53 protein-coding genes and 4 pseudogenes (1 of these 57 only partly in view) are annotated in these 56,856 nt (G+C 70.0%); 30 read left to right on the top strand and 27 right to left on the bottom strand.

Annotation, left to right across the window (positions count from 1 at the left end; all coding sequences use genetic code 11):
• The 5 genes from KUM49_RS09615 to KUM49_RS09595 form a co-directional block, all read right to left on the bottom strand.
• Positions 1 to 698, bottom strand: partial view of an NmrA family NAD(P)-binding protein gene (locus KUM49_RS09615; protein WP_217236318.1) — the 5' portion only. It extends 208 nt beyond the left edge of the window; only the first 698 of its 906 coding nucleotides appear in the window; it begins with the start codon at positions 696 to 698; the stop codon falls past the left edge of the window.
• 371 nt (positions 699 to 1,069) lie between these two features.
• On the bottom strand, positions 1,070 to 1,882 hold the full coding sequence (locus KUM49_RS09610; RefSeq protein WP_217236317.1) for an SDR family oxidoreductase: 813 nt from the start codon (positions 1,880 to 1,882) through the stop codon (positions 1,070 to 1,072).
• Between the two features lie 504 nt (positions 1,883 to 2,386).
• Positions 2,387 to 3,457, bottom strand: a complete 1,071-nt coding sequence (locus KUM49_RS09605; protein WP_217236316.1) for an aldehyde dehydrogenase family protein — start codon at positions 3,455 to 3,457, stop codon at positions 2,387 to 2,389.
• Complete coding sequence (locus KUM49_RS09600) at positions 3,409 to 3,816, bottom strand: hypothetical protein (protein WP_217236315.1); 408 nt, start codon at positions 3,814 to 3,816, stop codon at positions 3,409 to 3,411. Before KUM49_RS09600 ends, KUM49_RS09605 begins: the two co-directional genes overlap by 49 nt.
• A gap of 11 nt (positions 3,817 to 3,827) precedes the next feature.
• Positions 3,828 to 4,664 carry an SDR family oxidoreductase gene (locus KUM49_RS09595; RefSeq protein WP_217236314.1) on the bottom strand — a complete coding sequence of 279 codons (837 nt, stop codon included), beginning with the start codon at positions 4,662 to 4,664 and terminating at the stop codon, positions 3,828 to 3,830.
• 73 nt (positions 4,665 to 4,737) lie between these two features.
• Here KUM49_RS09595 and KUM49_RS09590 point away from each other — a divergent pair, with 73 nt between their 5' ends.
• Both KUM49_RS09590 and KUM49_RS09585 read left to right on the top strand, forming a co-directional pair.
• The gene (locus KUM49_RS09590) at positions 4,738 to 5,328 is read left to right on the top strand and encodes a TetR family transcriptional regulator (protein WP_217236313.1); all 591 of its coding nucleotides are present in this window, start codon (positions 4,738 to 4,740) and stop codon (positions 5,326 to 5,328) included.
• 193 nt (positions 5,329 to 5,521) lie between these two features.
• Complete coding sequence (locus KUM49_RS09585; protein WP_308406583.1) at positions 5,522 to 5,938, top strand: helix-turn-helix transcriptional regulator; 417 nt, start codon at positions 5,522 to 5,524, stop codon at positions 5,936 to 5,938.
• A gap of 54 nt (positions 5,939 to 5,992) precedes the next feature.
• On the opposite strand, the gene KUM49_RS50170 is transcribed toward KUM49_RS09585, so the two are convergent.
• The 10 genes from KUM49_RS50170 to KUM49_RS09535 form a co-directional block, all read right to left on the bottom strand.
• Entirely contained in the window at positions 5,993 to 8,494 is a 2,502-nt protein-coding gene (locus tag KUM49_RS50170; RefSeq protein WP_308406582.1) for a tetratricopeptide repeat protein, read from the bottom strand.
• Positions 8,491 to 8,943 carry a hypothetical protein gene (locus tag KUM49_RS09575; RefSeq protein ID WP_217236311.1) on the bottom strand — a complete coding sequence of 151 codons (453 nt, stop codon included), beginning with the start codon at positions 8,941 to 8,943 and terminating at the stop codon, positions 8,491 to 8,493. The genes KUM49_RS50170 and KUM49_RS09575 overlap by 4 nt, the downstream gene beginning before the upstream one ends.
• A gap of 168 nt (positions 8,944 to 9,111) precedes the next feature.
• Positions 9,112 to 9,585, bottom strand: a complete 474-nt coding sequence (locus tag KUM49_RS49765; protein ID WP_308406581.1) for a CoA-transferase — start codon at positions 9,583 to 9,585, stop codon at positions 9,112 to 9,114.
• A gap of 24 nt (positions 9,586 to 9,609) precedes the next feature.
• The gene (locus KUM49_RS09565; RefSeq protein ID WP_217236310.1) at positions 9,610 to 10,362 is read right to left on the bottom strand and encodes an SDR family NAD(P)-dependent oxidoreductase; all 753 of its coding nucleotides are present in this window, start codon (positions 10,360 to 10,362) and stop codon (positions 9,610 to 9,612) included.
• Positions 10,359 to 11,324 carry a fumarylacetoacetate hydrolase family protein gene (locus KUM49_RS09560; RefSeq protein ID WP_217236309.1) on the bottom strand — a complete coding sequence of 322 codons (966 nt, stop codon included), beginning with the start codon at positions 11,322 to 11,324 and terminating at the stop codon, positions 10,359 to 10,361. Before KUM49_RS09560 ends, KUM49_RS09565 begins: the two co-directional genes overlap by 4 nt.
• 89 nt (positions 11,325 to 11,413) lie before the next feature.
• Positions 11,414 to 12,364, bottom strand: a complete 951-nt coding sequence (locus KUM49_RS09555; RefSeq protein ID WP_217236308.1) for a VOC family protein — start codon at positions 12,362 to 12,364, stop codon at positions 11,414 to 11,416.
• An 11-nt stretch (positions 12,365 to 12,375) separates the two neighbouring features.
• Positions 12,376 to 13,392, bottom strand: coding sequence for an amidohydrolase family protein (locus KUM49_RS09550; protein WP_217236307.1), 1,017 nt, complete (start codon positions 13,390 to 13,392; stop codon positions 12,376 to 12,378).
• Positions 13,389 to 14,537 (bottom strand): FAD-dependent oxidoreductase, encoded by a 1,149-nt coding sequence (locus KUM49_RS09545; protein WP_217236306.1) that lies wholly within the window; start codon positions 14,535 to 14,537, stop codon positions 13,389 to 13,391. The genes KUM49_RS09550 and KUM49_RS09545 overlap by 4 nt, the downstream gene beginning before the upstream one ends.
• 104 nt (positions 14,538 to 14,641) lie before the next feature.
• Positions 14,642 to 15,619, bottom strand: a complete 978-nt coding sequence (locus KUM49_RS09540) for a cyclase family protein (RefSeq protein WP_217236305.1) — start codon at positions 15,617 to 15,619, stop codon at positions 14,642 to 14,644.
• The gene (locus tag KUM49_RS09535; RefSeq protein WP_217236401.1) at positions 15,616 to 16,620 is read right to left on the bottom strand and encodes a fumarylacetoacetate hydrolase family protein; all 1,005 of its coding nucleotides are present in this window, start codon (positions 16,618 to 16,620) and stop codon (positions 15,616 to 15,618) included. The genes KUM49_RS09540 and KUM49_RS09535 overlap by 4 nt, the downstream gene beginning before the upstream one ends.
• A gap of 128 nt (positions 16,621 to 16,748) precedes the next feature.
• On the opposite strand from KUM49_RS09535, the gene KUM49_RS09530 reads away from it, so the two are divergent.
• From KUM49_RS09530 to KUM49_RS09515, 4 genes and pseudogenes are all read left to right on the top strand, one after another.
• Positions 16,749 to 17,693, top strand: coding sequence for a LysR family transcriptional regulator (locus KUM49_RS09530; RefSeq protein ID WP_217236304.1), 945 nt, complete (start codon positions 16,749 to 16,751; stop codon positions 17,691 to 17,693).
• 117 nt (positions 17,694 to 17,810) lie between these two features.
• Complete coding sequence (locus KUM49_RS09525) at positions 17,811 to 19,094, top strand: MFS transporter (RefSeq protein ID WP_217236303.1); 1,284 nt, start codon at positions 17,811 to 17,813, stop codon at positions 19,092 to 19,094.
• 202 nt (positions 19,095 to 19,296) lie between these two features.
• Positions 19,297 to 19,524: a hypothetical protein gene (locus KUM49_RS09520; protein ID WP_254400988.1), complete on the top strand. Its 228-nt coding sequence runs from the start codon at positions 19,297 to 19,299 to the stop codon at positions 19,522 to 19,524.
• Positions 19,517 to 20,098: pseudogene (locus KUM49_RS09515) on the top strand (transposase); the annotation flags it as partial. The gene KUM49_RS09520 and the pseudogene KUM49_RS09515, both read left to right, overlap by 8 nt.
• Here KUM49_RS09515 and KUM49_RS50635 read toward each other — a convergent pair.
• Positions 20,097 to 20,357: pseudogene (locus KUM49_RS50635) on the bottom strand (transposase); the annotation flags it as partial. The pseudogenes KUM49_RS09515 and KUM49_RS50635 sit on opposite strands and share 2 nt — an antisense overlap.
• A 237-nt stretch (positions 20,358 to 20,594) precedes the next feature.
• On the opposite strand from KUM49_RS50635, the gene KUM49_RS09505 reads away from it, so the two are divergent.
• From KUM49_RS09505 to KUM49_RS09475, 7 genes are all read left to right on the top strand, one after another.
• Positions 20,595 to 21,329: a trypsin-like serine protease gene (locus tag KUM49_RS09505; protein WP_217236302.1), complete on the top strand. Its 735-nt coding sequence runs from the start codon at positions 20,595 to 20,597 to the stop codon at positions 21,327 to 21,329.
• A 373-nt stretch (positions 21,330 to 21,702) separates the two neighbouring features.
• The gene (gene cseB, locus KUM49_RS09500; protein ID WP_217236301.1) at positions 21,703 to 22,455 is read left to right on the top strand and encodes a two-component system response regulator CseB; all 753 of its coding nucleotides are present in this window, start codon (positions 21,703 to 21,705) and stop codon (positions 22,453 to 22,455) included.
• A 1-nt stretch (position 22,456) separates the two neighbouring features.
• Positions 22,457 to 23,707 (top strand): HAMP domain-containing sensor histidine kinase, encoded by a 1,251-nt coding sequence (locus KUM49_RS09495; protein ID WP_217236300.1) that lies wholly within the window; start codon positions 22,457 to 22,459, stop codon positions 23,705 to 23,707.
• Between the two features lie 139 nt (positions 23,708 to 23,846).
• Positions 23,847 to 24,872 (top strand): D-alanyl-D-alanine carboxypeptidase family protein, encoded by a 1,026-nt coding sequence (locus KUM49_RS09490; protein WP_217236299.1) that lies wholly within the window; start codon positions 23,847 to 23,849, stop codon positions 24,870 to 24,872.
• A 55-nt stretch (positions 24,873 to 24,927) separates the two neighbouring features.
• Positions 24,928 to 25,872: an endonuclease/exonuclease/phosphatase family protein gene (locus KUM49_RS09485; protein WP_308406591.1), complete on the top strand. Its 945-nt coding sequence runs from the start codon at positions 24,928 to 24,930 to the stop codon at positions 25,870 to 25,872.
• Complete coding sequence (locus tag KUM49_RS09480; protein ID WP_217236298.1) at positions 25,869 to 26,204, top strand: hypothetical protein; 336 nt, start codon at positions 25,869 to 25,871, stop codon at positions 26,202 to 26,204. The genes KUM49_RS09485 and KUM49_RS09480 overlap by 4 nt, the downstream gene beginning before the upstream one ends.
• Before the next feature lie 696 nt (positions 26,205 to 26,900).
• The gene (locus tag KUM49_RS09475; protein WP_217236297.1) at positions 26,901 to 28,415 is read left to right on the top strand and encodes an FGGY-family carbohydrate kinase; all 1,515 of its coding nucleotides are present in this window, start codon (positions 26,901 to 26,903) and stop codon (positions 28,413 to 28,415) included.
• A gap of 263 nt (positions 28,416 to 28,678) precedes the next feature.
• On the opposite strand, the pseudogene KUM49_RS48150 reads toward KUM49_RS09475, so the two are convergent.
• Both KUM49_RS48150 and KUM49_RS09465 read right to left on the bottom strand, forming a co-directional pair.
• Positions 28,679 to 28,906: pseudogene (locus KUM49_RS48150) on the bottom strand (transposase); the annotation flags it as partial.
• A 187-nt stretch (positions 28,907 to 29,093) separates the two neighbouring features.
• On the bottom strand, positions 29,094 to 30,080 hold the full coding sequence (locus tag KUM49_RS09465; protein ID WP_217236296.1) for a carbohydrate kinase: 987 nt from the start codon (positions 30,078 to 30,080) through the stop codon (positions 29,094 to 29,096).
• A 273-nt stretch (positions 30,081 to 30,353) separates the two neighbouring features.
• Between KUM49_RS09465 and KUM49_RS09460 the strand changes: the two genes are divergently transcribed.
• The 7 genes from KUM49_RS09460 (at position 30,354) to KUM49_RS09430 (ending at position 37,401) form a co-directional block, all read left to right on the top strand.
• On the top strand, positions 30,354 to 31,706 hold the full coding sequence (locus KUM49_RS09460) for a sugar ABC transporter substrate-binding protein (protein ID WP_217236295.1): 1,353 nt from the start codon (positions 30,354 to 30,356) through the stop codon (positions 31,704 to 31,706).
• 79 nt (positions 31,707 to 31,785) lie between these two features.
• Positions 31,786 to 32,748, top strand: coding sequence for a carbohydrate ABC transporter permease (locus KUM49_RS09455; RefSeq protein ID WP_217236294.1), 963 nt, complete (start codon positions 31,786 to 31,788; stop codon positions 32,746 to 32,748).
• Entirely contained in the window at positions 32,745 to 33,629 is an 885-nt protein-coding gene (locus tag KUM49_RS09450; protein WP_217236293.1) for a carbohydrate ABC transporter permease, read from the top strand. Before KUM49_RS09455 ends, KUM49_RS09450 begins: the two co-directional genes overlap by 4 nt.
• Entirely contained in the window at positions 33,626 to 34,633 is a 1,008-nt protein-coding gene (locus tag KUM49_RS09445) for a zinc-dependent alcohol dehydrogenase family protein (protein ID WP_217236292.1), read from the top strand. The genes KUM49_RS09450 and KUM49_RS09445 overlap by 4 nt, the downstream gene beginning before the upstream one ends.
• Positions 34,634 to 34,658: 25 nt before the next feature.
• A complete protein-coding gene (locus KUM49_RS09440; RefSeq protein ID WP_217236291.1) occupies positions 34,659 to 35,693 on the top strand; it encodes a zinc-binding dehydrogenase in 1,035 nt (344 codons plus the stop codon).
• Between the two features lie 164 nt (positions 35,694 to 35,857).
• Positions 35,858 to 36,667: a DeoR/GlpR family DNA-binding transcription regulator gene (locus KUM49_RS09435; protein ID WP_217236290.1), complete on the top strand. Its 810-nt coding sequence runs from the start codon at positions 35,858 to 35,860 to the stop codon at positions 36,665 to 36,667.
• Entirely contained in the window at positions 36,664 to 37,401 is a 738-nt protein-coding gene (locus tag KUM49_RS09430; protein WP_217236289.1) for an HAD family hydrolase, read from the top strand. The genes KUM49_RS09435 and KUM49_RS09430 overlap by 4 nt, the downstream gene beginning before the upstream one ends.
• Before the next feature lie 525 nt (positions 37,402 to 37,926).
• Here the strand turns inward: KUM49_RS09430 and KUM49_RS09425 are convergent.
• A complete protein-coding gene (locus tag KUM49_RS09425) occupies positions 37,927 to 38,823 on the bottom strand; it encodes an ABC transporter substrate-binding protein (RefSeq protein ID WP_217236288.1) in 897 nt (298 codons plus the stop codon).
• 92 nt (positions 38,824 to 38,915) lie between these two features.
• Positions 38,916 to 39,836 carry a VOC family protein gene (locus tag KUM49_RS09420; protein ID WP_217236287.1) on the bottom strand — a complete coding sequence of 307 codons (921 nt, stop codon included), beginning with the start codon at positions 39,834 to 39,836 and terminating at the stop codon, positions 38,916 to 38,918.
• 362 nt (positions 39,837 to 40,198) lie between these two features.
• On the opposite strand from KUM49_RS09420, the gene KUM49_RS09415 reads away from it, so the two are divergent.
• Both KUM49_RS09415 and KUM49_RS09410 read left to right on the top strand, forming a co-directional pair.
• Positions 40,199 to 41,095, top strand: coding sequence for a fumarylacetoacetate hydrolase family protein (locus KUM49_RS09415; protein WP_217236286.1), 897 nt, complete (start codon positions 40,199 to 40,201; stop codon positions 41,093 to 41,095).
• Entirely contained in the window at positions 41,092 to 42,207 is a 1,116-nt protein-coding gene (locus KUM49_RS09410; protein WP_217236285.1) for a zinc-binding dehydrogenase, read from the top strand. Before KUM49_RS09415 ends, KUM49_RS09410 begins: the two co-directional genes overlap by 4 nt.
• A 127-nt stretch (positions 42,208 to 42,334) precedes the next feature.
• Here the strand turns inward: KUM49_RS09410 and KUM49_RS09405 are convergent, their stop codons facing one another.
• Both KUM49_RS09405 and KUM49_RS09400 read right to left on the bottom strand, forming a co-directional pair.
• Entirely contained in the window at positions 42,335 to 43,138 is an 804-nt protein-coding gene (locus tag KUM49_RS09405; RefSeq protein WP_217236284.1) for a GntR family transcriptional regulator, read from the bottom strand.
• A gap of 420 nt (positions 43,139 to 43,558) precedes the next feature.
• Positions 43,559 to 44,170, bottom strand: a complete 612-nt coding sequence (locus KUM49_RS09400) for a nuclear transport factor 2 family protein (RefSeq protein WP_217236283.1) — start codon at positions 44,168 to 44,170, stop codon at positions 43,559 to 43,561.
• 225 nt (positions 44,171 to 44,395) lie between these two features.
• Here KUM49_RS09400 and KUM49_RS09395 point away from each other — a divergent pair, with 225 nt between their 5' ends.
• The 3 genes from KUM49_RS09395 to KUM49_RS09385 all read left to right on the top strand — a co-directional run bounded on the left by KUM49_RS09395 (position 44,396) and on the right by KUM49_RS09385 (position 47,680).
• On the top strand, positions 44,396 to 45,319 hold the full coding sequence (locus KUM49_RS09395) for a LysR family transcriptional regulator (protein ID WP_217236282.1): 924 nt from the start codon (positions 44,396 to 44,398) through the stop codon (positions 45,317 to 45,319).
• Positions 45,320 to 45,587: 268 nt separating this feature from the next.
• The gene (locus KUM49_RS09390) at positions 45,588 to 46,679 is read left to right on the top strand and encodes an aromatic ring-hydroxylating dioxygenase subunit alpha (protein WP_217236281.1); all 1,092 of its coding nucleotides are present in this window, start codon (positions 45,588 to 45,590) and stop codon (positions 46,677 to 46,679) included.
• A complete protein-coding gene (locus KUM49_RS09385) occupies positions 46,676 to 47,680 on the top strand; it encodes a PDR/VanB family oxidoreductase (RefSeq protein WP_217236280.1) in 1,005 nt (334 codons plus the stop codon). The genes KUM49_RS09390 and KUM49_RS09385 overlap by 4 nt, the downstream gene beginning before the upstream one ends.
• Before the next feature lie 340 nt (positions 47,681 to 48,020).
• On the opposite strand, the gene KUM49_RS09380 is transcribed toward KUM49_RS09385, so the two are convergent.
• From KUM49_RS09380 to KUM49_RS09365, 4 genes are all read right to left on the bottom strand, one after another.
• A complete protein-coding gene (locus tag KUM49_RS09380) occupies positions 48,021 to 48,332 on the bottom strand; it encodes a hypothetical protein (protein WP_217236279.1) in 312 nt (103 codons plus the stop codon).
• 319 nt (positions 48,333 to 48,651) lie between these two features.
• Positions 48,652 to 49,872 (bottom strand): FAD-dependent monooxygenase, encoded by a 1,221-nt coding sequence (locus KUM49_RS09375; RefSeq protein ID WP_217236278.1) that lies wholly within the window; start codon positions 49,870 to 49,872, stop codon positions 48,652 to 48,654.
• Positions 49,869 to 50,816, bottom strand: a complete 948-nt coding sequence (locus KUM49_RS09370; protein WP_217236277.1) for a dioxygenase — start codon at positions 50,814 to 50,816, stop codon at positions 49,869 to 49,871. Before KUM49_RS09370 ends, KUM49_RS09375 begins: the two co-directional genes overlap by 4 nt.
• Before the next feature lie 2 nt (positions 50,817 to 50,818).
• Positions 50,819 to 51,949 carry a maleylacetate reductase gene (locus KUM49_RS09365; RefSeq protein ID WP_217236399.1) on the bottom strand — a complete coding sequence of 377 codons (1,131 nt, stop codon included), beginning with the start codon at positions 51,947 to 51,949 and terminating at the stop codon, positions 50,819 to 50,821.
• A 294-nt stretch (positions 51,950 to 52,243) separates the two neighbouring features.
• Here KUM49_RS09365 and KUM49_RS09360 point away from each other — a divergent pair, with 294 nt between their 5' ends.
• The 5 genes from KUM49_RS09360 (at position 52,244) to KUM49_RS09345 (ending at position 56,455) form a co-directional block, all read left to right on the top strand.
• Positions 52,244 to 53,101, top strand: coding sequence for an IclR family transcriptional regulator (locus KUM49_RS09360; RefSeq protein WP_217236276.1), 858 nt, complete (start codon positions 52,244 to 52,246; stop codon positions 53,099 to 53,101).
• A gap of 714 nt (positions 53,102 to 53,815) precedes the next feature.
• Complete coding sequence (locus tag KUM49_RS09355) at positions 53,816 to 55,150, top strand: aromatic acid/H+ symport family MFS transporter (protein WP_217236275.1); 1,335 nt, start codon at positions 53,816 to 53,818, stop codon at positions 55,148 to 55,150.
• A gap of 79 nt (positions 55,151 to 55,229) precedes the next feature.
• Complete coding sequence (locus KUM49_RS48145) at positions 55,230 to 55,589, top strand: MFS transporter (protein ID WP_308406580.1); 360 nt, start codon at positions 55,230 to 55,232, stop codon at positions 55,587 to 55,589.
• Positions 55,590 to 55,707: 118 nt separating this feature from the next.
• Entirely contained in the window at positions 55,708 to 56,067 is a 360-nt protein-coding gene (locus KUM49_RS48140; RefSeq protein WP_254400987.1) for a hypothetical protein, read from the top strand.
• Positions 56,045 to 56,455 (top strand): alpha-galactosidase, encoded by a 411-nt coding sequence (locus KUM49_RS09345; protein WP_374200141.1) that lies wholly within the window; start codon positions 56,045 to 56,047, stop codon positions 56,453 to 56,455. The genes KUM49_RS48140 and KUM49_RS09345 overlap by 23 nt, the downstream gene beginning before the upstream one ends.
• Here the strand turns inward: KUM49_RS09345 and KUM49_RS48135 are convergent.
• A pseudogene (locus KUM49_RS48135) lies at positions 56,412 to 56,552 on the bottom strand (transcriptional regulator); the annotation flags it as partial. The gene KUM49_RS09345 and the pseudogene KUM49_RS48135 sit on opposite strands and share 44 nt — an antisense overlap.
• Positions 56,553 to 56,856 lie beyond the last annotated feature (304 nt).

Genomic DNA, 56,856 nt, shown 5'->3' with positions numbered 1-56,856 from the left:
AGATAGGTCACCGTGCGGCCGAGCGCCTTGGAGAACTCCTGGGCTACTTCGGTCATGTCGAGCGCCCGCGGTCCGGTCAGCTCGTACACCTTCCCGGCGTGCTCCCTGGGATCGCGCAGGATGGTCGCGACCACCTGGGCGACGTCGTCGGCAGCGATTGGCGAGGTGCGTCCGGTCCCGAACGGCAGCGCCAGCGTGCCGTTCTCGCGGATCGAGCGCGCCGCGAGGGCGGTGAACAGCGGATTGTCGAGGAACGTTGTCGGGCGCACGTGCACCACGGGCAGGCCCGACCAGTCCAGCACCTGCTCCGCCAGCCAGTGCAGCCGCTGCTGGTGGGATTCCGCGGTGCTGGTGGCGGTCATTTGCGACACCGTCATTTGCGACATGTCCACCAGCAGTTCGAGTTCGCCGTGGGCCTTCGCGACCGTGGCCATGACGGTCGCCGCCAACAGGTGGTCCGGGGACACACTGAGCCCGAAGTACGTCCGGCGGACGCCGTCGAGCGCGGCCGCCACTGTCTCGGGCCGGGTCAGGTCCCCGGTGACGACCTCGGCGCCCCATGCCCGCACTTCGGCCGCGCGCTCGTCCTCGCGGCGGATCAGGACGCGGACCGGCACGTTCTGCGCGCGCAGCCGCTCGGTGACGAGACGGCCCACGCCGCCGGCGCCGGTGACGAGAACAAGGTCGTGATCAGCCATCGGTGGCTTCCTTCCGGAGGTGTTCGCCTCGGCCAGGTCCTGGCCGTTGCACGGGCGGCAGTGTTGGTGCTCGACGTCGCCGATCGGTCCTCGCCAAACGGCCGGCCATGATTCCCATGCGGGATCGGCTCGGCGACGGGCACGGCGAGCCATGGGTAAGGGGATGGGCACCGTGCTCGCGCGGGCTGGTGCTCGTATGAAGATCGGTCGGCGTCGCCTGCGGTCAGATCGAGGTCGCGCCGCCGAAGCAGAAGCCGGGGCCCTCCACGGTCACCAGCACGGCCGGGAAGGGCGATGGACGATGTTCGGCGCCATCCGGAGGCCGTCGAGGGGGCGCTTGTCGATGTGGTGTGGCGGTGGCCCGGAGGGGGTCAGTGGTGGCCGGGTCGGCTCGAGCGTATCTGCCACTGGGTCATCGCGCCGAAGGCCAGAACGTTGGCTCGGCGGGTGGTGAAGCGGGAGGTCAGGGTCATCACCCAGTTGAAGGTGCCGGAGACGACGCTGGGCGGCGGGTTGCGCCGGTCCAGCGTGCGCAGCGCGGTGGTGACCACCTGACTCGGCGTCTGCAGCCGGACACCGCGGGCCATGTCGTCGGAGCCGGCCGCGTCGAAGAACTCGGTGCGGGTGGGACCCGGGGAGAGGGCGAGCACGCGCAGGCCGGTCCCTCGCGATTCCTGCCACAGCGCCTCGGTGAAGCTCAGCACGAAGGCCTTGGTCGCCCCGTAGACGGCGGCGTTCGGCCACGGCTGGTACCCGAGGGAGCTGGCGACGTTGACCAGGACACCGGTCAGCTGGCCGATGAACGCCCTGGTGACGTCGACCAGGCTGGCCACGTTCAGGCCTATCTCCTGCTGGACGCGCTCCGCATCCTCCTGGCGGAAGGGGCTGTGGGTGCCGAAGCCGGCGTTGTTGACGAGGCTGGTGACGGTGATCCCGCGCCGGGCCACCTCCTTGGCCAGCGCTTCGCCCGCGGCCGGCACGGTGAGGTCGAACGGCACCGTCGTGACGGTGACCTGGTGCTTCGCGGACAGCTCGTCGGCCAGGGCCTCAAGCCGGTCCGCGCGTCGGGCGACCAGCACGAGGTCCGAGCCGCGCTCGGCGAACTGGCGGGCGAACTCCGCGCCGAGGCCGGCGCTCGCCCCGGTGATCAATGTGGTCTGGGTGCGGTAGTCGATCTTGTTCATGGCAGTCGGGGGCGCGGTGCCCTCGCGGGTACCTCTTCCCCTTCTCCTTTCAATCCTTGCGACGGTCTGTGACCGTCATCGGGTGCTCATCTGTTGCCGAGGCTGGCTCGGAGCCCGCCTGGGCGATGGTCGTGACGTTTGAGGTGTCCGCGGTGACGACCTCGGCGCCCCATGCCCGTACCTCGGCCGCGCGGTCGTCCTCGCGGTGGATCCACGCGGACCGGCACGTTCTGGGCGCACAGCCGCTCGGTGACGAGGCGGCCTATGCCGCCGGCGCCGGTGACGAGAACGAGGTCGTGATCAGTCATCGGGGGCCTCCTTGCGGAGGTGTGCGCCTTGGCCAGGTCCTGGCCGCTGCACGGGCGGTTGTGCGTCCTGGTGTTCGACGTCGCCGCTCGGGGTGAACACCCTTTGCGCCGATCCTCTGATCGGTCTCGCCGAACGGGCGGCCGCACTTGTGTGTGGGGGGGTGCTGAGGGGCGGCGGGCGCCGGTGCTGCCTCCTTCACCGGAGCAGGAAGTTGAGGAGGGTTTCGGTGCGCTTGTTGAAGGGGGCGCGCAGCATGCGGGTGGCGTTCCAGCGGCCTTGTACGTAGATGCCCTTGGGGTGGCTGAGGGTGCGGAAGCCTTCGATGCCGTGGTATTTGCCCATGCCGCTGGCGCCGACGCCGCCGAAGGGGAGGTCGTCCTGCGCGACGTGCATGATGGTGCCGGTGACGGTGACGTTGCCGGAGGTCGTGCGGTTAAGGACCTTGCGCCGGTCGGGGCCGCTGTCGCCGAAGTAGTAGAGCGCCAGCGGCCGCGGCCGTGCGTTGACGTAGTCGATGGCGTCGTCGATGTCGCGGTAGCCGAAGATCGGCAGGATGGGCCCGAAAATCTCCTCGTGGGCGATGCGCATGTCGTCGGTGACGCCGAGCACGACGGTCGGTGCGAGAGTGTGCGGACGGCCGTCCGCGTCGCCCGGCCGGTGTCCGACCTCGATGATCCGCGCCCCGTGAGCGCGGGCGTCCTCTATCAGGCCGGTCAGGATCCTGTACTGCTTGTCGTCGATGATCGAGGTGTAGTCGTCGCTGGTCGGGCCGTCGGGGTAGGCGGACTTCACCAGTCTGTCGTAGGCGGCGATGAAGGCGTCGATCTCGGATTCGTGCACCAGGGCGTAGTCGGGGGCGATGCAGGTCTGCCCGCCGCTGAGAAGCTTGCCGAAGACGATGTAGGACACGGCCTGCTCCCGGACGTGTCCCTTGGCCACGATGGTCGGAGACTTGCCGCCGAGTTCCAGCGTGACGGGGACGAGGTGGTCGCTGGCCGCCTTCATCACCGCTCGCCCGACCTCGGTGCTGCCGGTGAAGACGAGATGGTCGAACGGCAGGGAGGAGAACGCGGAACCGTCGCCGCTGACCATCGTGACCTGCTCCGGCGGGAAGAGCTCGCTGAGCATCGACGCGAGCACCGCGTTCGTCGCCGGAGTCAGCTTCGACGGCTTGAGCATCACGCGGTTGCCGGCCGCGATCGCGGTGACCACGGGCATCAGCGACAGGTTGACCGGATAGTTCCACGGCGAGATGACGCCGACCACGCCCAGCGGCGCTGGTACTCGATGCGATTGCTGCCGAAACGCAGCAGCAGCTCGATGTGGCGGCGGGTCGGGCGCATGAACCGGCGAAGGTTGCGCCGCAGGTAGTCGATGCCCTGCACGATGCCCACGACTTCCATCAGCGCGCTCTCGTGCCGCGAGCGATGTCCGAAATCGGCGTCGATCGCCTCCTCGATGTCGCCGCGCCGGGCGATCAGCGCCGCCCTGAACCTGGTCAGATCGCGGCGCCGCGCCTCCAGGGAGGGCGCTCCGTCGCGGAGGTAGGCGGCGCGCTGGGTTTGGAGTATGTGGTTGAAGCGCTCCGCGTCGGTGGGCTGTGTGGTGACGTCGGTGATGGTCATGATCGTGTTCCTTAGCTGATGGTGAGGGAGCTGTTGGTGAGGGCGACGGGGTGCTGGGGGCGCTGGCGGCGGTCCATCCAGCCCATGAGCCGGACCATCGAGCGGCGCGGCAGGAGCCTCCCGAGGAGAGCGACCGGCCGGCCGTTGGTGACCACCGACGGGGGCGCGGACCGGCGGTCGAGCGTGTCGAGGGCGATCTTCACGACCTGCTCGGGGGTGGCCCGCTTCGTGCCGTAGTCGGCGGAGCTGCCGGCGACGTCGTAGAACTCGGTCCGGGTGGCGCCGGGGCACACGGCCAGGACGCGCAGACCGGTACCGCGGGTCTCCTCCCACAGCGATTCGGTGAAGTTGAGGACGAAGGCCTTGGTGGCGCCGTAGACACCCATGTACGGGGTCGGCTGGAAGCCCAGCAGGCTCGCGACGTTGATCAGGACGCCGGTGTCGGCGGCGGACAGCGGGCCGATGTAGGCGCGGCTGAGGTCGACCAGCGCGCTGACGTTCAGCGCGATCATGCTCTGCAGGCGGTCGGGATCCTCGTCGGTGAACGCGTCGTGGGTGCCGAAGCCGGCGTTGTTGACCAGTCCGGTGGCGTGGATGCCGCGGGATTCGAGTTCGGCGCGCAGCGTGCGGCCGGCGTCGGGCAGGCCGAGGTCGCGGGCGACGGTGGTCACCGTGACGCCGTGGGCGCGGGTGAGTTCGGCGGCCAGGCTCTCGAGCCGGTCCGCCCGGCGGGCCACCAGCACGAGGTTGGCGCCGCGGCGGGCCAGCTGGCGGGCGAATTCGGCGCCGAGGCCGGAGCTGGCGCCGGTGACGATGACGGTCTGGCGGTGGTAGTCGATGTCGCTCATGACATTCACTCTACGCACATCTTTGCACTGAGTGCAAGTAAATGCATGGCGTGAGACGAAGTACCATCGGTGCATGACTCAGAAACCAGCCCCTATCCGGGAACAGACCCGCTCCGTGGTCCGATCACTGCTGGCCCGTACCGCCATCGAGCTGTTCGCCGCCAAGGGCTTCGACAACACGACTCTCGATGAGGTCGCCGCGGCCGCGGGCGTCTCCCGGCGGACCCTGTTCAACTACTTCCGCAACAAGGAAGACCTCGCGCTCAGCGGCCTGGACGAACAGGGCGAACTGATCGCCGCGCGGCTGGCCGAGCGCCCGGCCGACGAGGATGCCTGGACGGCGCTGCGCGCGGCGTTCCAGGTGCTCGAGGAGATCGACATGACAGCCGAAGGGCGCCTGGAGTTCATCACGCTGCTGTTCGGCAACGATTCCCTCCGTGCCGGACACGCCGAGAAGCAAGGCCGCTGGCAAGACCTGTTCGCTCCGCTGATCGAGCCGCGACTGCCCGACTCCGACCGCCGCACCCTGCAAGCCCGCGCGATCGCAGCCGCAGCGATCATCTGCATGCAGGCAGCCAACGAGGAATGGGTACGCCTGGGCGGACAGGCCGACATGTTCGACCTCTACGACACCGCCGTACGCGCCATCCGCCGCCCGACCTGAAACCGGCCGCATCCAGCTCCACCACGCTCGTCGGCGTGGGAACCAGGGCCCGAACCGTCTAACCCGCGCCAGCAGGACCGAACGATCCGGCCACCGCAAGCGGCGCTGCCAGAGGTCAGCCCTGGGCGGGTAGCCGCAGCGGCCGGTAGCCGTCGGCATCGAGCGTGGCCGGCTCGCCGTCAATGTCCACTGCGTGGGTGCCGTAAAACGAGCTGGGCCTCCGGGGGCCGGCTCGTGCCGGCCGGAGGGCGCGAAGCAGGAGCTGATCGCCCGACTGCACACCGCGAAGCATGACCAACGGATGAATCAAGCCGAGCTCGCCAACGCGGCAGAGGTATCCAAGGCGACCGTCAGCCAGGTTCTGAGCGGGAAGGCCGTGCCGAATGCCGACACGCTCAACTCGCTTGCTGAAGCCCTCCAGGTCACCGGAAAGGACTTGAGGGAGCTGCACCGGCTCCGAGTTGGCGCCGATCCGCGTGAACGGCGTCTCGACGGATACTCGCACGCCGCTCTGCGGGCCGCACGCAGCCACCCCTACTCGGGCGTGCTTCCCGGTACGACACCGCCGCTCGCCACCACCGACGTGGAGGACATCGACATCCAGCTCTAACGATCAGCGGAGCGCGAAAGCCACCCTCAACGGGCGTCAACTGCCTTCGACTGGCTAAAACAGTTTTGGGTTGTCGACCGCCAGCTTGACGAGAGCTGAAGCTTGAGCGCGACGCGCTGCCAGAGTGTCGGGGTGATCCTCGCCGAGCAGCCGCTCGCGCTCGGCGACCACCCGTTCCAGAAGGTCGATGGCCTCACCGATGCGCCCCGCCTGCCGGTAAGAGGCGGCGAGATTGCCACGGGCCATCAGGGTGTCGGGGTGATCCTCGCCAAGCAGCCGCGCACGGTCGGCGACCACCCGCTCCTCGATCACGATGGCCTCACCAGTGCGCCCCGCCTGCCCGTAGGAGGCGGCGAGGAGGGCACGGGCGATCAGGGTGTTGGGGTGGTCCTTGCCGAGCAGCCGCTCGTGGTCAGCGACCACCCGCTCCTCGATCACGATGGCCTCACCAGTGCGCCCCGCCTGCCGGAAGGAGGCGGCGAGGTTGCTGCGGTCGACCAGAGTGTCGGGGTGATCCTCGCCGAGCAGCCGCTCGCGCTCGGCGACCACCCGTTCCAGAAGGTCGATGGCCTCACCGATGCGCCCTGCCTGCCGGTAAGAGGCGGCGAGGTTGCCACGGGCGATCAGGGTGTCGGGGTGATCCTCGCCGAGCAGCCGCTCGCGCTCGGCGACCACCCGTTCCTTGATCGCGATGGCCTCACCAGTGCGCCCCGTCTGCCCGTAGAAGACGGCGAGGTTGCTGCGGTCGATCAGGGTGTCGGGGTGATCCTCGCCGAGCAGCCGCTCGTTGTCGGCGACCACCCGTTCCAGCAGGTCGATGGCCTCACTGATGCGCCCTGCTTGCCAATAGGAGGAGGCGAGGTTGCCACGGGCGATCAGGGTGTCGGGGTGATCCTCGCCGAGCAGCCGCTCGCACTCGGCGACCATGTCGCCCCAGTAGGCCGTAGCAGCGCTGTGAAGGTTGGCGTTGAGGAGGCTCATTCCGGCGAGGCGGAGCACGGGATGGCTGTCGGGTGTCCACAGGTGGTCCTGGGCATGGGCCGTGAGTGAGTCGGTGTTGGCTCGAAGAACGCCAGCGAGTTCGCGCTGGGTTTGGTCCAGGTCGGGCCATATGTAGTAGAGGGCGTTGGCGGCTGCGGCTGCGGCTGCGACTGCCGATTGCTGGTCTTGGAATGTGGTTTCGCGTACGGCGCGGGCGGTGAGGGCGTGGATGCGCACGGCACGGTAGTTGCCCGCGGAGGTGTCGTAGGTGATCAGCCCGTAGCGGTCCAGGAGCCGCAGGGCTGCTTCAGCATCGCCGCTGGTGACGGGCGTTGGCTGGGTTGTGTGGCGGCGCAGCCAGCGCTTTCGGCGGGGTGGTGCGGTGGGCTGGTGCTGGGCGAGGTAGGTAGTGAGGGCGGGGGTGTGCCAAAGGGAGGTTGGGTGTCCGGCTGGATCAAGGAGGGCGGTGATGTGGAGGGTGGCGCGGGCGAGAGGGCCGTGCGGGTCGCGGTCGGTGGCGTCTAGGGCGAGGAGCAGGGTGGTGGTGATGTGCCGGCCGTAGCCTTCGGTGTCCGCCCAGCGCGGCAGGAGTTCGTCGAGGCGGGCGGCGCGGTCGGTGAACTGGTGCAGGTAGGCGCTGCAGGTGGCGTTCTCGCGGAGCATGTAGGCGGCAGCGTGTCCCAGGGCCAGGGGCAGGTAGCCGAGGGCTTCAGCGAGGGCGGGTGCTTGGTCGTCGAGGAGGTGGCCTTTGCGGTCGTGGGTGAGGCGAGCGGTGAGGTAGGTGGTGGCTTCGGCCGGGGTGTAAACGTCGACGTCGATGCGGGTTCGGCCACCGCCGGTCAGGCGCGGGTCCTTCATGCGGGTGGTGGCCAGGGTCCAGCCGCTGCCGCGGTGGCTGTCCGGCCACCACGGCTCGATCGCGTCCGGGTCGGTGAGGTCGTCCAGGACGACCAGCCACCGGCGATCCGTTGCCGCCAGCCAGGTCATGAAGGCCCGCGCGTCCGTTTCCAGGTCCTGGCCGGTGCGTCCCGGTGCCTGGACGAGTAGGGCGGCTTGGGCGTAGAGGGTGAGGACCTGCTGGACGTCGTGGGCCGGTGTCCACAGCACCAGATCGGCACTGCCGCTGATCGCTTCACGGGCGTACGCGGCGGCTAGCTGGGACTTGCCCACTCCGCCGCCGCCGGACATCACCTGCGCTGTTGCAGGCGGGCCGGGGGCCGACAGGACAGCCGCCGGATTGTCGCTGGCCAGGATGACGCTGTGGCTGTGGCCGCGGGCTTCATTGACGACCCGGCGCAGCCCGTCACGTGGCTGGAAGGCTGACGCCAGCCCGGGAACGGTTCCTACGACCATGGGCCACTGCACCGGCGTAGCCGGCTGGGCCATGTACTGGTGCTCGACATACATGACCTGGCTGTTGTCCCCCAGCGCAGAGGCCTTGATCTCCCCGCCGGCCGCGATACCGCCCGCCCCGGCGGAGACCGGAGACGGCGCGTACGGCGCCTTCTCGGGCACCGTACTGTCGGCAAGACTGGTGGCATTGCGCTTACGCCGGGGCCGGGGGAGGAAACTCACCGTTCGCTTCCCTCACCGAGAGCGCTGTCGGTGATGTCACCGCTGGCCGCGATCCCGTCCCGCCGCGCGCGCACGTCATCACCGTCGCGCTGCGCCGGCGGCGTACCGGGCATGCTCGGGGGACCGGTCACCTTCGAGTTCTTCCCGAGTGCAGAGCCAGTGATGTTGCCGCCGGAAACGATCGCACCGCGCCCGGCCCGCACCGTCCGGCCGTTCCCGGGGCCCCCGCCGCCGCGGAAGAGAGTGATCACCGAGACCAGCAGTGCGATCATCCCGGCCACCGCGCCTGCCACACTCGCGGCCTGCCCGGCCGTGTCCAGATCCGCCAGGACCGCCACCAGTGTCAGCGCCACTGCCGCCAGCCCGGTCACCACGGCCGTCACCCATACCCACACCCGTGCCGCCCCCGTCACCGCCACCAGCTCACCGGCCTTCGCGCAACTGCCCACCCAGGGCATATGAGATCAAAGAACGACACACCGTCAGTTCTGGTCAGACCGTAGCGGCCCAGCCCCAGCTCAGCCATCCGAAAGAGCAGAAATTCGTGTTTGATCCTTCAGATCGGGGGGCGGCTCGCTGGAGTACTCCAATCGGATGTGGTGACCGGGCGTAGAGCGCTACGGTCTGTTGCACCGCCCAGCAGCTGACACAGCGCGGGCCCGTTGCCGGCGGTCGTGGGCTGCGTAACAGGGGGACTTCGGGATGACCGGGGATATGTGGCTCAAGCGAGCCACCGGGCGGCGGCCGCCAACAAGTCGGACAGGCAAGGGCACGAAGGACCCGGCGAACACCCAGGGCCATGGGGTGGATGACGGTTCACCGCTGAGGTACTGGCGGGCGAACTCCTTGTTCCCCCCGACGTAGCTGCCCGTCACGCGGCTGATGCGGCCCTCGGCGAGGAGAACGCCCAGCCCCTGGCCGTCGATGCCGCAGTTGTTGGAGACGACCTTCAGGCCGGTGGCGCCCTGGGCGTGCAGGGCGTCGATGAGAGTGGCCGGTATGCCAAACAGGCCGAAGCCGCCGACTGCCAGCGAGGCTCCGTCGGGGATGTCGGCGACCGCCGCGGCGACGCTCGCGCTGACCTTGTTCACGTATGGGTCTTTCAGTCGGAGGGTTCAGTCGGAGGCCGACCGCAGGGCATCGGAGATGGACTTGGCGCCGCCGTGCGCGGTGAAGCCGCCGTCGACGGGGATCTCGGCGCCGGTGATGAAGGAGGCGTCGTCGGAGAGGAGGAAGACCACCAGCGGGGTGATCTCGTCGACGGTGCCGGTGCGGGCCAGCGGCGTCTCGCGGATGTTCGCCTCGCGGAAGGCGGGCGCTGCGGAGGCGGTCATCTCGGTCTCGATGAAACCGGGATGGACGATGTTCACGCGGATGCCGCGCGGGCCCAGCTCGACACAGGCCGCCTTCGACAAGCCGCGCAGCGCCCACTTGCTGGTCGTGTACGCGACCGGGTAGTGCCCGGTGAGCCCGGCGGAGGAGCCGACGTTGACGATCGAAGAGCCCGGCGGCATCAACGGCGCCAGGTGCTGGATGGCAAGGAGCGGGCCGGTGACGTTGACCGCGTGGACGCGGGCGAAGTCCTCGGGCGTGACCTCGTGCAACCGCGCGCGCCAGGTGATGCCGGCGTTGTTGACCAGGCCGTGGACCTCTCCGTACTGGCGACGCAGCCCTTCGGCGAGCGCCGCCCATTCCTTCGGCTCGGTGACGTCCAGGCGCAGACAACCCGGAGCCTGAGTCACATCGGTGGCGACGACCACCGCCCCCGCCCGGGTCAGAGCCTCGGCCTCGGCCGCGCCCTGCCCGCGCGCGGCTCCGGTGACGACGACGACCTTGCCGTCCAGCCTGTTCGCGGCCCCGCGGTTCACGGGCGCAGCCGCGGGCGCTTGCGGGCCTGGGGGATCGGTAGCGGTCCGGCGCCGGGCACGACGGTGTTGGAGACGGTGCCGATGCCCTCGACGGTGAGGGTGACGGTGTCGCCGTGCTTCAGCGGTGGCGGGTCCTGGCGGCCGCGTATGCCCCACAGCTCGGCCAGGCAGCCGCCGTTGCCACAGGTGCCGGAGCCGAGCACATCGCCGGGACGGACGTATGTGCCGCGGGAGGCGTAGGCGACCATCTCCTCGAAGGTCCAGCTCATGTTGGACAGCAGGTCCCTGCCGACCACCTCGCCGTTCACCGAGGCGGTCAGCGCCAGCCGCAGGAAACCGTCAGTGTCCCGGTACGGCTCCAGCTCGTCGGCGGTGACCAGGTACGGGCCGAGGGTGGCGGCGGTGTCCTTGCCCTTGCAGGGGCCCAACCCCACCTTCATCTCGGCGGATTGGAGGTCGCGGGCGGACCAGTCGTTGAAGATCGTGTAGCCGATGATGTGGTCGCGGGCCTGCTCTGGTGTGAGGTCGCGGCCCTCGCGGCCGATGACGGCGGCGACTTCGAGTTCGAAGTCCAGGACCGAGGAGCCGGGTGGCACGGGAATGTCGTCGTGGGCGCCGATGACGGCGTACGGATTGGTGAAGTAGAAGGTCGGCGCGTCGTACCAGGCGTCCGGGACCCCGGCCGCGTTGTCGATGCTGCGCCGTACGCCCTCGACGTGCTCCTCGAAGGTGACGAAGTCCCGCACGGACGGCGGCTGGAGAGGCGGCAGCAGCCGCACCTGCGAGACATGCGGGCCGCCCGGCACGTCCGGCGTGGCGTTGCTCGCCTCATGCAGGGCCGCGGGGCCCGCCCGGAGCAGGTCGAGCAGCGAGGCGCGGCCGGGAAAGGGGTGAAGGGTGCCGTCGTCATCCACGGTGGCGACGCTGCGGCGGCCGTGGTGTTCGTACGTGGCGAAGCGCATGGCAATCCTGGGGTGTGGCGTAGGAGTGGACCAGGGACGCGGGGGGAGTCAGGGCATGGACCGCTCCGCGCCCCCGGAGCCGAGGGGGATCAGACCGGCGGGGCGACGAAGACGCCGGGGTCGACGTCGTTGAAGGACTCCTTGGCGACCAGCTCGTTCATCGGGTTCGCCGTGCCCCACTGGTCGGTGACCTCGGGCCGGGAGAAGTCGTAGACGTGCGGATGCCAGGTGTCCTCGTCGAGCTCCTCCAACTCCGTTGTGTACTCGACGGTGTTGCCGTGCGGGTCGAGGAAGTACGTGAAGGTGTTGTCGCCCGCCATGTGCCGCCCCGGCCCCCAGACCTTGCGGGCGCCGGAGCGCATCACGCGCCCCGAGCCGCGCATGTACTCGTCCAGGCCGCGCATCTCGAACGAGACGTGGTGCAGGGAGGTGTGCGGGCCCTTGGCGAGGGCCATCGAGTGGTGCTGGTTGCTGATCCGCATGAAGTGCATGACGTCGCCCATGTGCGGGGAGCTGAGCGTGTCGGACAGCCGGAAGCCGAGGTGGCGCTCGTACCAGGCGCGGGTGGCGTTGAGGTCGGGGGAGTTGAGGACGACGTGCGAGAGGCGGACCGGGATGGCCTCCTTCTCCTCGATACGCCGGTGTCGCCGGGCCTCGACTTCCGCCGAGACCTCGATGGTGCGGCCGTCGCCGTCGAAGAAGCGGAAGCCGTAGCCCCCGCCGGGGGTGTCGACCTTGCCCGGCTGTGAGATCAACTGCACGCCATCCGCGAGGAGTTGCTCGGCAAGCGTGTCCACGTCGACGGCCGACGCGGCGCCGTAGGACACGAGGTCGAGCCGCTTCTCGTCTGCCTTGCGCAGCCGTACGACGTACTGCTCGGGGCTGCCCTCCGCGGCCAGGAAGGAGATGCCCGAGTCCTCGGTGACCTTGGTCAGGCCCCAGACTCCGGCGTAGAAGTCGAGCTGCTTGTCGTAGTCGGGCACGGCGAGGTCGACGTGCCGCAGGTGGGTGAGCAGGCGGTTGGGCAGGTCGTTGGTCATGTCGGGGCTCCTCAGGAGAGGCGCAGCAGCGCTGCCGCGTTGCCGCCGCGTACGGCGTGGAAGTGGGGGTCGGGCAGGTCCGTGGCGGCGCGCAGCGCGCCGACCGGGTCATCGGTGCCCATGTCGAAGGGGAAGTCCGAGCCGAGCAGGACCCGGTCGGGGCCGGCCACCCGGATCAGTTCGCGCAGGACGTGCGGGTCGTGGACGAGCGAGTCGAAGTACAGCCGCTTGAGGTAACTGCTCGGCTCGGACGCGCAGCCCCGCGTGTCCGGTCTGGCCCGCCAGGCGTGGTCGGAGCGGCCGATGTGGGTGGGCAGGTAGCCGCCACCGTGCGCGGCGATCACCTTCAGGCCGGGGTGGCGGTCCAGCACCCCGGAGAAGATGAGGTGGGAGAGCGCGACGGCGTTCTCGGTGGGCTGGCCGACCGTGTTGGACAGGTACCAGCGGTCCAGGCGCTCGTCGAGCGTGCAGCCGAAGGGGTGGAGGAAGAGCACCGCCCCGGTCGACTCGGCGAGCGCCCAGAACGTGTCGTACGCCGGGTCCGAAAGCTCGCGCCCGGGCGCGTGGCTGGAGATCTCCACTCCGCGCAGGCCCAGGCCGAGGGCGTGGTCGAGGGCCTCGACGGCGAGGTCCGGGTGCTGGAGCGGGACGAGGCCCAGTCCGTGAAGCCGGTCGGGGGCCTGGGCGACGTGGGCGGCGGTGCCGACGTTGGCCAGCTCCCACACCGTGCGGGCAAGGTCCTCGTCGGCCCAGTAGTGGTAGTGCGACGGGGACGGGGAGACCAGTTGGATGTCGACGCCGGAGGCGTCCATCGCGGTGAGCCGGGCCTTGACGTCCGTCAGTCGAGGGATGCGGTCGCGGACCATCGGGCCGCTGACGGCGAGCGCCTCGGGGCCGTTGCGGCGTGCGTCGAGACTGCGGGCGGCGGCCAGCCCGGGGTGGCCGGCGACGGCCTCCTCGACCTGCGGGAGCAGGACGTGCGCGTGGACGTCGATGGTGGGGGTCGCCGGGGTGTCCGGGGGCGTCACGGGGTCTCCTTCAGGATGGACATCGTGCGGCCGATCAGGCCGGGCACGTCGGCGTCACGGACACCGTCCAGCTGCCACTGGCCGAGCTGCACCGAGGCCTCGACGACCATGCGGACACGGTCGATGCGGCGCCCGTGGTAGCGGGTCAGCAGGTCGTCGAGGGAGCCGGGGGAATCCCACGACTCCTCCGCGCTCAGCAGCTCGGCCAGCACGGAGGCGTCCTCCAGCGACATGGCCGCGCCCTGCGCGAGGGTGGGCGGGCAGGCGTGGGCGGCGTCGCCGACCAGCACGACCCGGCCGCGGTGCCAGGAACCCTCGACGAGCAGCCGGTCGAACCAGGTGTAGTTGACCTTGGCCGGGTCGGTGATGCTCGCGGCGATCTCGGGCCAGGCGCCGCCGTACGGGGCTGCCAGGCGCCGCATCTCGTCCGCGTACGAGGCCGGGTCGATGGAGGCGCGGTCGCGGTTGGCCTCGACGAGATAGGCGTAGATGGTGTTCTCGCTGGTGGGGCAGTAGCCGGCGATGTAGCAGGGCCCGCCGTAGGCCAGGTCCGTGCGCCCCACGCTCGCCGGGCGGGGTGCCGCGACGCGCCAGATGGCCATGCCGGTCGGCTCGGGCTTCTCGCCGATGCCGATCATCGCGCGGGTCAGTGAGTTGAGACCGTCGGCCGCGATGACGAGGTCGTAGCGGCCCTCGGTGCCGTCGCTGAAGCGGGCGGTGACGCCCGTCTCGTCCTGGACCAGCTCGTCGGCTGTGGTGCCGAGGCTGACCGTCGCACCACTGGCCCGGACCGCCTCGCACAGGATCTCCTGGAGCCGGGGCCGCCGCATGCCGATGGTCGCGGGCAGGTCCTCCCCGCCGGTACGGATGTCCTGCTGGACGTGGAACACGTGGCCGTCGGACGTGGCCAGGCCCACGGAGTCGAAGGCGTAGCCGCTCTCCTGGACCTTGTCCCACACGCCCAGCTCGCGCAGCACGCGCAGAGCGTTGCCCTGGAGGGTGATGCCGGAGCCGAGGACGTTCCAGTCGGGATTGGCCTCGATCAGGTCCACGGTGATGCCCGCTCGCCGCAGGAGCACGGTCACGGCGTTGCCGGAGGCGCCGCCGCCGATGACGAGGACGGTGCGGGGGCGGGGGTCGGTCATGGGGTCTCCCTGCGGTGGGGCCGCGCGACTTCGAGCGGCAGGGTGGTGGTGCGGGCCGGATGGGCTGGGCTGTCCGGCGCGGCCCACCCCGCCGGTACGGAGCGTTACTTGACGGCGATCGGGTTCACGGGGGAGCCGACGGCTCCGGTGATGGGCAGCGGAGCGGCGGTGAGCCAGAACTCGTACCGCCCGTCGGCCGCGCAGTGCTCGGCCAGGGCGTCGAGGTCCCACATCTCGCCTATGAGCAGGCCCATGTTGGGGATGGCGACCTGGTGCAGCGGCTGGAAGGCGTGGTCGAACTCGTTGGGCCGGACCTCGAAACCCCAGGTGTCGGTGGCGATCCCGGCGATCTCGCTGCCGTGCAGCCAGCCGGCGGTGGTGAAACTCAGCCCGGGTGAGGGACCGCCCGCGTACTCGCCCCAGCCCTCGCGCCTGGCGCGGGCCAGCCGTCCGGTGCGGACGAGGACGAGGTCGCCGCGGCCGACGGTGACGCCGTGCGCCTCGGCGCTGGCGGTCAGGTGCTCCTCGGTGATGGCGAAGCCGTCGGGCAGTTCGCCGTTCTGGCCGACGACCAGGCCCACATCGAGGAGGACGCCCCGCCCGGCCACGTACGGTGCCATGTGCTCGATGCCGGTGACGAGGTCGCCGTCGGAGGTGACGACCTTCTCGGCGGCCCGCCCGTTCCATGCCTTGCCGTGGTCGAAGATGTGGCCGAGGCCGTCCCACTGGGTGGAGCACTGCAGCGGCATCGCGATCACGTCGTCGGCACCGCCGATTCCGTGCGGGAAGCCCTGGTTGCCCAGGGCGGCGTCGGTGCCGGTGTCGAGCATGGTGTGCACCGGATTCGTACGCCGCCGCCAGCCCTTCTGCGGGCCGTTCATGTCGAAGCGCTGGGAGAGCGAGAAGCTGACGCCGTCGCGGACGAGGGCCGCGCCCTCGCGGCGCTTTTCGGCGTCCAGGAAGTTGAGCGTGCCGAGGACGTCGTCCTCGCCCCAACGGCCCCAGTTGGAGTACGCCTTGGCGGCCTCGGCGATCGCGCCCTCGGCGTCTTTCGCGTCAGGCACAGTGGTGCGGTCGATCACGGAGCCTCCTCCGCGACGCAGTGGGTGCGCTGGGCGCCGAGCCCCGTGACGGAGCCGTCCATCACGTCGCCGTCGCGCAGCAGCCGACCCCAGTGCATGCCGTTCCCGGCCGGGCTGCCGGTCAACACCAGGTCGCCGGGCAGGAGTTGGGCGGTCTGGGAAATGTACGAGACCATCCGCGCCACGCCGAAGATCATGTCCTTGGTGGACTCGTCCTGCATGGTCTCGCCGTTGAGCTTCAGGGTGACCCGCAGGTCGGACGGGTCGGCGATGGACCCGGCCGGGACGATCCAGGGGCCGAGCGGGGTGAAGCCGGGCGCGTTCTTGCAGCGCAGCCAGTCGGTGCCGATGGCGGGCATGTCCCGGCGGAAGACGGTGGCCCGGTCGGTGAGGTCGTTGGCGATGGTGTAGCCCGCGACGTGTTCAAGGGCGTCTTCCACCGTGACCCGGTAGGCGGGGCGGGAGATCACCGCGGCCAGCTCCAGCTCCCAGTCGGGCTTCCTGGCCCAGGAGGGCAGTACGACGTCGTCGTAGGGGCCGGTGATCGTGGTCGGCAGGCCGATGAAGACGTACGGGAGGTCCTCGGCGGCCCGTTTGTCCATGATCTCCGCGATCTCCGCGCGAGCCTCCTCGGCGGTGCGCGGGTCGTCCGGGGCGCGGTGCGCGACCTCCAGGTCGATCACGTGCTGCCGGTAGTTGGCGCCGGACTGGAAGATCTGCCGGGGCTGGACGGGCGCGTGCACGGACAGGTCGTCCAGCGGCAGCCAGTCACCGGCCGGATCGCCCGCGAGGCCGTGCAGGCGCGGCAGTTCCTCGTCCCAGCGTTCCAGGAGAGCGAGGGCGGTCAGCGCGGGTTCGTCCAGTGCCGTACGCAGGTCGAGCACGCGGCCGTCCGGCACCACGAGGCCCGGGAACGCGGCGCCGCCCGGAGCGGAGAGAGTGCTGATGGCGAACGGGCCGGCGAAGAGGGGCGCCGTCGTGGCTGCGGATTTCACGGAGATGTCCTCCCGATTGCGATGTCGCCAATCTGGCGCGTAAATTGCGATCGGGGAAATCGATTCCTTGGATGATCCGAATCCAGGCGGCGAATACCCGGGGCTTAGTTTCCTACTCCGCACTGGGGCATCTCGTGAACCTGGCCAGCCTTGACCTCAACCTCGTCGTCGCCCTGCGCGCCCTCCTGGAGGAGCGCAACGTCACCAGAGCCGGCCGGCGCATCGGTCTCAGCCAGCCCGCGATGAGCGCCGCCCTGGCCCGGCTGCGCCGCCACTTCGACGACGACCTGCTCTCCCGGGTGGGCGGACGCTACGAACTGACCGCCCTCGGCCTGGCCCTCCTCGACCGCACCGCCACCGCCTGCGACCTGCTCGAACGCGTCTTCACCAGCCAGGCCGAGTTCGACCCCGCCCACGAGGAGCACGAGTTCACGCTGATCGCTTCCGACTATGCGGTAGCCGTCTTCGGCGCCGAACTCGCCCGTACGGTGCACGCCGAGGCGCCAGGCATCCGGCTCCGGTTCAAGCAGGCCCCGCCGGACATCACCGAGAACACCGCCGCGCTGCTCAGCACCGCCGACGGTCTGCTGCTGCCGCACGGCATCATCAGCGACTTTCCCACCGTGGAGCTCTACCGGGACCGCTGGGTCTACCTCGTCGCCGACGACAATCCCGAGGTGGGCGAGCACCTCACCCTCGACGACCTGGCCCGGCTGCCGTGGGTGACGTACCAGCGCACGTACGACGCGCCCGCCGCCCGCCAGATCGGCATGCTCGGCATCGAGCCGCGCGTCGAAGTCTCCGTCGACAGCTTCCAGCTGATGCCCCTCCTGGTCGCAGGCACCCGCCGGGTGGCCCTCATCCAGGGGCATCTCGCCGACCGGCTCGACGGACTCGTCCCCGTACGGGTCGTGGAACCGCCCTACGACGCCGTGCCGCTCCGGGAAGCCCTGTGGTGGCACCCGGTCCACACGCACGACGCGGCGCACATCTGGCTGCGGGAGACGTCGGCACGGGTCGCGGAGACCATCCACGGCAAGGATGATCGCGATCCGGCAGATCGATCGGACAGAGGCTAGGCAGGGCTGGGCCGTTCACTCATAGTCGACCCCAGTTCCTCCGCACGTTGCTCTTCTCGGGGTGTCTGTTCCCCGGTGGCGTGCCCTCCCTTCCCCCTCGCCACGTGGAGTTCCCGCATGCCCGCTTCCGTGCCACCGCCATCGTCTCCGCCCGCTTACGCGGAACCAGTGCCGCCGCCCGGTGCGATCCTTCCGACGTCCGGCACCGCGCACCGGCTGCGCGTCGCTCTCCTCATGGCCGGCAGCTGTCTGCCGATCCTCGGGGCCGTCCTGATCGCCCCCGTGCTGCCCAAGATGCAGGACCACTTCGCCGACGTGCCCGGAGCGGGCGCCCTGGTCCCGATGGCCCTCACCGTCCCGGCCCTGGCGCTGGGCCTGCTGGCCCCCTTCGCGGGCGTCATCGTCGACCGGCTCGGCCGCAAGCGGCTGCTGATCGTCGCGACCGTGCTGTACGCGATCTTCGGCACCGCCCCGGTGTGGCTGGAGTCGCTGGGCGCCATCGTGGCCAGCCGCGCCCTGGTCGGTATCGCCGAGGCCGCCATCATGACCTGCTGCACCACGCTGATCGGCGACTACTACAGCGGTCGGGTACGGGAACGCTACCTCGCCCTCCAGACCATGTGCGCCTCCGCCTCCGCGACCGCCTTCTTCGTCATCGGCGGTGCCGCGGGCTCGGCCGGCTGGCGAACCCCGTTCTGGATCTACGCCGTCAGCCTGCTCATCGCCCCGCTCATGGCCATCGGGCTGCCGAAGCCGACCGCGGCCACCGGTGCCGCCGCCGAGAACGGGGAGAGCACGGACACCACGGTCGCCCCGAAGCGCTCCTTCCCCTTCCGGCAACTGGCCGGGATCTGCGGACTCACCGTGTTCGGGGCCCTCGTCTTCTACACCGTCCCGGTGGAGATGTCCTACCTGCTGGACGACCTCGGCGTGACGGCGACCAGCGTGATCGGGCTGGCCACAGCCATCGCCAGCGCCGCCACCATGGCCGGCGCGATCACCTTCGCCAAGCTGCGCGGGGCCCCGGGGCCCCGGCTGCCACTCGTCTTCACCCTGTGCGCGGCAGGGTTCGCGGTGATGTGGCTCGCGGACAGCACGCCGCTGCTGATCGTCGGCGCCGTACTCAACTGCCTCGGCACCGGTCTCCTGCTGCCCTCCCTGCTCACCATCGCCATGTCCAAGCTGGACTTCGCCGACCGCGGCCGTGGCACCGGCCTGTGGACCGCGTCCTTCTTCATCGGCCAGTTCATCTGCCCCCTGGTGCTGATCGCGGCCGAGTCCGCCCTCGGCACCCTGGCCGCCGCCGTCGGCCTGCTCGGCCTGGCCTCGGCCGTCGTTGCGGCAGGCCTCTTCCTGACCACCCGGCGCAGGGTCGCGGCCGTCGCACCGTTGCCCCACTAGGACGAAGCCGCCCGCGACGGGCGAGTCGAGGGCGGCGCTGTCCGGTACGGACCAGGTCCAGGCAGTGAGGCCGGTCTGCAGACCAGAGGGAAGCCGACCTGATGCGCGGCTTCCAGCGCCTGATCGTATGTGTCCATGTTGCGACGACTCCTTGCACCCAAGATGTACACCGGCATCGAAGTGGAGCACTGCTGGGTGCGGGGTGCGCTTCGGCCCGCACTACGAGGCGCTCCGCAACCCAGACCTCGACCCACGACGCGTCAAGTACTACCAGTACGTCGTGCACCTGGACCCGGTCGGCGGCCCGCTTCGCATGGCCGAGGGCGACTTCCCGAATCGGGAGTGGATGCTCGACGTCGCGCACTTCCAACTACGGGTCTGTACGGTGAGCGGTCTAACTCCCGGTCTGGAAGCGACAGTTGATGACTGACGTGGCGAGTGGCACCGAGGCCGGGGAGGCCGTTGTGGGTGCGACGGGCGCCGTGGATGACGGGCTGGTCGCCGAGCTGGTGGCCCGGGCCCAGGCCGGTGGGGTGAAGCTCACCGGGGAGGGCGGCCTTCTGCAGCAGCTGACCAAGCGGGTGCTGGAATCCGCCCTGGAGGGCGAACTCACCGATCATCTGGGGCACGAGCCCGGTGAGCGGGCCGAGGGCGGCCGGGAGAACTACCGCAACGGGCACCGGCCCAAGACGGTGATCACCGAGTCGGGGCCGGTCGAGATCGCGGTGCCGCGGGACCGGGCCGGGTCGTTCGAGCCGCAGCTGGTCAAGAAGCGCCAGCGGCGTCTGGGCGGGGTGGACGAGATGGTCCTGTCGCTGTCGGCGAAAGGGCTGACGCACGGGGAGATCTCCGCGCAACTCGCCGAGGTATACGGCGCGGAGATCTCCAAGTCCACGATCTCCACGATCACCGACAGCGTGATGGCCGGCATGACGGAATGGCAGAACCGTCCCCTGGACAGCGTCTACCCGGTCGTCTTCATCGACTGCGTGAACGTGAAGGTCAGCCTGCCCGCCCGAACATCTGGCGCTTGAGCATCTTGATCCGGTTGACATGCCCTTCGACCGCACCCGAACTCCAGGGCAGGCTCAATCCGGCGATGACGGCGTCGAGGTCGCGGTCGATGCCGGCGGCGAGAGTGTGGAGGCTGGGCAAGTCGTCCTGTCGAACGGCGTCGAGCCACTCCGGGAGACGCTCGCCCTGGCGGTCAGTGAGCATGGTCGCGAAGGACTGGACGTGACGGGTAAGGGCGTCGAGCTCGGGGCGCTGTTACACAGCCGAGGGGAGGCCGCGATCGGCCCGATACGGGACGGAGGCCTGCCGGAGGAATGACGGACTCATAATCCTGGTCGGAAGGGGCGGCCGGGCGTCGGCCGCCCCGCGAGTCCGCCGGGGCCGCGCCCGGTGGCAGACGGAAGTGAGTCCACCTTGCGCAAGTCAGTGAGCCGACGGGCGGTCATCTGCCTCGCGGGTGTCTGCGCGTTGGGAACCGTGTTCGCCATGGCACCCGTCGCCTCGGCGATCATCGGTGGAGTGCCGGTACCGGATGGCGAGCGGCCCTTCGTCGTACAGATCGAGCAACAGGGCGACGACGGGACCTGGTCGCATTACTGCGGCGGAGCACTCGTCCACAGCCGCGTTGTCGCCACGGCGGCGCACTGCGCCAGGTTGGTCGAGCAGGGCATGGTCAAGATCCGGCTGGTCCTGGGGCGGACCGACTCGAGCACGCCCGGCGGAACAGTGGTGACCGGCGACCGCTTCTCCGTCTACAGCCACCCCGACTTCGACACCGCGACCAACACGGACCTGGGGCTCATCGTGCTCGACAGCTCGGTCGACCAGCCTCGCGCGGCCCTGCCACCGCCGGGAACGCAGCTGCGGCCGGGGCGTTTCGTACGCGCCGCGGGTTGGGGACGTACCGATCTCGCCGATCCGAACAAGCCGTCCCGTATGCACGAAGTGAAGTTGCCCGTCAACAAGTTCGACACGGAGGGCGGTGCCTGGGACAAGGAGTTCATCTGCGCGGGCACCGCCGAATCCCGGGTCGGCCCGGGGGACAGTGGGGGACCGTTGTTCGATACGAAGGCCTCCGGCAAAACGGTCGTGCACGGGCTCGTGACCGGCGACACGAACACCTGCACCGGGCTCTTCACGAACCTGGCCGACCCCACCATCTGGAAGCCGTTCCGCGACCCGCTCGCCTCTCATGGGCTCGGGCACGTCATCCCGGACTGAACCACACGGGTGGCGTACTGGGTCAAGGCGCTCCCTTCGGGTGCGGCTTCACTTGGATTCGATTCGACCCAATGGGTCGACGCTCTCCGAAAGGGACTCTTGCGCTGCCGACCAGTCGTCATCCTCAATGCCGAGTGCATGGCGAAGGTAGGCCCAGGTGACCTGCTGGATCAGGGCTACACGCTCGAGGCTTTCGTCTGTTGCTTCCCGGACCTCGTAGCCCGCGATCCCGCCGAGAGATCGCGGATACGCGGCTGATACACGGTTGAGCCTGGGCGGAGGCACGGTTCTGGCAGGGTGAGAGAGCCCCCGAACCTACCTCCGGACGGAAAAGATGCCCGCTTCAGCAGCTGACGGGGGCGCGCCCGTGTCCATGCCCGCGCCCGTGACGATCCTGCTCGTCGAGGACGACGCGGTGATCCGCAGATCCGTCACGATGGCGCTGGAGCGCTACGGCTACCGCGTCACCGCGGCCGCCGACGGCCTGACCGGACTCGAACTGTTCCGGGAGGGCCGGCACGACCTGCTGTTGCTGGACGTGATGCTGCCCGGCCTCGACGGCATCGGGCTGTGCCGCCGGATCCGGGAGACCAGCGTGGATCCCGTCCTGATGATGTCAGCGCGCGGCGACGCCCTGGACGTCGTCTCCGGCCTGGAGGCAGGGGCCGACGACTACGTGGTCAAGCCCGTCGACACCGCCGTGCTGGTGGCCCGGATCCGTTCGCTGCTGCGGCGGGCCACATTCACCCCGGCCCCCGGCCCGGCGGCCGGGCCCGTGGCCGATCGTCCGGGCCTGTCGGACCAGCCGGACCGGTCGGGGAGGCCCGGCCGCGACCGGCACGCTCGGCTCGTCTTCGGCGACCTGGTCATCGACACGGGCGGCCTGGAGGTGTTCCAGGCTGGTGAACCGGTCGCGCTGGCCCCCACCGAACTGCGGCTGCTGCTGGAGTTCGCCGCGAACCCGGGCATCGTGCTGGACCGGCAGACCCTGCTGCGCGACGTGTGGGACTACGGCTGGGACGGCGACAGCCGCGTGGTCGACCTGTGCGTGCAGCGCCTGCGGAAGAAGATCGGGGCCGAGCGGATCGAGACCGTCCGCGGCTTCGGCTACAAGCTGAGGCGCTGACGTGGTACGCGCGCTGCCGCACTGGCGTTCGCTGCGCTGGAAGATCGCGCTGCTCGTCACCGTGGCGTGCTGTGCCATCGCGGTGACCGTCGGGCTGCTGGTCCACCGCAGCACCCTGGAACGGTCGATGAACGACGGTGCGGCCAAGGCCCTGACCCAGTTGTCCGACGCTGTGGAGGACTACGAGCGGGACGGCGTCCCGCCCGACGGTCTGGTCGTCTCGCCCCAGGAGATGCCCGACGAACTCCTGCGCCGCCTCCAGGACCGGCACGGCAGGGCGGTCGGCTCCGCCACCTGGTACGACGGCGACAGCCCTGGCGACCACCCCTCGATGTGGGCCGTTCGGACCCTCCGTGGCGCTCCCGTGGCGGTGAGCGCCGACATGACCTCCGACCTTCTCACCCGGCGGGCGCTGGACCGGCACATGTGGAAGTACTCCCTGGCGGCGCTGGCGGTCGTCGTACCGCTGTCGGCGCTCGCCGCCGAGTTGCCGAACCGGAGGCTGCGCCGGGTGGCGCGGACCGCCCGCCGGATCGCCGGGGGCGACCTGGCCGCCAGGACCGCGGCCGGTGGCCGGGGCGGTGACGAGATCACCGAGATCTCGGCCACCGTCGACTCGATGGCCGACAGTCTGCGCGAACGTCTGCTGACCGAGCAGCGCTTCACCGCCGACGTCGCCCATGAGTTGCGTACGCCACTCATGGGCTTGGTGACCGCGAGCGGGCTGCTTCCCGAGGGCGAGACCACCGACCTGGTGCGTGACCGGGTGGGGGTGCTGCGGACGCTGGTGGAGGAACTGCTGGAGATCTCCCGGCTCGACGCGGGCGCCGAGCGGGCTGAACTCAGGCCCGTACCGCTTGCCGAGATGGTCCCGGAGTCCGTGGCCCGCACCGGGCTGGACACGCGTTTCACCGCCACCGGTGCCCTGTCGGCGGAGACCGATCCGCGCCGGCTCGACCGGATCGTCGCCAACCTCGTCGTCAACGCCCACCGGCACGGCCGCACGCCCGTCGAGGTCGAGGTGGCCGGGACGACCGTGACCGTACGGGACCACGGCTCGGGCTTCCCGGCGGGGCTGCTCGCGGACGGCCCGCAGCGATTTCGCACGGGTGCGTCGGAGCGCGGCCAAGGGCACGGCCTCGGGCTGACCATCGCGCTGGGGCAGGCCCGGGTCATCGGGGCGTCGCTGGAGTTCGCGAACGCTCCCGATGGCGGGGCGCTCGCCACCCTCCGGCTGCCGCCCGCGGGCTGACGTCGAACGGCCGATACCGAACGGATGCCCGGCCGAGCGGTGCCCGATCCGTGGCCGGAGCCGAGCGGAGATCCGCCTCGCGGAAGGTGGTCGACGTGTGTGAACGCCGCGCACCCGCCCCCTTGGAGGTGTCCCTCCCATGTCACCGGTTCCCTTTTCCGGAGAGCCCGGCGCAGGCCGGGCCCAGCCCCCGTGGTCCACCGGCTCATGGCTCCCGCCCCGCCGGCACGACCGGGCCGGGCGGCGCTTCACGGCCGGCCTCGCCGCGGACGCCACCGCACTGGTCACCCTGGCGGTCCTCGCCGTCGCCGTGTTCACCTCCTGCAACAGCCCGGGAACCGGAGCGGGTTCGCTGCCGTGGCCGGCGGAGGGGCAGACGAGCGTGGTGTTCGATGGCCTCGGCGCCCACGGTGACCTCGGTACGCGGGGCGAGCGGACACCGGTGCCGATCGTCAGCGTCACCAAGGTGATGACCGCCTACGTGATCCTCCGCGACCGTCCGCTGCGCGCGGGCGAGGACGGCCCCCTCGTCACCGTCGACCGGACCGCCGCGTACGAGTCCGTCTCGGGCGTGGAGTCGAGCGTGCCGGTCAGGGAGGGTATGCGGCTGAGTGAACGACAACTGCTGGAACTGCTGTTGATCCCCTCCGGCAACAACATCGCCCGGCTGCTGGCCCGCTGGAACGTCGGCTCGCAGGAGGCCTTCGTCACGAAGATGAACCGGGCTGCCCGTGACCTGGGCATGGGCCACACCACCTACACCGGCGCCAGCGGGATCGAACCCACGACCACCAGCACCTCGGCCGACCAGCTGAGGCTGGCCCGCCGGGTCATGCGCGACGAGGTGTTCCGGACCATCGTCGCCATGCCCAGCGCGACCGTGCCCGGTGTCCCCGGGACGATCCGCAACACCAACACCCTGCTCGGCACGGCGAGCGTGATCGGCCTCAAGACCGGCTCCAGCACTCCCGCCGGCGGCGCCCTGATGTGGGCGGCCACCGCGTCCGACAAGGACGGCCGGGACCGGCTGATCCTCGGAGTGGTGCTGCGCCAGCGCGCCGGCACCGACCCCCGGCAGGGGCTGCGGGCCGCTCTCGCCACGAGCCACGCGCTGATCGAGGGCGTACGGCGATGGCTGTCGACGACCTCGCCCGGAACACGGTGAGACGGCCGTGACAAACTCCCTCGACACCGTGCCCGCCCGGCCGGAACCCGATTCCATCCGCCCGCGGAACGAGGACACCGGCGTCCGGCGGCCGCCGCTGGTCCTCGGCTCGCTCGCGGTCCTGGCCACGCTGGTGATGCTGGGCCACGCCCTCGTCCCGAACCGGGTCGGCCGTCTCGGCAGCCTCGTCGAGACCTTCCTGCCCTGGACGGGTCTGGCCGTGCCGCTGCTGCTCCTGTGCGCGCTGGCTCGCCGGTCCAGGGCCGCCGTATCCGTGGCCGTGCTGCTGCCGGCCGTCGTCTGGTGCTCGCTCTTCGGCGGGACACTCGTCGACAAACGGGAGGACGGCGGCAACCTGACCGTCGTGACGCACAACGTCAACGAACACAATCCGCGGCCGGTGCGCACCGCCCGTGCCCTGGCCGCCTCCGGCGCGGACGTGGTGGCTCTCGAAGAGCTGGGCGGCCCGTCGACAGCGGCGTACGAGAGAACGCTGGCCGGCACCTACCCGTACCACTCCGTGCAGGGCACGGTCGGTCTGTGGAGCAGGTATCCGGTCTCCGACGCCCGTGCGGTCGACATCGCGCCCTGGCCACGTGCCCTGCGCGCCACCGTCCGCACGCCCGAGGGACCGGTCGCGGTCTTCGTCGTCCATCTGATGTCCGTCCGCTTCACCGCCGGCTCGGGGTTCACCTCCGGCGCACGTGACGCGGCCGCGCGGCGACTCGCCGCCGCCGTGCGCGCCGAGCCGCTCCCGCGCACGATCCTCGTGGGCGACCTGAACGGCACGACCGACGACCGGGCGTTTTCCGGGCTCACCTCCCAACTGCGGTCCGTGCAGGCTGAGTCGGGCGCCGGGTTCGGTGCCAGCTGGCCGGCCGCGTTCCCGGTGGCCCGGATCGACCACATCCTCGTACGCGGTGTGGAGCCGCGGTCCGCCTGGACCCTCCCGGCCACCGGCAGCGACCACCTGCCGGTGGCGGCGTCGGTGCGGGTGTGAGCGCGGGCTTCCGGAACGGCGTGTTCAACACCGCAGGCGACCATGAGCCCATCAACCCGGTGCTGTTCCTTGACACGCCTTGGCCGTTCTTCGCCGGGGCTGTGATCACCGGATCCGAGCTGCACGAAGCGCTCGGCAATCTGTCTGAGCACCAGCTGATCACGTACATCGAAACCGAACCCGTCACCGTCGCCATCACAACCCAGGGCGTCAGCTGTGCCCTGGCAGGAGGAAGCGTGCAGGACCACATCAACCGGCAGCGCGAAGGAAAGCCACCTTCGTGGAGCCGTCTGCCAAAGACGGTTGAACTGGAGCAGGGGGAATGCAACTGAGAATCTGCTGTACACCTGGCGGCATGAAGTTGAGCGACCTCAGTCCGTTGATGGCTCGCCGTGAAGACGGCGGCCTCACCTATGACCGCTTCCTGCCGACCCTGCACTGGCATCGCTGCGCTGGCCGGACGACGTCCTCGAACAGTTCCTCTTCGACCACGGCGACAACGCCGCCTTCGTGTACGACTACGGCAACATCGACCTACGCGAGGTCAGGTGGCAGCTCGAGACGATCCCGGTCGCGGATTTCAACGCGATGCCGACCGGAGCGTCCGATGCCGGCGAGCTGACGCCAGGGCCTGCTGTGCGGGGTCCGAGGATGGGCCAGTTGCGGTTTCCGACTGAGGGGTACTGACAGGGCTTCCTACCTGAGCAGGCGGCGGTCCGGGCCCGCCGTCCTGTTACGTGGGACGATCGGCTTCGTGAGCGGTGTGGCTTCGGCGAGCGAGGAGACCGCATGGAGGGTTCTCGTCGTCGGTAATCTTTGCGTCCCTGCCGTGTCGATGCCCTGGCGCAGGTGCGCGGTCCGCCGCTCCTGGCCGGTCCGCAGCCTCGACCGGCCGGGAAACAAGGCGGAACCGCACGCGGCGTGGCCGTACCGGAGTCCGGCCGTAACGCCACGGTCGTCGCACCTCGCCGTGACCGGCCGGTGGGATCACTGTGGTCAACTCTTGGGACGTGGGGTGGGTGTGAGCGGTGGCGCGTGAACTGGTGCTCGGTGTCGATGCGGGGCACACCGTGACCAAGGCCGTTCTGTTCGATGCCGCCGGCCGGCCGGTGGCGCAGGGCAGCGGCATGCTGCCGCTGTCCACCCCTCGCCCGTACTGGGTCGAGCGGGACATGGACGACGTGTGGCGGACGGCGCACCAGGCCATCGCCGCCTGTCTCGCCGAGGCCGGTCCGGACGCGGGGCGGGCTGTCGCCGCGGTGGGGGTGGCTGGGCACGGCGACGGACTGTACGCCGTCGACGAGCTCGGTCGGCCGGTGCGCTCCGCGATCGTGGCGATGGATACGCGGGCCGAACCGGTGCTGGAGGAGTGGCGGGGCACTCCGGTCTGGTCCCGTGCCCTGGAGTTGTCGGGCACGGTGCCCTTCGCGGGCTCCCCGGCCGCTCTGCTGGCCTGGCTCGCTCGTCACGAACCAGGGGTGCTTCAGCGGGCGCGTTGGCTGTTGTCCTGCAAGGACTGGCTGCGCCTGCGCCTGACGGGCGTGGCGGCCACCGATCCCACGGACGCCAGTGCCTCGTTCACCGACATGCGGCGGGGCGGCTACTCGCCAGAGCTGCTCGACCTGTACGGCCTCGGCGCGCTCGCCGATATGCTGCCACCCGTCCTGGCGTGCGATGCGTTGAGCGGAACCGTCACCCGTGAGGCCGCGGCGCTCACCGGGCTGACCGCGGGCACCCCCGTCGTGACGGGCGCCCATGACGTCGATGCAGCCGCGCTCGGGGTCGGCGGCACGGAGCCGGGCGAACTGTGCCTGATCGCCGGGTCGTTCAGCGTCAACCAGGTGGTCGGCAAGCACCCCGTCGTCGATCCGCGCTGGCAGGTTCGTCACTTCGTCCGCCCGGGCCAGTGGATGACCATGTCCACCTCGCCCGCGTCGGTGGCGAACATGGAGTGGTTCCTGCAGGTGACAGGTGCGCCTGCCGACCAGCGGGACGGCGTCCACGAGGTGATCGGCCGCGAGGTCGAGGCACACCTGGACGGTCCGTCGGAGGTGCTGTTCCACCCGTTCGTTTACGGCTCCCCGCACCCGCATCCCACGTCCGGCACGTTCCTCGGGCTGCGCGGCTGGCACGGTCGCGGACATCTGCTGCGGGCCCTGATGGAAGGCGTCGTGCTCAATCACCGTTGGCACGTCGACGCCCTGTGCTCGAAGCTGCCGATCAGCGGGTCGGCCCGACTGACCGGCGGCGCCGCGCGCAGCGAGGTGTGGAGCCAGATGTTCGCCGACGCCCTGCGGCGGCCGGTCGAGGTGACCGACGTGCAAGAGAGTGCTGCCCGGGGGGCGGCGCTGCTCGCCGCCACCGCCGTCGGACTGCTCGACGACGTGACGGACCCGCGCGCCGGAGCCACCGTGCTCAGACGACATGAACCCGACCCCGACCGGGTCGCCGTACTCGACGAGGCGTATGCGGTGTACCAAGAGGCGTTGGAGGCTCTCGGACCGGTCTGGGCCCGTCTGGACGCGCCCGAGCGTCCGGGGTGAGTGCCGGACGAGCCGGCGACATGAGGGATCGACGGGCAATCCGGACAGGCCCTAAGCTTGACTCCCAGCGCGGCGCGGACGGCCTCGGTGGCCAGTTCCAGCCGGGCCAGGTCGCGCACCGCGGCCAGGACGTGGGTGGAGTCCGTGCGCTGGGTGGTGCGCTCGCGGACGAGACCGGCCTTCTTCAGGCGCTCGAGCGCAAGGTCGAGGAGACGGTCGGCTCGGCCGCCCTCGGTGAGACGCTCACGGAAGTCGGCCAGCACGCTGTGGTGGAAGCCGGGATCGTCCAGTTCCATGGCCAGCGCGTACTTGAAATCGATGCGGCAGCGGACCGCCTCGGCCGCCTGCCGGTCCGACAGACCGAGCAGGAACTGCAGCACGCAGACGGTGGCCGGCTGGGCGGGCGAGAGCCCCGGGCGGCCATCGCGCGGGTACCAGTCGGCGAAGTCCTCGTCCCGCCACAGCCCGCCCAGGTGGTCTCTGACCCACATCGCCGTTGTACCGCCCGGGTTGCTCGCCCGCGCCATCTGCACGGTCAGAGAAGGAGCTTGCTCACCAGAGCGGGCGTGGAGCGACAACGGGCACCTCGACAACTGCATCGGTCCCTGAACAGAGCCGAGCATGCCCGTTGATCATGCTGCCCCGCCGGGGATCCCCAAGATCCCCGACAGAGTCAAGCTAGAGGGGGGTCGCCACGCCGTGGTAGCGGTACGGCGGCTGAGCGCCGGCGCGGGTGCAGGTGTCGGCCGCGATCTCCACGGCGTACGACAGCAGCCGGGCAAGCGCGCCTGCACCGAGGCTGTCGACGCCTTCGCGGCTGAGCCGGCCGGTGTGGTGCAGATGGGCGAGCACTCCGGCGGTGAAGGCGTCGCCCGCTCCGACCGTGTCGACGACCTGGACCGATGGGGCCGGTACATGGACCCGGGCGTCGCGGCCGACGGCCCAGGCGCCCCGGGAGCCGAACGTGATCAGTACGAGTCCCGCCCCGGAGGCGAGCCAGCGTTCGGCCACCGCCTCGTACGGCTCACCGGGGTGGAGGCAGGCCAGGTCCTCATCGCTCGCCTTCACCACGTCGGCGAGCGCCACCCACTCGGCGAACCGCCTGAGATAGGTGGCGCGGTCGGTGACCAGGCCCGGCCGCACGTTCGGGTCGAGGGACACCAGTCGCCGCCCCGCCTCCCGGCGAATCAGTCCGTCGAGCGTGGAGGCCAGGGGTTCGAGCAGCAGGCCCAGCGACCCGAGGTGCAGAGCCGTCCCCGCAGGCAGCGTGCCGCCGTCCGGGAGAGCGGCGAGGTGTTCAGGGAGCAGGCCGCGGTCGGCGGTGCCGTTCGCGTGGAAGGAGTAGGCGGCCGACCCGTCCTCGCGCAGATGCACGGCGGCGAGGGTGGTGGGGTCGGCCGCGGGCAGCGTATGGGTGAGCCGGGTGCCGGAGGCCGCTAGGTGCGCGCGCAGGAGATCGCCGAAGTGGTCGTCGGAGATGCGCGCGAGCAGTGCCGTGGGGACTCGGAGTCGGCCGAGGCCGGCGGCGACGTTGAGGCACGAGCCGCCCGGGCGCGGCTGGAACGCCGCGGCACCGTCGGCCGTTCGGGCGGGGGTGAGGTCCACCAGCGCGTCTCCGGCGACGACGACGGCAGGCTGATCTGCGGGTTCCGGTCTGGTGCTCATGTGGGTTCCTCGGGGACGGCGGCGCAGGCCGAGAGCTCGGCTGGGCTGTATGGCGGGGCTGTTCGGCGGAGGCCCGTAGCCCCTTCAGGGAGCGCTTGACGATAAGTCCGAAGAGATTTTCTCGCAAGATGTGTTAACAACGGCGCAGTCTCCTGCTAATAATTCGGCCATCGAAACGCGCCCGACTCCCCAAGGACGCATCCACACCCCTGCTCGACCCGCCGCGCCTCAGTCGAGGTCCCGGCGAACCCGCACGAGAGGTCCCCCCGTCACATGGCATCGACCAGATACGCCCTCATAGCCGGCGCCGCCGCCACCGCCCTGCTCGCCACAGCCTGTTCCGGAGCCGGAGCCGGCGGGTCCTCGGGCGGAGGGAAGAGCATCAACGTCCTGATGGTCGGCAACCCGCAGATGGAGGACATCGCGAAGCTGACCAAGGACAACTTCACCAAGGACACCGGGATCAAGGTCAACTTCACGATCCTTCCCGAGAACGAGCTGCGCGACAAAGTCACCCAGGACATCGCCACCCAGGCCGGCCAGTACGACGTCGCCACCATCGGCGCCTACGAGGTGCCCATCTGGGAGAAGAACGGCTGGCTGCACGACCTGGGCTCCTACGCCGACAAGGACAAGGGCTTCGACAAGGCCGACCTGCTCAAGCCGATGGTCCAGTCGCTCACCGGCTCGGACGGCAAGCTCTACGCCCTGCCGTTCTACGGCGAGTCCTCCATGCTCATGTACAACAAGGACGTCATGAAGGCGAAGGGCATCACGGTGCCCGAGCGCCCGACCTGGCAGCAGATCGCCGACATCGCGGCCAAGGTCGACGGCGCCGAGCCCGGCATGAAGGGCATCTGCCTGCGTGGTCTGGCCGGCTGGGGCGAGCTGGGTGCGCCGCTGACGTCCATGGTCAACACCTTCGGCGGCACCTGGTTCACCAAGGACTGGAAGGCCCAGGTCAACAGCGGCGGCTTCAAGGAGGCCACGAAGTTCTACGTCGACCTGGTCCGCGAGCACGGTGAGGCCGGCGCCCCGCAGGCCGGGTTCACCGAGTGCCTGAACGCGCTGAGCCAGAAGAAGGTCGCCATGTGGTACGACGCGACCAGCGCGGCCGGGTCGCTGGAGGACCCCGCCTCCAGCAAGATCGCCGGCAACGTCGGCTACGCCTACGCGCCGACCGTCAAGACGGACAGCAGCGGCTGGCTGTGGGCCTGGTCGTGGGCCATGCCCAAGACCACGAAGAACGCCGACGCCGCCTCGCAGTTCATGCTGTGGGCCTCCAGCAAGAAGTACGAGAACCTCGTCGGCGAGAAGCTCGGCTGGGCGCGTGTCCCGGCCGGCAAGCGGGCCAGCACGTACGAGATCCCGGAGTACAAGAAGGCCGCCGCGTCGTTCGGTGACATCACCCTGAAGTCCATCGAGGGCGCCGACCCGGCCAACCCGGGCGTCCAGCCCCGGCCGACCGTGGGCATCCAGTACGTGGCCATCCCCGAGTTCCAGGACCTGGGCACCAAGGTGACCCAGGAGATCTCCGCCGCCATCGCCGGCAAGACCAGCGTGGACAAGGCGCTCAACGACGGCCAGAAGCTCGCCGAGGACGTCGCCAAGACCTACCAGAAGTGACCTTCAGCGCCCGGCCGGCCTCGTGCCGGCCGGGCGCCGCTCCCCGCGACCCCGGCCTTCACCGGCAGAGGAACGATTCATGACCACGCTCACCGCACCCCCCAAGACAGCACCCCCACCCGTCCGTAGCCGGAAGTCCTCGGGCGCGGCGGCCAAGTGGAAGCGTCGCATCCCGCTGCTGCCCGCGCTGATCTTCACCATCGTCGTCACGCAGCTGCCCTTCGTGGCCACGTTGATCATCTCCACCTTCCAGTGGAACATCCTCAAGCCGGGCGAGAGGCACTTCGTCGGTCTGTCCAACTTCTCGTTCGTCTTCACCGACGAGCGGCTGCGCACAGCCGTGCTCAACACCGTCGTGCTCACCGCGTCGGTGGTGGTCATCAGCGTGATCCTCGGACTCGGTCTGGCGATGCTCCTCGACCGCCGGTTCGCCGGCCGCGGGCTGGCCCGCACCCTGCTCATCGCCCCGTTCCTGGTCATGCCGGTCGCGGCGGCGCTCCTGTGGAAGCACGCCATCTACAACCCCGACTACGGCCTGCTCAACGGCACCCTCAACGCCGTATACAGGTTCTTCGGCGCGGACAACGGCCCCACGGTCGACTGGATCTCCTCCTACCCGATGCCCGCCGTCGTGATCTCGCTGGTCTGGCAGTGGACCCCGTTCATGATGCTGATCCTCCTGGCCGGCCTGCAGGCACAGCCCGGTGACGTCCTCGAGGCGGCCCGCATGGACGGCGCCTCCGCGCTCCAGACCTTCCGCCACATCACGCTGCCGCACCTGCGCCAGTACATCGAACTGGGCGTCCTGCTCGGCACGATCTACGTCGTGCAGACCTTCGACGCGGTCTTCACCATCACCCAGGGCGGCCCCGGCTCCCAGACCACCAACCTGCCCTACGAGATCTACCTGACCATGTTCCGCAAGTACGAGTACGGCGAGGCAGCCGCCGCCGGTGTCGTCGTCGTCCTCGGCGCGTTCGTCATCGCGACCTTCGCGCTGCGCACCATCGCGTCGCTGTTCCGCGAGGAGACATCCCGATGACCCATGCAGCAGTCGCCGCGCCCGGGGCGAGGCTCACAAAGCTCTTCCGCCGCAAGCAGGACCAGGGCGGTGAGCCCCGGCTTTCCCCCCTGTGGACCTTCGTCGCCTGGCTCGCCACCCTGGCGTTCTTCGCGCCGGTGGCCTGGATGGTCCTCACCTCCTTCCACCAGGAGGCCGACGCGGCCACCAATCCGCCCACCCCCTTCGCCGCCGTCACCTTCGACCAGTACAAACTCCTGTTCAGCCGGGACATCACCCCCTTCCTCCTCAACTCGGCCATGGCCAGCATCCTTTCCACGATCCTGGTCCTCGCCCTGGCGGTGCCGGCGGCCTACGCGCTGTCCATCAAGCCGGTCGAGAAGTGGACCGACGTGATGTTCTTCTTCCTGTCCACCAAGTTCCTCCCCGCCATCGCGGCCCTGCTGCCGGTGTACCTGATCGTCAAGGACGCCGGGATGCTGGACAACGTGTGGACGCTGGTCATCCTCTACACCGCCATGAACCTGCCGATCGCGGTATGGATGATGCGCTCCTTCCTCGCCGAGGTCCCCAAGGAGATCCTGGAGGCGGCCGAGGTCGACGGCGCGGGCCTGCTCACCGTGCTGTGGCGGGTCGTCGCACCGGTCGCCATGCCCGGACTCGCCGCCACCTCGCTGATCTGCTTCATCTTCAGCTGGAACGAGTTCATGTTCGCCGTGAACCTCACCGCCACGCAGGCGTCCACCGCGCCGGTGTTCCTGGTCGGCTTCATCACCAACGAGGGCCTGTTCCTGGCCCGGCTGTGCGCGGCGGCCACCCTGGTCTCACTGCCCGTCCTCATCGCCGGTTTCGCCGCCCAGGACAAGCTGGTCCGCGGCCTGTCCCTGGGAGCGGTGAAGTGAGGGCGGCCGTCATCACCCAGCCCGGCAGTATCGAGATCGCCACGGTCGAGGACCCCGCTCCCGGCTCGCGCGAGGTCGTCGTCGAGGTCGCGGCCACCGGACTGTGCGGCACGGATCTGCACATCCTCCAGGGGGAGTTCGCCCCGAAGCTGCCCATCATCCCCGGCCACGAGTTCGCCGGGGAGATCGTGGCCCGCGGCAGCGAGGTCACCGAACTCGCGCTCGGCGACCAGGTCGCCGTGGACCCGTCGCTGTACTGCTTCCAGTGCCACTACTGCCGCCTCGGCCACAACAACCTCTGCGAACGCTGGGCCGCCATCGGCGTCACCCACCCGGGCGCCGCCGCCGAGTACGCCGTGGCGCCCGTCGCCAACTGCGTACGACTGCCCGACCACGTGGCCGCCCAGGACGCGGCCCTGATCGAGCCGCTGTCCTGCGCGGTGCGCGGCTACGACGTCCTGCGCAGCCGCCTCGCCTCCCGCGTGCTCGTCTACGGAGCCGGAACCATGGGCCTGATGATGCTCCAGCTCGCCAAGGCCACCGGCGCCGCGAGCGTCGACGTCGTCGACATCAACGCCGAACGCCTGGCCACGGCATGGCAGTTGGGCTGCACCGCCGGTGCCGCGTCCGCCGACGAGCTCGACCGGCCGCCCTACGGATGGGATCTGGTCGTCGACGCCACCGGCAACGCGAAAGCCATTCAGGACGCCCTCGGCCGGGTGGGCAAAGGCGGCACGTACCTGCAGTTCGGGGTCGCCGACTACGCCACCCGGGCCACCATCGAGCCGTACAGGATCTACAACCAGGAGATCACGATCACCGGCTCCATGGCGGTCCTGCACAGCTTCGAACGCGCGGTGGACCTCTTCGCCACCGGTGTCATCGACCCGCGCGTCTTCATCAGTGACCGCCTCCCGTTGGCGGCGTTCCCGGACGCAGTCACCCGCTTCCAGGCAGGCATCGGCCGCAAGATCCAGATCCAGCCCGGCCTCGCCACCGCGTGAACGCCCGAACCGAACGGAACCCCCCATGACCGAGCAGATCCGCCGCGTTCTCGTCCGATCCCTCGACGACATCACCCTCGAGGAAGTGCCAGTCCCCGTCCCCGGGGACGACGAACTCCTCATACGCACCACGGTCGTCGGCGTATGCGGCTCCGACACCCATGCCGCGGCCGGCCACCACCCCTTCGTCGACCTGCCCTACCGTCCCGGACACGAGGCGGTGGGCATCGTCGCCGCGGCAGGAAAGGGAGCCGAGGACTTCGCGCCCGGAGACCGGGTGATCATCGAGCCCAACCTGTACTGCGGCCGGTGCCCCCAGTGCCGCTCCGGCCGCTACAACATCTGCCAGGAACTGAAGGTCTTCGGCTGCCAGACGCCCGGCGCCATGGCCGATCTGTTCACCATCCCGGCCGACCGTGTCCACCGCGTCCCCGACGGTATGACGGACATCGAGGCCGCCCTGGTCGAGCCCCTGGCCACCCCGGTGCACGCCGTGGCGAAGGCCGGTGACCTCACCGGACGCACGGTCGTCGTGCTCGGCGCCGGGCCCATCGGTCTGCTCGTCCTCGCCGCCGCCCGGCACGCGGGCGCCGCGAAGATCGCGGTCACCGACCTGTTGCCGGGCAAGCGGGACCGCGCCCTGCGCCTCGGCGCCGACACGGCCCTGCCCGCCGACGCCACCGAACTCGCCGACCAGGCCTACGCGGCCCTCGGCGGACCGGCCGACGTCGTCTTCGACTGCGTGGCGCGCGAACAGTCCATCGCCCAGGCCACCGACTTGGTCACCAAGGGCGGCACGATCATCGTCGTCGGCGTCGGAGCCGCCGGCACCACCCCGGTCCGCCTCGACCTGATCCAGGACCGGGAGATCCGCGTCGAGGGCACCCTGATGTACACCGGCGACGACTACCGCACCGCCATGTCCCTGATCACTTCCGGCGCCATCGACACCGCCGAGATCGTCACGGCCACCTACCCGCTGGAGGACGCCGCCAAGGCGTTCGCCGCATCAGTCGACCCCGAGCAGGTCAAGGTGCTGGTCACGGTGGACGGACCGTAGCCCACGGCTACGCGGGCAGGGACGCAGACGTGGACGCGGACACGCACGTCGTACGCGGCCGCCGCCGCACGAGCGGCCCGTGGCCCGCGAGCCGGACGGACCCCGACCCGCACCGGCCCGTGTGGGAAACTGCGAGACCGGAGCGAGCGGGAAGGAGGGGCGCCGTGACCGCCCGTACGCGACTGTCCCAGGCGGCCGTCGAGGAGCGGCGCCAGGCCGTGCTGCGGTACGTCGCCGATCATGGCGAGACCCGCATCGACGACCTGGCCCGGCACTTCGACGTCAGCCTGATGACGATGCACCGGGACCTGGACGACCTCACCGGGCGGCATCTGCTGCGCAAGGAGCGCGGGCGGGCTGTGGCGTTCCCCGCCCTCACCATGGAGACGGCCACCCGCTTCCGTGAGAACAGCGCCCTCGCGGCCAAGAACGCGCTGTGCGCGGCTGTCGCCGGCCGGATCAGACCGGGCAGCACGGTGCTCATGGAGGACTCGACCACCTTGTTCCCCCTGGTCCCGGCGCTGGCCGAGGTGGATCAGCTGCACGTCGTCACCAACTCGGTCGGCCTCGCGCAGCGCCTCGGGTCCGCCGCTCCCGGGGTGAACGTCACCCTGCTGGGCGGCCACTACCGCGGCGACTTCAACTCCTGCACCGGCCCGACCGTCACCCGCGCCCTGTCTCAAATCCGGGCCGATCTCGCCCTGATGTCCGCCACCGCCGTCCTGGAAGGACGCCTCTTCCACCCCCTGAACGACTATGTCGAGGTGAAGCTGGCCATGCTCGCCTCCGCCGAACAGGCGCTGCTCCTGGTGGACTACTCGAAGTTCGGCAAGACCGCCACGTACGCGTACGGCACTGTGGCCGACTACCACACCGTCATTACCGATACCGGCACCCCCGACACGGAACTCGCGGCCATACGCGACCTCGAAGTCCCCGTCGAGACGGTCGAACCCGAAGAGTCTTCCCTGTGATCCAGACCCTGTTCGAAACACCGAGCGCCTACCGCCCCAGCGACGCCGAGATGGCCGCGCCGGTGCCCCCGGTCCAGGCCGTCCTGTTCGACTTCAGCAACACCATCTTCCAGATGATCGACCTGGAGACGTGGCTGCGCCGGGTCGGCTCCGCGGCCGGCCGCCTGGCCGTGCTGGACGAGCCCGGCGCAGTGGCCGGGATCTCCGACCAGTTGCGCGCCGCCTTCCGGCTGCCCTCCGTCGTAGCCCTCCAGGAAGGCCGTGATCTCTCTTCCGCACAGCACCGCCGCGCCATGTGGGGATGGTGGGGGCAGGTGGACTTTCTGCGCGGCGCGGAGGAGATGGCCTACCGGGAACTCACCGCTCCTCACGCCTGGGTTCCCTATCCCGACACCGAACCGGTCCTGCGCGCCCTGCGCCGGCGCGGACTGCGCGTCGGCATCGTCAGCGACTTCGCCTGGGACCTGCGCATCCACCTCGCCCATCACGGGCTGGACGCGTTGATCGACACCTGCGTCATCTCCTACGAACAGGGCCGCGAAAAGCCCGACCCGCAGCTGTTCCTCAAAGCCTGCGCCGACCTCGGCGCGGACCCCCGGGCCACCCTCATGGTCGGCGACAACCCGGTCCGCGACGGCGGCGCGGCCGCCTGCGGTCTGCGCACCTACATCCTGCCGGCGGAACACCGCACGGGAGAGCGCGGCCTGACGGATGTGCAGCGGCTCGTGGTCTGACCGTGGTGGTCTACGCGCGTGTGGGAAACCGCCCCGACGGATCGTTTGACGCCGTCGATGAAGAAGGCATGGCGTATCTCCTCGTCGCGGCGGATCGCCGAGCGGTGGGCGGACTTGTGGCCCTTGGTGCGAGCGAACCCGCGGCGCGCGCCAACGGCATCATGCACGAGGGTGACCCGGAACGACCCGGCGCTGTCGGAGGGATACGGGGCTCCGTGCCGAGGCGGGTGCCGATGAGTTCGCCCAGTGGGTCTACCGGACTCGCCGCACCTGCCCCGGGCCGTCCCGGGAGCCTGGAAAACCCAGGTCGCCCGGACAGAACTCCGCCCACTGCCAGGGGGAGGCGGGGACGGTGCGGCGCCTGCGAGGCTGCCGCGTGCGGCAGCCTCTGATGCCCGAGCCGCGCGTGGTGGCGACTCGGGCATCAGCATGGTGACCACCGGCCCGGGCAACGGGGGCAACCCGGGGCCGGCGGTGTCTTTCCGTCAGCCGTCGGCGGAGTCTCCGCCATTGCGGTGGCTTGTCTCAGTTTCCCTGGCCGGGACCGATCAGGGACGTGAGCGGGCAGGCGGGCTGCCAGTGGGGATCGAAGCGGCGGCGCAGGCCGGCCACCGCCTCGATGCCGCGCAGCGTCACCTCGGGGGAGGTCGACAGGCCGGCGGAGCCGAGGAGGCCGGGGGCAGCGGCCCGGACGGCGGCCTCGGGCAGGCCGTGCCGCAGCAGAGCCGCCTCGATGCCCGGTGCGCCGGAGGACAGCAGTTCCTCGGTGCTCATGCGGCAGACCTCGGCGTAGGCGCGGGTGTGCCACGCGGTGGCGGTCTCACGCGGGGTGACCACCACGTTGGTGATGAGGTCGGGTGCGACCTGGAGGTGGCCGCCTACGCGCGGGAAGCCCTGCTCGGCGGCGAGGACGTCGAACGGCGGGTGGAGTGTGGTCCCGTCCACGGCGTTCGTCGGCAGGGCCCGGAATCTCTGCAAGGTGCCCCCCACCGGGACGAGCTGATCGTCGGTCACCGGTGAGCCGGCGACGTCGGCGAGTACGGCGCGCAGCACGAACGCGAAGGCGCTGCGCGCGTTGTCGACCGCCCACCGGTCTGTGGGGAGCGGGTTTCCGGGACGGCGGTGAACAGCCAGTTCACCCATGCCCTCGGCCCGCACGGCCACGGGATCCCGTTTCAGCAGCGCGCGGAGCAGGTGGTCGGGCGAGGTGTGCATGATGTCGTAGTCGTCATCGTTCCAGCCGGCCATCTGCTGGTCGGAGGAAGCGACCTGCACGAGGTTCACCTCGAGCCCGGCGTGCTGAAAGTACCCGGACTGGATGGCGTGGTGGAGATGCACGAGGCCGGAGCCGGGGAAGACCCCCACAGTCAGTCTGCGGGTGGGCTCGCCCGGCGGCCGCAGTGCGCTCAGCGCGGGAAGCATGACGAACTCCCTTGCATGGTGGTTCCTTTGCGTCGGAAGGCAGGACGTTCAGGCCGCTGGTTCGGGGCGGTCCGGCGGCCGTGTGACGACGGTCAGGCGGGCTTCGCTTCCTGGTTGGTGATGAAGTCGGCCGGCGGCTCCCCGGGGCTCCAGACGGCGGCCGGGAGGTCTTCCCAGTCGGTCGGCTGCCAGTTCTCGGTGATGCAGTCCATGTCGCTGGAGTACTCGATCCAGCTGCCCCAAGGGTCCTGGATGTAGTGGAAGAGGTTCGAGCCGAGGGTGTGACGGCCCAGGCCCCAGCCCTTCGTGAAGCCCTCGGCGGCCATGTTCCGCGCGCCCCTGGCGATCTGGTCGATGTCGGACACCATCCAGCTGGAGTGGTGCAGTCCGGGGTGCTCGCCCGGGACGAAGCCGAAGACGTGGTGGTCGCCGGGCCCCGAGTTCAGGAAGACGGGTCCGCCGACGATGCGGTCCGACAGGCGCAGCCCGAGCGTGCGGGTGTAGAAGGCCTCGGAGGCGCTGACGTCGGAGCTGAAGATCAGCATGTGGCCGAGACGCTGAGGGCTGGTCTCGTCGGTCGCGTTCCGCCAGCGGGCCTGGTCGATCCGGCGGACCCGGTCGCCGATGTTGGCGTCGTTCGCGTCCGTGGTCCCGAACGCGCGCCAAGGGGCGATCCGTTCGTCACGCAGGTTGATGAGGTTCCCCTCGTGATCGCGGAACCACAGCCCGCCGGGAACCTCGGCCGGCGCTTCCAGCAGCTTCAGGCCCAGGCCTTCCAGGTGCCGCTGCCACTCGGGCAACGAGTCCGGCTCCACCGCGAACGCCACATGGTGAAGCCGCTTGACCGGCCCCTCCATCAGCAATGTCTGGTCCTGCTCCCGGCCGTCGCAACGGATCACGACCGCGTTGCCACGCTCCGCCGCCTCCAGCCCGAACGCGCTGTAGAAGCTCGCCCCCGTATCCAGTGACGGCACCTGGAGTCCGTAGTGCTGGAGACCGATGACACGCAACATGTGCACTCCTCATGGTTCCGGTGAACCCGCGTCCCGCACGGGCACCCAAAGCTAAGTGTGTACACCTTTTGGGTTGGGTGTCCAGAGGTCACCTAAACCTTTTCCGTGTCGGTATCCCGGATCGCGAAGGCAACGTCAGCCGTGCCCCTTGCCAGGAGTCGATGATCCGCAGGAGGTGGGCACACGTCGGACGTCGAGAGGCCGAGGGGAGGTTCGACGGGCCCCGCGTCGACCGCAGCGTGGCCCGCATCCCGCAGGGGCAGCCGCCGCCGATCGCCGTGCGCCCCGAGTGCACTCTTCCTCTGTCGAAGTGTATGCACTATGGTGCTCCTGCTTTCGTAGAGCCGCTTGCCGGAGGAAACATGACACCGTCTGAATGGTCGCTGGTGCAGTACCGGGTCGATGACTCGGAGAAAGTCGCCGTCGGTGCGTACACCGACGCAACCGTGGTCCAGGGGCCGCCCGGGACCGAAGGCCTGACGCTGATGGAGGTGTTGGGCCGGTGGGAGTCACTCACGCCGCTGTTCCGGGACTGGACGCCGGCCACGTCCGACGCCGTCGCGGGCGCCCGGCTCGCTCCGCCGCTGACGTATCCCGGCAAGGTGCTCTGCGCGGGCGCCAACTACTGGGACCACATCGCCGAGATGGGCTGCGAACGCCCCGACGAGCTGGGGGACCCGTTCTTCTTCCTCAAGCCGCCGACTACGGCCGTGACGGGACCGGGGGACGCGGTGCCACTGCCCGCCTACCCGGGTGCCCGCGTCGACTGGGAGGCCGAACTGGCCGTCGTCATCGGCCGTGGCGGACGCAACCTCACCGCCGAGCAGGCCATGGACCATGTGGCCGGCTACATGGCGGCGAACGACGTCTCGGCCCGGGACCGGATCAAGGCCGCCAAGCCGGTCGCCGAGCCGTTCACCTTCGACTGGGTCAGCCACAAGGGACAGGACGGCTTCTGCCCGCTCGGCCCCGGACTGGTGCCCGCCTGGCAGATCACCGACCCGCAGAACCTCCGGATCCAGCTCAGCGTCAACGGTGTGCTGAAGCAGGACTCGTCCACCGCGCAGATGATGGTGAAGATCCCGGCAGTGATCGCGGCGGCCAGCCGCATCACCCGCCTGGAACCGGGCGACGTCATCCTCACCGGCACACCCGCCGGCTGCGGAGTGCCGCGCGGCGAGTTCCTCGCCGCCGGGGATGCGATAGTCATTGAGATCGAGCGGATCGGTCGCCTGGAGAACACGGTGGTGGCGTCATGAACAGCACTTTGCCCCTTGCCGACCTCGGCTGGTCGCCGGCGCTGCCGGTTCCCGCGACCATGCGGGCCATGCTGTTCCGCACGTTCGGACCGCCGGATGTGCTGGAACAGGCCACGGTGGACACACCCCGCCCCGGTCCCGGCGAGGTTCTCGTTCAGGTCGCCGCGGTCGGCATCGGCCGCCTGCTCGACCTCACGGCACGCGCGGGCGACCACCCCTACGCCACGATCGAACCGCCCCACATCCTGGGCGCGGACCACGCCGGCACCGTCGCCGCCCTGGGAGAGGGCGTGGACTCCGTACAGGTCGGCGACCGCGTGGCCGTACTGCCCGGTGTCGCCTGCGGCGACTGTGCCTACTGCGCGGACGGCCGCGAAGAGGTCTGCGACTCCCTGACCGTGATAGGCACCCACCGCCCCGGCGCCTACGCGCAGTACTGTGCGGTGCCGGCACGCAACGTCCACACGGTCCCGGACGGCATTCCGGCCGCGATGGCCGCCTCGCTCGCACTCCTCGGCCCGGTCGCCGCCAACCAGATGACCCAGGCAGGGCTCCGCCCCGGACACTGGGTACTCGTGCAGGGTGCGTCTTCCGCGCTCGGCTCCACGACGGCCGCCTACGCCCAGCACCTGGGCGCGAAGATCATCTCGACCTCCCGCTCGGCGGAGAAGCGCGCGGCCATGGCCGCGGCGGGAGCCGACGTCGTGCTCGACACCAACGCGCCGGACTTCATGGAGCGCGTACGCGAGGTGACCGGCGGTCGCGGTGTCGACATCGCCGTCGACAACCTCGGTGACCCGGCCGTCTGGGACGCCACCGTCGACTCCCTGACCCGGGGCGGCACCGTGGTGACCTCCGGCGCCTTCCTCGGCGGCCAGGTCAAGATCGACCTGCGTCGCGTGTACTCCGACTGCCACCGCATCATCGGGGTACGCACGGGCAACCCGGCCGCCGTGAGGGAGCTGTGGACGCAGGTGGAGAACGGGTTCCGCGCGGTGGTCGACCGCACCTTCCCCATCGCCCGGGCAGCCGATGCCCACCGCTACATGGAGGACGACAACAGTCTCGGGCGGGTGGCACTCACCCTGGGCCACCAGGACTGGGAGGTGTAAGGAACAAGGCACTCACAGGACGCGGCCTCCCACGTCCTGTGCGGTTCCCTCACGGTCGGGGCCGCCCCGGGTTCCCATGGAGAGCATGTCCCCGAGGGAGAGGCTCTCCAGCCGGCCGGCTCCGGCATCAGGACTGGCCGTTCCCCGCGATCCCGAGCGCGGTCCGCGTGGCCGCCGGCTCGTACTCCGGGGCGATGTCCGCCAGGACGTTCAAAGCGGTACGCGCGAGATGGCGGGCGATCACACGTGCCGCCTCGTCCGAGTCACTCAGACGCAGTGCGTCCAGCAGCGCCTCGTGGTCTGCGTGCGCGCGGGGCCATGAGCTGGGCATGCCCAGCTGGGCCAGCCGGATGTAGCGCTCGCTGTGCTCACCGAGCGGTGCCAGCATGCGCTGGAGATGCGGCCCCACGGCCCCCGTCGCGATGCCGTGGAACTCTCTGTGCGCGGCGTGCCACTTGTCCGGCTGTTCCTGGCCCGCGAGTTCCCGCATGCGCTGCACGGCTTCGCCCATACGCTCCAGGTCCCCCGCGTCGAGCGACTTGGCTGTCAGGTTCACGGCGAGCGTCTCGAGCATGATGCGAGCTCCGTAGACACCGTCCAGGTCCTCGGGGTCCACTCCCCGCACCCTCGCCCGCTGGTCGGGCCGCGCGTCGATGAGCCCCTCTTCCTGAAGCAGCCGGAACGCCTCACGCATCGGTGTGCGGCTGACGCCCAGCTTGCGTGCCATCTCGGCCTGAAGCAGGGCCGAGCCGGGAGGCAGCTCACCGCTCAAGATCATGGCCCGCAGTCGTGCGTGGACGTCCAGGGCCAGACGGCGTCCTCCCACGGGCTGCCCGGGTTCGTCGACCGGCGGCTCGGCAGAGACCTGCGCCTCGACTCCGCTCTCCGCCGACTGTTGCTCCCGGGGAATGTCGCTGCCCCTCGTGCTCATGCCCAGAGTCTAGTGATGTGTATGCAGATCAAGTAGCCAAAAGGCGCGGCAGCAGGGACCTGACCCGAAACAGCTTGCCAGGACCGTGATCCGTTTGCTGGGATACTGTATCCACTGGGGCGCGCGGGGCCGTCTCGGCGGCGGTCGGGACCCTGGTTTGAAGTGAAGCGGCGGCGCAGATCGGTTACCGCGTCCACGCCGTGCGGGGCCACGCCGGGTGACCCTCGACAGACCGCGGACCCGAGGTGCCCGGCGGCGGCCACGGGCGAGCTGTCGCACTACAGCCGCCGCCGCGCCTTCCGTGGGTCAGTCGTCCCGAAGTGCCAGGTGCCGATGGCGGCGCAGCGGGTGTTTCGGTAAGTGCCGCGCGCCATCGGCGCCGCACCACTCCGAGACCGACCCTCCCGAAGGCGCGACGAGTCAGTGCGGATCACCCGGAGTGCTTGAGCCGGCCAGCCATTTCGCACCTTCCTCGTAGAGACGCTGCACGACCTCACCCTTCAGGCCCGGCAGCCCGGTCTTCACCGTGAAGCCCGCCTTGGTCTGCAGGTATGCGAGATGGCGGTAGCCGGCGGGGAAACGGGCCAGCAACTCCCCGTCCAGGTTGAGCGTCGCGGACGGATCAACAAGGTCGAGACGGTCCTTCTCGTAGATGGGCTGTCGGCGGACGATCTTCCACGCGCCCTCGTGACGCGCGCAGAAGTCGTAGAAGCGTCCCGTACAGACGACATCGACCTCGACGCCGTCGACCTCCGCCCGCTGGTTGATGGTCATCTTGGTCTGGGTGATGGCGCGGTCGCCCACGACATCGGCGGTGTGTCCGCCCAGGAAGTGCAGGATGCTGACGCCGTTTTCGAAGCCCTCCCGGCTGACGGCGATGAAGTCCGGTGCCGGACCCTGGAACCATGTCGCCGTCATCCAGCCCTCCGCTGGATGCCACACGGTGGCGAACCGTTCCCAGTCTCCGGCGTCGCGCCACAGTGCCCAGTTCTCGACGAGGCGACGGAGCTCGTGCTGATCTGTCTCCGGCATGGAAGACCTCCATTGAGTGTCGTACGACTGCAGCCGGGCCTCGTCCGCCATCGGACGGCCATGAATCGCGGCGGCCCGTGGTCCAAGGGCGCGATGGAGCCGACGTCGAGCACGGCCGGAACGCCCAGAGGGAACGGGTATCGGCCTGGGCCCACGAATAGCCGAACGGTAATACCTCACCGTCAGCAGGTCGAATGATCCCTACGCATGCGATATATAACTGAGGTGAATAGCTACTCACGACCGACGCGCCCCATGGTCGGCCTGCACCGCGTCGATCTCAATCTGCTCCCGCTGCTGGCCGCCCTTCTGGAACACCGCAGCGTCACTCGCGCCGCCCAGGCGGTCGGGCTGACGCAACCGGCCATGAGCAACGCCCTGCAACGGCTGCGGCGCACGCTCGGTGACGAACTCCTCATCCGGGTCGGGCGGGAGTACGTGCTCACCACCCGTGCCGACGCGCTGATCGAACCGGTCAACCTGATTCTGGAGACCGTGACAAGCCAGGTCCTCACGCCTCCGGTCTTCGATCCGGCGACTTCGGACCGCACCTTCCGTATCGCCGCGTCCAGCGCCTCGGCTCTGACGGTCCTTCCCGCCTTGAGCGCCCTGGTCGCCGCCTCCGCTCCGGGTGTCCGTCTGCACCTGGAAGCACCCGCGTCGTCAATGGACCTCACCCGCAGCGAGGCGACCGCGGACGTGGCGTTGCTGCCGGACACCATGTCCACCTCGCTGCCGAGGGAACGGCTCTACGACGAGAGCTGGGTGGTGGTCGCCGACGCGAACAACGACCGCATCGGTGCGGCGCTGACCGTCGACGACCTCTCCCGGTTGCCTCATGTGGTGTTCGAGTGGGAGCAAGGACGGGTCGGCGCGCAGCAGGCAATCGCCAGGATGATCCCCGATCTCCACGTACAGGTAGTCGTCTTCGAGTTCCTGATGATCCCCTCGGTGGTGAGCGGCACGAACATGATCGCGTTGTTGCACCGCCGGCTGGCTCAGCAGCTGGCGCCGCGGAACGGGCTGCGAATCATGGAGCCCCCTCTCCCTCTGCCCCCTCTTGGAGTCGATCTGGTGTGGAACCCGCGTGGCGCCGGCGATCCCGGCCTTGCGTGGCTGCGGGAGCAACTGATGCGGGCTGTTCATTGATGATGTGATTGCGAACCATTTTCAACATTCATTGGACTCATACATGCTGGGTGCTTAGCGTGTCGGTGACCGGAGGCACCGCTCCCCGAGGCAGGTGTACACCGGCCTGATGGCGTGCCCCTGCCCTTGCTTCTCACCACGGACCTGACTCCTGGCAGAACCGGCCGACTTCGGCCGCGCAGGTCGTGGTCGCATGCCGCCCGAATCCCCGTCGCCGCTGTCCCACCGCGAGGGCGGCGCGTCACCAACCCGGAGGAGGAGAACCGTCATGTTCCCGCTGAATTCCTGGTATGCCGCGGCCTGGGACACCGAACTGGGTCGCAGCCTGCTGCCGCGCACCATATGCGAGCGCCCGCTCGTGCTCTACCGCACGACGTCCGGGAAGGCGGTGGCGCTCGCCGATGCCTGCTGGCACCGCCTTGTGCCGCTGTCGATGGGAGAGCTGCACGGTGACGACGTCGTCTGCGGCTATCACGGAATTGCCTACGGACCGAACGGCCGCTGCACTCGGATGCCTGCCCAGGAGACCCTCAACCCGTCCGCCGCGGTCGCTTCGTACCCGGTCGTGGAGCGGCACCGGTTCGTCTGGGTCTGGCTCGGCGACCCTGCGGCGGCCGATCCCGAGCTCGTCCCCGATCTGCACTGGAACGACGATCCGCAGTGGGCCGGGGACGGCGAGAGCATCACCGTCGACTGCGACTACAGGCTGGTCCTCGACAATCTCATGGACCTCACCCACGAGCAGTTCCTCCACGCCGACAGCCTCGCCAGCGACGAGCTCTCCGAGTCCGAACCCGAGGTGGCCCACGACGACCATTCGGTCACGCTCACCCGGTGGATGCGGGGAATCGAGGCACCACCCTTCCTCGGCATGCAGTTGCGCCGCAAGAACCCCGCCCATGACGGGCCCGTCGACCGGTGGCAGGTCATCCGCTACACCGCTCCCTCGACGATCACCATCGACGTCGGTGTCGCACCGACCGGAACCGGCGCACCGGAGGGCGACCGGAGCGCCGGCGTCAACGGTCGCGTGCTCAACACGGTGACCCCCGCCACGGCCGGCACCTGCCACTACTTCTGGGCCTTCACCCGCAACTACCACCTCCACGACCAGAGCCTGACCACCCTGCTCCGTCAGAGCGTGTCCCGGGTGTTCGGCCAGGACACCGAGATGCTCAACGCGCAGCAGCGGGCGATCGAGGCCAACCCGGGACACGAGTTCTACAACCTCAACATCGACGTCGGCGGAATGTGGGTGCGCCGGATCGTCGACGCACAGATCGCTCGGGAACAGGGACGGGACCGCACGCCCCCGAGCCGCCTGGCCGCCGTCGCGTCCACGACGAGGGAGACGGCATGACAAGCACCACCGGCGCCCGGAAGCAGCTCACCGGTTCCGGCCCAGACGGATCCACGGCCCACACGGCGGTCGTGGTGGGACGTACCGAACTCGCGCCGGACATCGTCGAACTGGTGCTTCACCCGTCCAGGCCGGTTCGGTCGGTGCCTCCGGGCAGTCATGTCGACATCACCGTCCCCTTGCCGGGCGGGCCCGAGACGCGTTCCTACTCGCTGGTGGACCACGGCCATGACGACGGGCTGCTCCGCGTCGCCGTACGGCTCCAGCGGGACGGCCGCGGGGGATCGCGGTGGATGCACGACCTGCGCCCCGGCTCGGAGATCGTGTTCGTCGGCCCGGTCGACGGGTTCCCGCTCAGCCCGGGGTGTCCGCCGAGTGTGCTGCTCGCCGGTGGTATCGGCATCACACCCATCGTCGGGCTCGCCTCTGCCCTGCTTTCAAGAGGCGCTGATTATCAGCTGGTCTACGCCGGCCGGTCCCGCGAGAACATGGCCTTCGTCGAGGAGCTGGAGCGGGAACACCCCGGCAGGGTGCGGGTGGTCGAGGACCGTAACGGTGATCTCGTCGACCCGGACGAGATCGTTGCTTCCCTGCCCGAGGGGGGCGTGCTGTACGTCTGTGGCCCGATGGGGCTGCTGTCGGCCGTACAGGCAGCCTGGGGGCGCGCCGCCAGGCCACCCGGCGGACTCCGCTTCGAGACGTTCGGCACGAGTGGGGATCTGCCCGCGGCACGCTTCCGCGTGGATGTTCCGGCGCGCGGGCTGAGCTTCGACGTACCCGTCGGCACCAGCCTCCTCGACGCCCTCGAAAGCGCTGGGGTGGAGATGATGTACGACTGCCGCCGGGGCGAGTGCGGCCTGTGCCGGGTCGCGGTACTCGACGTGGCGGGCAAGGTCGATCACCGGGACGTGTTTCTCTCGGAACGTCAGCGGGCCGAGCACCGAGTGATGTGCTCCTGCGTCTCCCGGGTGGTGGGCGCCTCCGTCACCATCGACTGCTGAACCCGACCGGCCGCCGCCACCTGTCATGTTTGCGGCACAGGTGGCGGCGCGGGAACGCTGTGCGCTCGGGCTTCGAGGCGGCATACGGGAGCGGGAGGCCCTGCTCCGTCCAGGTGCATGTGCCATCGGGGAGAGAGCGGGAGCCCCAGCGGCGGCAGAGCGGTGACGAGCTGCAGGTCGCGTTCGCCTTCGTCGGTGCGACTGGCATGCCGGTTTCAGGCGGTCTCCTTCGAGCACCTGGAACTCCAGCCCGTCGGTGCCGAAAAGGGGCGAGGACGAACTCGGTGACGGCCGCACGACGTCATCGCAGGTGACGGCCTCCGCGAGTGCGGCGGCCGGCTCACCCATGCGTACTGATCGTGATCGCTCCTCGGCCGCATCCGGCCCGGAGGCGGCCGAGGAGCCCGCAGCACCGCCCATGCGCGAACCGGCGCCCGGCCAACGCGCGCAGCAGGGACCGCTGGGTCTCATCGCGCTCACCGGACTCTGTCGTGAGCACGGACAGCACACCGACCGGGCCGTCGGAGCCGGGAAGGGGCAGGGCCACCCTGCCGGACGCGCCGATGCCCAGGCTGTCTCCCGCGACGCCGGCGAACGCACGACGTCGTACGGCGAGCGCCACGTCCTGTTGATCGAGGAGATCTGCCCACACCGCCGCACGTTCCGGAGCGAGCCCACTGTCCGCTGTGAGGCGTAGCCTGCCGGTCGCGCCGTTGCGCCGGTGCACCAGGCCGTCCAGGCCGTCCAGGCAAGTCGTCGCGTGTTCCAGGACGACGCCCAGTGTCTTGGTGTCCCCCTTCCCGCCGCCTCAGAGGTCTTCGCCCGGGGTCGACGGGAAGTCCGGCTGCCGACGCTCGGGCTCAGCTCCTGGGGGCCCTCACGGGTTCACCCTGCCCAGCTGTCACCGCACGTCCTGCCCGGCTGAGGACATGCCCCGGCGATCGCCCTCACTCCCAAACAAAACGCACAGCTCAGGGCGTCGTCAGCGCCTCTCGCACGGCCATGTCCGCGTCGTGCCCGTAGATCCACCCGTTGTGCGCGAAGGGGTCCGCGTTCGCGAACGACGCGTCCCTCGCCTCCTGGGCCGGCCCGTCGGGCAGGTGATTGCTCTCCGCCCTGCCGCGGCTCAGCTGCTGTACCCGGGTGGCGCGCGGGCGGCGGATGTCCTCGTAGCGGCGCAGCGCGGCAGACGGGTCTTCCGGCCGGTCGGTGAGGCAGCCCGCCAGAACGGCGGCGTCTTCCATCGCCTGCGCCGCTCCCTGAGCGAAGAAGGGGAACATCGGGTGCGCCGCGTCTCCCAGCAGCGCGACGGGTCCGTTCGTCCAACGGGGCAGCGGGTCCCGGTCGAGCAGCGCCCACCGCCCGACCCGTTCCGCGGCCGCGAGCAGCACTCCCAGATCGTCCGACCACCCGGAGAACTCGGCGCGCAGGTCCGCGATCCGTGCCTCGGCCGACCACGACTCCGTCGTCCAGTCGTGTGCCGGCCCGAAGGCGACGATGTTGATCTGCGTGCCCGCGGAGATCGGGTAGTGGACCAGGTGGCGGTCGGGGCCGAGCCAGAGCGTCTGGACCGGACGGCACGCGAAGGCCGGTGCGAGTTTTGCTGGCACGAGGCATCGCCAGGCACAGATGCCCGAGAGCCGCGGTGCTCCCGCTTCGGCCACGTAGCGTCCCACGGTGGTGTGGACGCCGTCGGCCCCGACGACGACATCGGCGAACTCCCGTGATCCATCGGTGAAGGCCAGCTCGACGCCTTCGTCCATCCGATGGAGACCGGCGAGCCGCATCCCCAGGCGGAGCGATGTTTCGGGGACCGCTCCGCGCACGGCGTCGAGCAGATCGGCGCGGTGTGCGACATAGCTCCGCTCGCCGAAGCGCCGCTCGCATTCCTCGCCGAGGTCCTGGGAGAACAGCACGCGCCCGTCCTCCCAGCGCCGGAACTCCCATCCGACCTCCAGCGGCACCGCGCGCTCGCGAAAGCGGTCCAGCCGGCCGAGGCCGCGCAGCAGTCGCACCGCGTTGGGGGAGACGACGAGGCCGGCTCCGACCTCGGTCAGGGCCGGGGCCTGCTCGTACACGGTCGCCTCGATCCCGGCGCGGTGCAGGAACGCCGCGGTGGCCAGACCGCCGATGCCTCCGCCGACCACGGCGACGCGCAGGCCGGGCACGGGTCTGTCGTCCTGGTTGGTCATTCACCGGCTCCTTCGGTGGAAGCGGTGCCTGTCCCCGCGGTGTGCGCGGGCGCGAGGACGATGTCGAAGCGCACGCTGGACCAGGTACGGCTCCCGAGATCGCGTCCGTCCGGCGTGGGGGTGCCCGCGGGGTGCTCCACGAAGTCGTGGATGAGCGAGTCCTTGACACCGAACACGGCGTCGGAGATGAGGAGTTCGTCGCCCCGGACGAAGATGTGGGTGATCAGGGTTCGCTTTCCCTCGGACCGGACGTCGAAGTGCAGGTGCGAGGCGCGCATCGGGGAACGGCCGACGGAGGCGAGCAGGGCGCCGACAGGGCCGTCGTGCGGGATGGGGTACGGGGTCGGGGTGATCGCCCAGAACCGGTAGTGGCCCCTCTCGTCGGCGACCAGATGCCCCCGCGCCGCCGTGCGGTCGTCGTCGTACTGCACGTCGTAGAAGCCGTCCTCGTCGGCTTCCCACACCTCGATGCGTGCCCCTGGGACGGGTTCCCCGTCGGTGCCGGTGACCGAGCCCTCGACCCAGCACGGCTGTCCGGCGGCGCCGAAGGAGATGTCCCCGCCCAGCGGGACCCCGGGCGAGCCCTCGACGAAGAACGGGCCGAGCACCGTCGCCTCGGTCGCGTTCGCGTATGCCTCGTTGTTGATCGCGATCGTCTGCATGGACGCCCCCAGGACGTCCGACAGCAGGATGAACTCCTGGCGCTTGTCGTCGGTGATGTGTCCGGCCGCGGTGAGGAACTCGATCGCGGACGCCCACTCCTCCTCGGTCAGCCGCACCTCGCGCAGGAACGCGTGCAGGTGCCGGGTCAGCGCTTGCATCAACCGCTTCAGCCGCGGGTCCTCGGCCGTGTCGAACGAGGCCACGACCTGCTCGACCAGGGCCTGCTCACGCGCCTGCTGGTCAGCTGCCACCTGTGCGCCTGCGTCGCTCTGCTCACTCATCATCAGTTCTCCTTGCCTTCGATCATCGCGCTCGGGTCCGTGCCCGCCCACGCCGAACGCAGCAGGCGCCGGAGATCGTGGGCCGTCACCCGACGGGGATTGCTGTCCGGGACCACGTCCAGGACGGCCTGCACGGCGTTGTCGGCATCGGCCTCTTCCAGCCCGTAGTCGCGCAGCGCCTGCGGCGCGTCCACGTCCTGCCGGAGCCGCTCCAGGCCTTCGATCGCCGACTCCGCGCCGAGTGCGGCCGCGATCCGTTGCTCGGCTTCCGGGGCGGCGGACGCGTTGAACGCCAGTACGTAGGGCAGCACCACCGCATGGGTCTGGGCGTGTGGCAGGTCGTACATACCGCCCAGGACATGGCAGATCTTGTGATGCAGCCCCGAACCCGCCGACGAGAAGGCCACCGCCGACAGATACGTCCCATACAGCATCCGCTCACGGCCCCACAGGCCCGTCGGATCGGCCACCACGGCGGGCAGTCCGGTCGCGAGCGCGCGGATTCCCTCTGCCGCCAGCGCACGGTCGATCGGGTCCACGCGGGGGCCCCACATCGCGTCGACGCAGTGCGCCAGCGCGTTCAGCCCCGATGCGACACTCATCGGCACCGGCAAGGACACGGTCAGTGTCGCGTCGTAGACGATGGACCGGGGCAGGACCCTCGCGTCCACGCCTGTCGTCTTGCTCGCCTGTTCGGTCAGCCCCCACACACTCGTGGCCTCCGACCCCGCGTACGTGGTCGGGATGGCCACTATGGGAACATCCGCCGTCAACGCGATCGCCTTCGCCAAGCCGGTGGTGGACCCCCCACCCACACTGACCACGCAGTCCACGCGGTGCCGGGCCGTGGCCGCGCGCGCCCGCTCGGCCACCTCCACGGGAACGTGCATCACCACCTCGCTCCACCGCAGCACGACCGGTAGACCGGCGGTGACTTGCTGCGCGAGCTCGGTCTCCGTGACGGCCGCGATCACCATCACCCGCGCAGCACCGAGCCGTTCCACCTCGGCCCGCACCGTCGCAGCCGCCTCGCCCGAGGCGAAACACACCCTCTGTGGCAGAGTCTCGTGCTCGAACCGCGTCGATGACCTGTCTGCCCAGTCGGCGTCATCGCCGCCGAGGGCTCGCGACATCCCGGTCATAGGCATGTCCTGGCTCCTTTCATCCGTGAGCGAGATGGACGCGACCTCGCCCACGAGCGACAGTGGACGGCTGTGCCGGTCCGGCCAAGGGCCGCGTCGGGCTCGTCGTCGGGTAGGGCCGCTCTTCCCTCTCCGTGGCCCAGTCCGGATGGGCGGAACGCAGACGGCGGGCCGAAGCGAACCTTCGGGGGCGGCTGCCCTGCTCGAGGACGGGTTGTCCCGACCAGTGAGGGCCTCGGGGCCCGGGACAGAGATTGGTGCACCAGCCCCACGTCGGTCAGTACGATGTCCGGTGAATGGACACTCGCCCCGCGCGCACGTACATCCGCGGGCCAGGAGGCGGGACGGGCGCGAATCCCGTCACTGTGGCGAGAGGAGCCGGAAACGGCCAACAGCAGCGACCGTGGCCGCACGGTCACTTCGCGAGCCCTGGCAATCCTGGGCGCGTTCACGCCGGAACATCCGGAGCTGACACTCGCCCAGCTGTGCCGGCTCACCGGCCTGCGTCACGCCACCGCCCATCGACTGGTCGGGGAACTGACGACGTGGGGAGCTTTGGAGCGCGTCGCGAGCGGCGCCTACGTCATCGGCCTGCGCCTGTGGGAGCTGGGTACCCTCAACCCCCGTGGACTACCGCTGCGGGTCCGTGCCATGCCCGTCATGGAAGATCTGCATGCCGCCACGCAGCAGCACGTGCAACTGGCCGTCCTCGACGGCACGGACGCCCTCGTCGTCGAACGGATCTCCGCGAGCGGAGCGGTTCCGGTGGTCTCCGGGGTCGGTGGACGGCTGCCCCTGCACGCTTCCGCCGTCGGCCAGGTATTGCTGGCCCACGCGGGCGCGGAGCTGTTCACCGAGGTCGTACGGGGCGGCCTGGACCGCTTCACGCCCAGGACCGTCACCGACCCGGTCGCTCTGCGTGTGGCGTTGGCGGAATGCCGGCGGACCGGCGCCGCCGTCGTGCGCGAGGAGATGAGTCCGGACGCATACTCGGTGGCAGCACCGGTCACCGACGCGAAAGGCCGCGTGGTCGCGGCTGTGTCCGTGGTGGGCACCGAGGCCCGTACCCATCTGCTCGTGCCCGCGGTCATGCTGGCCGGCCGGGGCATCTCCCGGGGTTTGGGGTCCGGCGACGGGACATGACACGCCTTGACGGGTCTCCATGACCATACCGGGCGTCGAAATGCATACACTTACGGTGGCTGTCGGAGTGCAACCGACCCGTCAGGCCGAGCGCCCCAGCAGCTGACGCGTGACCACGGCCTGCGGCCGGTTGCCACCCAGCGCCGCACGTGCCTCCTCGGTCGCCCGATACGCGCTCGCGGCCGCGAAGGAAGCCCCCGTGAAGTGCGGCGTGTATGCATGGATGGGCCCCTTCGGGGGCGTAGGCGAGACCGCCTCGGACGGTCGACCGCGCCCGGCCGACGCTAGAGATGAACACCGGGTTTCCTGACTCCCGCATTCACGTTTCCTGCGCCCTGCTCTTTACAGGCCCGTCATACTGTGCACACTTATCCATGCGAGGGGCGTCGCGGCGACGCAGTCAGGAACCAGCAATTGTGACCCGGAGCCCTCCGGACGGGACACGACATGAGCGAGGAGAGCCGCCGTCCTCGCATGAGCCGAGGCGTCCAGGCGTCCCGGCGGCCAGCATGCAAGAGCCGAACCCGCTGATCCGAGCGGGCATGTCTGCACCCTCCGCACATGCGGGTGGCACCGGTGGACGCCGACACGAACAACGTCCACCGCCCGCATCGAAGCGAGAGAACCCTCACCGAAAAGCGAAGCCATGTGAGAGGAACTGCCATGTACGAAAACAGTCACAGAGGAAGCCGTGGTACCACCGCCTGGCCTCCGGTGACACTGCTCGTCCTTGCGATCTGTGGCATCACGGTCATTTCGGATGGCTATGACGTCGTCATCTACGGCGCGGTGATTCCGTCGCTTCTCCACGAACCAGGGTGGGGCCTGACGCCCGCCGGTGCCGGGCTGATCGGTTCCTTCGCCCTGGTCGGGATGCTCATCGGGGCTACGACGGTCGGTACGCTCACCGACCGACTGGGGCGACGCAAGATGCTGGTCTGCTGCCTGGCCTGGTTCTCGGTGATGACGGGTCTGTGCGCGACGGCCACCTCTCCGGAGATGTTCGGCCTCTTCCGGTTCCTCGCCGGCCTCGGTCTCGGCGGCGTGCTGCCGACCGCCAGCGCACTCAGCGGTGAGTACTCGCACCCGAAGTCACGAAACCTGGTTTTCGCGATCCTCTTCAGCGGCTTTCCCATCGGCGGCATCCTCGCCGCACTCACCGGAATCTTCGTGATTCCACGGTTCGGTTGGCAGGCGATGTTCCTGCTCGGCCTCCTACCGCTGGTCCTGGTCGTGCCGCTGGCCTTCAAGCTCCTGCCCGAGTCGATCGCCTTCCTCCGGGCGCAGGGACGGCACGCGGAGGCGGAGAAGACCGCCGACCGCTGGAACATCACCTTGGACGACGAGCAGGAGGCCGTCCCGGCGTCCGAGCCGAGCCGGTCGGGAACCGACCCGGACAGCATGTCGCCGGTGCGGGCCCTGTTCTCGCGCAGCTACCTCGTGGCGACCCTGTGCTTCCTGCTGATGACATGCCTGTGCCTGTTCATGATCTACGGCTTCAACACCTGGCTCCCGGAGATCATGCGTCGGGCCGGCCACTCCGCGGGCTCCTCGCTCGGCTTCCTTCTCGTGTTCAACCTCGGAGCTGTCGTCGGCACGCTCGTCATCTCCCTGGCGGCCGACCGACTCGGCTCCAAGCCGATCATCACCACGACGTTCCTCGTGTCCAGCGTGGCCGTCATACTGCTCAGTCTGCGGTTGCCCACGACAGTGCTGTACGGGGCCGTGGCTCTGGGCGGGGTCGGGGCGATGGGAACGCAGACGTTCGTCCTCGCCTACGTCTCCAAGCACTATCCCGTCCGCATGGGCGCCACGGCGTTGGGCTGGACGCTGGGCTTCGGCCGCCTCGGCTCGATGCTGGCCCCGCCGCTGCTCGGACTCATCATCGGGGCCGGGCTGGCGTTCCAGTGGAACTTCTATGCCCTGGCCGTGCCCGGCGTCATCGGCGCTCTGCTGATCGGTCTGGTCCCCGACACGCCGGAAGCGGATGCTCGGGACGAGCAGGGGGGTGCGGCCGGGACCGCGCGTCCCCTCGCGGAACAGACGTGAGGCACATACCGACGTGACGCCCGCTTACGTGCTCGCCCCCAAGGCCACCGAGCGCACTCGCACAGGGTCTGCGGGTCAGGTGATCTCGACGTCCCGGGCCCTGGGCGTGCTGCTCGGGGGCATGACCGTGGCCAACATCGCGGGCGTACCGCTGGGCTCGTGGCTGGGGCAGGTATCCAACTGGCGGGGTCCGTTCTGGGTGCTGGCCGCCCTGCCGGCCGCCGCGGCGGCGGTCATCGGCCGGTACATCCCCGACGAGGAGCAGCGCGAAGCGCGTTCTGTCCGGGCTGAGTTCGCCGCGCTGCGCCAGGGCCGGGTCTGGCTGGCGCTGAGTGCCATCGCGTTGCTCATGGGAGGTGTCCTGGCGACCTACACCTACATCTCCCTCCTGCTCACCGAGCGGGCCCAATCCCCGCCGCCGCTGTGCCCCTGGTCCTGACCGGCTACGGTGCGGGCGCCCTGCTGGGCACCACGCTCGGCGGGCGCCTGGGTGACCGTCGGCCGCTCGCCACCCTCATCACGGCCGCCACGCGACCAGCCTGATCCTGCTCCTGCTGGTGTTCTTCTCCACGAGCCCCGTGGCGACCGTCGTCCTGGTGACGGTCATGGGGGTGACCGCGTTCGCCGCCTCCCCCGTGCTCGGCGCGCTGGTCAGGCGCTTCGCCGGTTCCGCGCCCACGCTCGCCTCCGCGCTGGCCAGTTCGTCGTCCAACGTGGGCGTCGCCGTCGGCTCCTGGGCCGCGGGTATCGCCCTGGCCTCACCGCTTGGGCAGGCCGGGCCGCCGCTGGTCGGCACGGTGACGGCCGCCCTGACCCTCGTACCGCTGACCGCACTCGTGCTGATGCGCGCCACCCGATCTGACGACCACGCCGTCACCAGCGACCCTTCACCTCGTGGTCGAGCCCGGGTGGGGTGACGAAGCCGCACCTACTCTTGGCCAGCGATTGCAACGACGCCCTGGAACGCCAGTCGATCAATCGCTGGACCCAACTCCTCCTGCCCCTCGAACTCATCGGCTCGCACATCGGCGCCGCCCGCTCCCACACCACCGGTCGACCCACGACCTGGCCTTCCGCGCCGGCACGGCGCTCTTCGGCAACCTCGGCCTCGAATGGGACCTCACCCGCACAACCGAGACCGAACGCGCCGAACTGGCCAGCTGGATCGCCCTGTACAAGCAGCTGCGCGGACTCCTGCACACCGGCCGCCTCGTACGCATCGACCACCCCGATTCCGAGCCGGCCGACTCGGCCGAGACACCCGACCTCCGCCATACGTGGGCAGTCCGGCCTGCTCGGGGGTGACCTTGGCCCGTCGCGTGCCGAGAAATTCCCGGATCTCCGCGCGGAAATCCTCACGGATGTCGCCGTTGCTGCCTTGTGGGTCGTTTCTGCCTGCTATGCGCTCCACTGTACGAGCGCTGCCGTCTGCGTGGGGGTCCCTGTCAGTGACCCCCTCATCATGGACTCCCACACTCTCTCGACAACGGGCTTTGTTGGTGGTGCACCGCCCACGGCGGTGTGAAGGGCACGGAAAGGTGGATTGTGCCGCCCGGTCTCCTGCCCCTCTGCGGCGCCGTCGGCGCTGCACGCATCACCACCGCACACACTAGTGCTGAATTCCGCTTTCGGTGGGTATAGCTACTGGTAGCGGGGTGGTTGCGGGTACTCGGGGGCGGGTGCTGGACGATGGTGTTACGGGTACG

Origin of the sequence: Streptomyces sp. AC555_RSS877 (assembly GCF_019049245.1) — a bacterium.
Taxonomy (GTDB): domain Bacteria; phylum Actinomycetota; class Actinomycetes; order Streptomycetales; family Streptomycetaceae; genus Streptomyces.
Note: the sequence above shows the minus strand (reverse complement) of the source record. Positions and strands in the feature narration are given on the sequence as shown.

Excerpts from the sequence above, each read along its gene's own strand:
- KUM49_RS09405 (WP_217236284.1), bottom strand. The coding sequence starts at position 43,138 with ATGAGCACGAGGGGCAGCGACATTCCCCGGGAGCAACAGTCGGCGGAG.
- KUM49_RS09610 (WP_217236317.1), bottom strand. The coding sequence starts at position 1,882 with ATGAACAAGATCGACTACCGCACCCAGACCACATTGATCACCGGGGCG.
- KUM49_RS09590 (WP_217236313.1), top strand. The coding sequence starts at position 4,738 with ATGACTCAGAAACCAGCCCCTATCCGGGAACAGACCCGCTCCGTGGTC.
- KUM49_RS09400 (WP_217236283.1), bottom strand. The coding sequence starts at position 44,170 with ATGCCGGAGACAGATCAGCACGAGCTCCGTCGCCTCGTCGAGAACTGG.
- KUM49_RS09410 (WP_217236285.1), top strand. The coding sequence starts at position 41,092 with ATGAACAGCACTTTGCCCCTTGCCGACCTCGGCTGGTCGCCGGCGCTG.
- KUM49_RS09450 (WP_217236293.1), top strand. The coding sequence starts at position 32,745 with ATGACCCATGCAGCAGTCGCCGCGCCCGGGGCGAGGCTCACAAAGCTC.
- KUM49_RS09595 (WP_217236314.1), bottom strand. The coding sequence starts at position 4,664 with ATGAGCGACATCGACTACCACCGCCAGACCGTCATCGTCACCGGCGCC.
- cseB (WP_217236301.1), top strand. The coding sequence starts at position 21,703 with ATGCCCGCGCCCGTGACGATCCTGCTCGTCGAGGACGACGCGGTGATC.
- KUM49_RS09505 (WP_217236302.1), top strand. The coding sequence starts at position 20,595 with ATGGCACCCGTCGCCTCGGCGATCATCGGTGGAGTGCCGGTACCGGAT.
- KUM49_RS09440 (WP_217236291.1), top strand. The coding sequence starts at position 34,659 with ATGACCGAGCAGATCCGCCGCGTTCTCGTCCGATCCCTCGACGACATC.
- KUM49_RS09425 (WP_217236288.1), bottom strand. The coding sequence starts at position 38,823 with ATGCTTCCCGCGCTGAGCGCACTGCGGCCGCCGGGCGAGCCCACCCGC.
- KUM49_RS09375 (WP_217236278.1), bottom strand. The coding sequence starts at position 49,872 with ATGACCAACCAGGACGACAGACCCGTGCCCGGCCTGCGCGTCGCCGTG.
- KUM49_RS09600 (WP_217236315.1), bottom strand. The coding sequence starts at position 3,816 with ATGACCATCACCGACGTCACCACACAGCCCACCGACGCGGAGCGCTTC.
- KUM49_RS09385 (WP_217236280.1), top strand. The coding sequence starts at position 46,676 with ATGACAAGCACCACCGGCGCCCGGAAGCAGCTCACCGGTTCCGGCCCA.
- KUM49_RS09455 (WP_217236294.1), top strand. The coding sequence starts at position 31,786 with ATGACCACGCTCACCGCACCCCCCAAGACAGCACCCCCACCCGTCCGT.
- KUM49_RS09420 (WP_217236287.1), bottom strand. The coding sequence starts at position 39,836 with ATGTTGCGTGTCATCGGTCTCCAGCACTACGGACTCCAGGTGCCGTCA.
- KUM49_RS09460 (WP_217236295.1), top strand. The coding sequence starts at position 30,354 with ATGGCATCGACCAGATACGCCCTCATAGCCGGCGCCGCCGCCACCGCC.
- KUM49_RS09490 (WP_217236299.1), top strand. The coding sequence starts at position 23,847 with ATGTCACCGGTTCCCTTTTCCGGAGAGCCCGGCGCAGGCCGGGCCCAG.
- KUM49_RS09560 (WP_217236309.1), bottom strand. The coding sequence starts at position 11,324 with ATGCGCTTCGCCACGTACGAACACCACGGCCGCCGCAGCGTCGCCACC.
- KUM49_RS09555 (WP_217236308.1), bottom strand. The coding sequence starts at position 12,364 with ATGACCAACGACCTGCCCAACCGCCTGCTCACCCACCTGCGGCACGTC.
- KUM49_RS09370 (WP_217236277.1), bottom strand. The coding sequence starts at position 50,816 with ATGAGTGAGCAGAGCGACGCAGGCGCACAGGTGGCAGCTGACCAGCAG.
- KUM49_RS09365 (WP_217236399.1), bottom strand. The coding sequence starts at position 51,949 with ATGTCGCGAGCCCTCGGCGGCGATGACGCCGACTGGGCAGACAGGTCA.
- KUM49_RS09390 (WP_217236281.1), top strand. The coding sequence starts at position 45,588 with ATGTTCCCGCTGAATTCCTGGTATGCCGCGGCCTGGGACACCGAACTG.
- KUM49_RS09415 (WP_217236286.1), top strand. The coding sequence starts at position 40,199 with ATGACACCGTCTGAATGGTCGCTGGTGCAGTACCGGGTCGATGACTCG.
- KUM49_RS09465 (WP_217236296.1), bottom strand. The coding sequence starts at position 30,080 with ATGAGCACCAGACCGGAACCCGCAGATCAGCCTGCCGTCGTCGTCGCC.
- KUM49_RS09545 (WP_217236306.1), bottom strand. The coding sequence starts at position 14,537 with ATGACCGACCCCCGCCCCCGCACCGTCCTCGTCATCGGCGGCGGCGCC.
- KUM49_RS09360 (WP_217236276.1), top strand. The coding sequence starts at position 52,244 with ATGTCCGGTGAATGGACACTCGCCCCGCGCGCACGTACATCCGCGGGC.
- KUM49_RS09525 (WP_217236303.1), top strand. The coding sequence starts at position 17,811 with ATGCCCGCTTCCGTGCCACCGCCATCGTCTCCGCCCGCTTACGCGGAA.